This is a genomic window from Paenibacillus sp. PCH8, assembly GCF_002968835.1.
Lineage (GTDB): Bacteria > Bacillota > Bacilli > Paenibacillales > Paenibacillaceae > Paenibacillus.
In genome coordinates, this window is record NZ_PKQK01000011.1 from 1 (window position 1) to 57,231 (window position 57,231).

Annotated in this window: 44 protein-coding genes, 9 tRNA genes, 3 rRNA genes, 4 pseudogenes and 2 other annotated features; all 60 genes and pseudogenes read left to right on the plus strand. The window is 47.7% G+C overall.

Annotation, left to right across the window (positions count from 1 at the left end; all coding sequences use genetic code 11):
* A partial coding sequence (locus C0Q44_RS29455; RefSeq protein ID WP_181151225.1) for an ATP-dependent Clp protease proteolytic subunit occupies positions 1-155 on the plus strand: 155 nt, incomplete at its 5' end.
* Positions 156-167: 12 nt separating this feature from the next.
* On the plus strand, positions 168-1,421 hold the full coding sequence (gene clpX, locus C0Q44_RS29460) for an ATP-dependent protease ATP-binding subunit ClpX (RefSeq protein ID WP_105410693.1): 1,254 nt from the start codon (positions 168-170) through the stop codon (positions 1,419-1,421).
* A 120-nt stretch (positions 1,422-1,541) separates the two neighbouring features.
* Positions 1,542-2,639, plus strand: coding sequence for a flavodoxin-dependent (E)-4-hydroxy-3-methylbut-2-enyl-diphosphate synthase (gene ispG, locus C0Q44_RS29465; protein ID WP_105410694.1), 1,098 nt, complete (start codon positions 1,542-1,544; stop codon positions 2,637-2,639).
* A 167-nt stretch (positions 2,640-2,806) separates the two neighbouring features.
* Positions 2,807-4,563: pseudogene (gene lonB / locus C0Q44_RS29470) on the plus strand (ATP-dependent protease LonB).
* Positions 4,564-4,649: 86 nt separating this feature from the next.
* Entirely contained in the window at positions 4,650-6,989 is a 2,340-nt protein-coding gene (gene lon, locus C0Q44_RS29475) for an endopeptidase La (RefSeq protein ID WP_105410695.1), read from the plus strand.
* Between the two features lie 156 nt (positions 6,990-7,145).
* Positions 7,146-7,805 (plus strand): ribosome biogenesis GTP-binding protein YihA/YsxC, encoded by a 660-nt coding sequence (gene yihA, locus C0Q44_RS29480; RefSeq protein WP_219845209.1) that lies wholly within the window; start codon positions 7,146-7,148, stop codon positions 7,803-7,805.
* 402 nt (positions 7,806-8,207) lie between these two features.
* Complete coding sequence (hemA, locus tag C0Q44_RS29485) at positions 8,208-9,593, plus strand: glutamyl-tRNA reductase (protein ID WP_105410697.1); 1,386 nt, start codon at positions 8,208-8,210, stop codon at positions 9,591-9,593.
* Positions 9,594-9,607: 14 nt separating this feature from the next.
* On the plus strand, positions 9,608-10,435 hold the full coding sequence (ccsA, locus tag C0Q44_RS29490; RefSeq protein ID WP_374955169.1) for a cytochrome c biogenesis protein CcsA: 828 nt from the start codon (positions 9,608-9,610) through the stop codon (positions 10,433-10,435).
* Between the two features lie 5 nt (positions 10,436-10,440).
* Positions 10,441-11,090, plus strand: a pseudogene (locus C0Q44_RS29495) (precorrin-2 dehydrogenase/sirohydrochlorin ferrochelatase family protein).
* 2 nt (positions 11,091-11,092) lie between these two features.
* A complete protein-coding gene (gene hemC / locus C0Q44_RS29500; RefSeq protein ID WP_105410698.1) occupies positions 11,093-12,049 on the plus strand; it encodes a hydroxymethylbilane synthase in 957 nt (318 codons plus the stop codon).
* Between the two features lie 4 nt (positions 12,050-12,053).
* Positions 12,054-13,616 (plus strand): uroporphyrinogen-III C-methyltransferase, encoded by a 1,563-nt coding sequence (cobA, locus tag C0Q44_RS29505; protein WP_105410699.1) that lies wholly within the window; start codon positions 12,054-12,056, stop codon positions 13,614-13,616.
* A gap of 159 nt (positions 13,617-13,775) precedes the next feature.
* A complete protein-coding gene (gene hemB, locus C0Q44_RS29510) occupies positions 13,776-14,777 on the plus strand; it encodes a porphobilinogen synthase (protein WP_105410700.1) in 1,002 nt (333 codons plus the stop codon).
* 21 nt (positions 14,778-14,798) lie between these two features.
* Positions 14,799-16,103 carry a glutamate-1-semialdehyde 2,1-aminomutase gene (hemL, locus tag C0Q44_RS29515; protein WP_105410701.1) on the plus strand — a complete coding sequence of 435 codons (1,305 nt, stop codon included), beginning with the start codon at positions 14,799-14,801 and terminating at the stop codon, positions 16,101-16,103.
* Positions 16,100-17,005, plus strand: a complete 906-nt coding sequence (locus C0Q44_RS29520; RefSeq protein WP_105410702.1) for an RluA family pseudouridine synthase — start codon at positions 16,100-16,102, stop codon at positions 17,003-17,005. Before hemL ends, C0Q44_RS29520 begins: the two co-directional genes overlap by 4 nt.
* Positions 17,006-17,335: 330 nt before the next feature.
* The gene (locus C0Q44_RS29525) at positions 17,336-18,793 is read left to right on the plus strand and encodes a LysM peptidoglycan-binding domain-containing protein (RefSeq protein ID WP_105410703.1); all 1,458 of its coding nucleotides are present in this window, start codon (positions 17,336-17,338) and stop codon (positions 18,791-18,793) included.
* Between the two features lie 155 nt (positions 18,794-18,948).
* Positions 18,949-19,224: a binding site (T-box leader), on the plus strand.
* A 59-nt stretch (positions 19,225-19,283) separates the two neighbouring features.
* A complete protein-coding gene (locus C0Q44_RS29530) occupies positions 19,284-21,950 on the plus strand; it encodes a valine--tRNA ligase (RefSeq protein ID WP_105410704.1) in 2,667 nt (888 codons plus the stop codon).
* A gap of 78 nt (positions 21,951-22,028) precedes the next feature.
* Positions 22,029-23,403, plus strand: a pseudogene (locus C0Q44_RS29535) (bifunctional folylpolyglutamate synthase/dihydrofolate synthase).
* Between the two features lie 56 nt (positions 23,404-23,459).
* Positions 23,460-24,779, plus strand: a complete 1,320-nt coding sequence (gene murC, locus C0Q44_RS29540; RefSeq protein WP_258166626.1) for a UDP-N-acetylmuramate--L-alanine ligase — start codon at positions 23,460-23,462, stop codon at positions 24,777-24,779.
* A 117-nt stretch (positions 24,780-24,896) separates the two neighbouring features.
* Positions 24,897-25,325: a hypothetical protein gene (locus C0Q44_RS29545; protein ID WP_105410706.1), complete on the plus strand. Its 429-nt coding sequence runs from the start codon at positions 24,897-24,899 to the stop codon at positions 25,323-25,325.
* A complete protein-coding gene (locus tag C0Q44_RS29550) occupies positions 25,322-26,116 on the plus strand; it encodes an SPOR domain-containing protein (protein WP_105410707.1) in 795 nt (264 codons plus the stop codon). Before C0Q44_RS29545 ends, C0Q44_RS29550 begins: the two co-directional genes overlap by 4 nt.
* Positions 26,117-26,261: 145 nt before the next feature.
* Complete coding sequence (locus tag C0Q44_RS29555) at positions 26,262-26,504, plus strand: DUF4321 domain-containing protein (RefSeq protein ID WP_105410708.1); 243 nt, start codon at positions 26,262-26,264, stop codon at positions 26,502-26,504.
* A gap of 98 nt (positions 26,505-26,602) precedes the next feature.
* Positions 26,603-27,214, plus strand: a complete 612-nt coding sequence (locus C0Q44_RS29560; protein ID WP_105410709.1) for a Maf family protein — start codon at positions 26,603-26,605, stop codon at positions 27,212-27,214.
* Positions 27,215-27,248: 34 nt separating this feature from the next.
* A complete protein-coding gene (gene radC, locus C0Q44_RS29565; RefSeq protein WP_105410710.1) occupies positions 27,249-27,938 on the plus strand; it encodes a RadC family protein in 690 nt (229 codons plus the stop codon).
* Positions 27,939-28,121: 183 nt separating this feature from the next.
* Positions 28,122-29,156 (plus strand): rod shape-determining protein, encoded by a 1,035-nt coding sequence (locus C0Q44_RS29570; RefSeq protein WP_105410711.1) that lies wholly within the window; start codon positions 28,122-28,124, stop codon positions 29,154-29,156.
* A 184-nt stretch (positions 29,157-29,340) separates the two neighbouring features.
* Positions 29,341-30,213 (plus strand): rod shape-determining protein MreC, encoded by an 873-nt coding sequence (gene mreC / locus C0Q44_RS29575; protein ID WP_105410712.1) that lies wholly within the window; start codon positions 29,341-29,343, stop codon positions 30,211-30,213.
* Complete coding sequence (locus tag C0Q44_RS29580; RefSeq protein ID WP_105410713.1) at positions 30,213-30,746, plus strand: rod shape-determining protein MreD; 534 nt, start codon at positions 30,213-30,215, stop codon at positions 30,744-30,746. Before mreC ends, C0Q44_RS29580 begins: the two co-directional genes overlap by 1 nt.
* Before the next feature lie 74 nt (positions 30,747-30,820).
* A complete protein-coding gene (gene minC, locus C0Q44_RS29585; RefSeq protein ID WP_105410714.1) occupies positions 30,821-31,483 on the plus strand; it encodes a septum site-determining protein MinC in 663 nt (220 codons plus the stop codon).
* A 3-nt stretch (positions 31,484-31,486) separates the two neighbouring features.
* Positions 31,487-32,278 (plus strand): septum site-determining protein MinD, encoded by a 792-nt coding sequence (gene minD / locus C0Q44_RS29590; RefSeq protein ID WP_105410715.1) that lies wholly within the window; start codon positions 31,487-31,489, stop codon positions 32,276-32,278.
* A 152-nt stretch (positions 32,279-32,430) separates the two neighbouring features.
* Entirely contained in the window at positions 32,431-33,279 is an 849-nt protein-coding gene (locus C0Q44_RS29595) for a M23 family metallopeptidase (protein ID WP_105410716.1), read from the plus strand.
* A complete protein-coding gene (locus tag C0Q44_RS29600) occupies positions 33,272-34,132 on the plus strand; it encodes a M50 family metallopeptidase (RefSeq protein WP_105410717.1) in 861 nt (286 codons plus the stop codon). Before C0Q44_RS29595 ends, C0Q44_RS29600 begins: the two co-directional genes overlap by 8 nt.
* Before the next feature lie 106 nt (positions 34,133-34,238).
* Positions 34,239-35,489 carry an Rne/Rng family ribonuclease gene (locus C0Q44_RS29605; RefSeq protein WP_105410718.1) on the plus strand — a complete coding sequence of 417 codons (1,251 nt, stop codon included), beginning with the start codon at positions 34,239-34,241 and terminating at the stop codon, positions 35,487-35,489.
* A gap of 56 nt (positions 35,490-35,545) precedes the next feature.
* Positions 35,546-35,630 (plus strand) — a sequence feature (ribosomal protein L21 leader region).
* Between the two features lie 14 nt (positions 35,631-35,644).
* Positions 35,645-35,956: a 50S ribosomal protein L21 gene (gene rplU, locus C0Q44_RS29610; RefSeq protein ID WP_105410719.1), complete on the plus strand. Its 312-nt coding sequence runs from the start codon at positions 35,645-35,647 to the stop codon at positions 35,954-35,956.
* Between the two features lie 13 nt (positions 35,957-35,969).
* The gene (locus tag C0Q44_RS29615) at positions 35,970-36,299 is read left to right on the plus strand and encodes a ribosomal-processing cysteine protease Prp (RefSeq protein ID WP_105410720.1); all 330 of its coding nucleotides are present in this window, start codon (positions 35,970-35,972) and stop codon (positions 36,297-36,299) included.
* 23 nt (positions 36,300-36,322) lie between these two features.
* Positions 36,323-36,634: a 50S ribosomal protein L27 gene (rpmA, locus tag C0Q44_RS29620; protein WP_017692622.1), complete on the plus strand. Its 312-nt coding sequence runs from the start codon at positions 36,323-36,325 to the stop codon at positions 36,632-36,634.
* 150 nt (positions 36,635-36,784) lie between these two features.
* Positions 36,785-37,522 (plus strand): Spo0B domain-containing protein, encoded by a 738-nt coding sequence (locus C0Q44_RS29625; RefSeq protein WP_105410721.1) that lies wholly within the window; start codon positions 36,785-36,787, stop codon positions 37,520-37,522.
* 16 nt (positions 37,523-37,538) lie between these two features.
* Positions 37,539-38,849 carry a GTPase ObgE gene (obgE, locus tag C0Q44_RS29630; protein ID WP_105410722.1) on the plus strand — a complete coding sequence of 437 codons (1,311 nt, stop codon included), beginning with the start codon at positions 37,539-37,541 and terminating at the stop codon, positions 38,847-38,849.
* A gap of 228 nt (positions 38,850-39,077) precedes the next feature.
* Positions 39,078-39,515 (plus strand): ACT domain-containing protein, encoded by a 438-nt coding sequence (locus C0Q44_RS29635; protein ID WP_105410723.1) that lies wholly within the window; start codon positions 39,078-39,080, stop codon positions 39,513-39,515.
* A gap of 105 nt (positions 39,516-39,620) precedes the next feature.
* Positions 39,621-40,907 carry a homoserine dehydrogenase gene (locus C0Q44_RS29640; RefSeq protein WP_105410724.1) on the plus strand — a complete coding sequence of 429 codons (1,287 nt, stop codon included), beginning with the start codon at positions 39,621-39,623 and terminating at the stop codon, positions 40,905-40,907.
* Between the two features lie 110 nt (positions 40,908-41,017).
* Complete coding sequence (gene thrC, locus C0Q44_RS29645) at positions 41,018-42,088, plus strand: threonine synthase (RefSeq protein WP_105410725.1); 1,071 nt, start codon at positions 41,018-41,020, stop codon at positions 42,086-42,088.
* The gene (thrB, locus tag C0Q44_RS29650; protein ID WP_105410726.1) at positions 42,085-43,053 is read left to right on the plus strand and encodes a homoserine kinase; all 969 of its coding nucleotides are present in this window, start codon (positions 42,085-42,087) and stop codon (positions 43,051-43,053) included. The genes thrC and thrB overlap by 4 nt, the downstream gene beginning before the upstream one ends.
* Complete coding sequence (gene pheA, locus C0Q44_RS29655; RefSeq protein WP_105410727.1) at positions 43,050-43,922, plus strand: prephenate dehydratase; 873 nt, start codon at positions 43,050-43,052, stop codon at positions 43,920-43,922. The genes thrB and pheA overlap by 4 nt, the downstream gene beginning before the upstream one ends.
* A 148-nt stretch (positions 43,923-44,070) precedes the next feature.
* Positions 44,071-44,955 carry a branched-chain-amino-acid transaminase gene (gene ilvE, locus C0Q44_RS29660; RefSeq protein WP_105410728.1) on the plus strand — a complete coding sequence of 295 codons (885 nt, stop codon included), beginning with the start codon at positions 44,071-44,073 and terminating at the stop codon, positions 44,953-44,955.
* 195 nt (positions 44,956-45,150) lie between these two features.
* Positions 45,151-46,782: a LysM peptidoglycan-binding domain-containing protein gene (locus C0Q44_RS29665; RefSeq protein WP_105410729.1), complete on the plus strand. Its 1,632-nt coding sequence runs from the start codon at positions 45,151-45,153 to the stop codon at positions 46,780-46,782.
* 588 nt (positions 46,783-47,370) lie between these two features.
* Positions 47,371-48,923: ribosomal RNA gene (locus C0Q44_RS29670) — 16S ribosomal RNA — on the plus strand.
* A gap of 410 nt (positions 48,924-49,333) precedes the next feature.
* Positions 49,334-52,260, plus strand: a 23S ribosomal RNA gene (locus C0Q44_RS29675).
* 144 nt (positions 52,261-52,404) lie between these two features.
* A 5S ribosomal RNA gene (gene rrf / locus C0Q44_RS29680) occupies positions 52,405-52,521 on the plus strand.
* The 16S, 23S and 5S rRNA genes sit together here with 9 tRNA genes alongside, the layout of an rRNA operon.
* 84 nt (positions 52,522-52,605) lie before the next feature.
* A tRNA-Asn gene (locus C0Q44_RS29685) sits at positions 52,606-52,681 on the plus strand.
* 4 nt (positions 52,682-52,685) lie between these two features.
* Positions 52,686-52,757: transfer RNA gene (locus C0Q44_RS29690), tRNA-Glu, on the plus strand.
* Positions 52,758-52,764: 7 nt separating this feature from the next.
* Positions 52,765-52,840 (plus strand) — tRNA-Val (locus C0Q44_RS29695).
* 17 nt (positions 52,841-52,857) lie between these two features.
* A tRNA-Met gene (locus C0Q44_RS29700) sits at positions 52,858-52,931 on the plus strand.
* A 27-nt stretch (positions 52,932-52,958) separates the two neighbouring features.
* Positions 52,959-53,036 (plus strand) — tRNA-Asp (locus tag C0Q44_RS29705).
* A 24-nt stretch (positions 53,037-53,060) separates the two neighbouring features.
* Positions 53,061-53,135 (plus strand) — tRNA-Gly (locus tag C0Q44_RS29710).
* Positions 53,136-53,142: 7 nt separating this feature from the next.
* Positions 53,143-53,219 (plus strand) — tRNA-Arg (locus tag C0Q44_RS29715).
* Between the two features lie 16 nt (positions 53,220-53,235).
* Positions 53,236-53,314: transfer RNA gene (locus C0Q44_RS29720), tRNA-Leu, on the plus strand.
* 7 nt (positions 53,315-53,321) lie between these two features.
* Positions 53,322-53,395, plus strand: a tRNA-Pro gene (locus tag C0Q44_RS29725).
* Between the two features lie 207 nt (positions 53,396-53,602).
* Positions 53,603-54,295 (plus strand): BofC C-terminal domain-containing protein, encoded by a 693-nt coding sequence (locus tag C0Q44_RS29730; protein WP_105407166.1) that lies wholly within the window; start codon positions 53,603-53,605, stop codon positions 54,293-54,295.
* Positions 54,296-54,569: 274 nt separating this feature from the next.
* On the plus strand, positions 54,570-55,073 hold the full coding sequence (ruvC, locus tag C0Q44_RS29735) for a crossover junction endodeoxyribonuclease RuvC (RefSeq protein ID WP_105407167.1): 504 nt from the start codon (positions 54,570-54,572) through the stop codon (positions 55,071-55,073).
* A complete protein-coding gene (gene ruvA, locus C0Q44_RS29740) occupies positions 55,070-55,684 on the plus strand; it encodes a Holliday junction branch migration protein RuvA (protein WP_105407168.1) in 615 nt (204 codons plus the stop codon). The genes ruvC and ruvA overlap by 4 nt, the downstream gene beginning before the upstream one ends.
* Positions 55,685-55,760: 76 nt before the next feature.
* Positions 55,761-56,771 (plus strand): Holliday junction branch migration DNA helicase RuvB, encoded by a 1,011-nt coding sequence (gene ruvB, locus C0Q44_RS29745; protein ID WP_105410730.1) that lies wholly within the window; start codon positions 55,761-55,763, stop codon positions 56,769-56,771.
* A 95-nt stretch (positions 56,772-56,866) separates the two neighbouring features.
* Positions 56,867-57,231 (plus strand): annotated as a pseudogene (locus tag C0Q44_RS29750) (SpoIID/LytB domain-containing protein); the annotation flags it as partial.

The following is a 57,231-nucleotide window of genomic DNA, read 5'->3' on the forward strand; positions in this document are numbered from 1 at the left end:
CACGTCAGAAACTGAATCAAATATACGTCGATCGTACAGGTCAGTCCCTTGAGAAAATTGAACGGGATACAGACCGTGACTTCTTCATGAGCGCTGACGAAGCTAAAACGTACGGCATTATTGACCAGGTGCTCAGTAGACCGATCAATTCCTAAAGGGGTGGTTTCATGTTTAAATTTAACGATGAGAAAGGGCAACTGAAATGCTCTTTTTGCGGTAAATCTCAGGAACAGGTACGTAAGCTGGTCGCTGGACCAGGCGTGTACATTTGTGATGAATGTATCGAACTTTGCACCGAAATCGTTGAGGAAGAACTCGGTCATGACGAAGAAATAGACCTCAAGGATATTCCAAAACCGAAAGAAATTCGCAATATTCTGGATCAATATGTTATTGGACAGGATCAGGCGAAGAAGTCATTGTCTGTTGCAGTGTACAATCACTACAAACGGATCAACACACAGAGCAAGATTGAAGATGTTGAATTGTCCAAGAGTAACATTTTACTGTTAGGACCTACAGGTTCTGGTAAAACGTTGCTTGCGCAAACGATGGCCAAAATTCTGAATGTTCCTTTTGCTATTGCTGATGCTACTTCATTAACAGAAGCCGGTTATGTGGGTGAGGATGTAGAGAACATTCTGCTCAAGCTGATCCAAGCAGCTGATTATGATGTGGAAAAGGCAGAGCGCGGCATTATTTATATCGATGAGATTGATAAAGTAGCGCGTAAATCCGAAAACCCATCGATTACACGTGATGTATCGGGTGAAGGTGTGCAACAGGCGCTTTTGAAAATTCTTGAAGGAACTGTGGCTTCTGTACCACCACAAGGTGGTCGTAAACACCCTCATCAGGAATTTATTCAGATCGATACAACCAACATTCTGTTCATTTGTGGCGGTGCCTTTGATGGTCTGGAGCAAATGATCAAACGCCGGATCGGTAAAAAAGTCATTGGCTTCAACACCGTTACTGAGCAAAAAGATCTGAAACCAGGTGAATACTTGGGTATGGTATTGCCGGAAGACTTGCTGAAATTCGGTCTGATTCCGGAATTTGTAGGCCGTCTGCCAGTGATCTCCACGTTGGAGCCGCTGGATGAAGATACATTGGTACGGATTCTGTCCGAACCGAAAAACGCGCTTACAAAGCAGTACCAAAAACTGCTTGAGTTGGACAATGTGAATCTGGTGTTTGAACCGGCTGCATTGCTCGCAATTGCGAAAGAAGCAATCAAACGTAACACGGGTGCACGTGGATTGCGTGCAATCATTGAAGGTATCATGCTTGAAATCATGTATGAAGTGCCTTCACGAGAAGACGTTACAGACTGTGTCATTACTGAAGAAGTTGTTGAGAAAAGAGTCGTGCCTGAACTGAGCCAATCGAAGGACGATAAGCAGGAAGAAAGTGCTTAATTAAGGACTGAACCCTGTTGTACTCTGAAATATAGACTTGTCAGTTCTCCACTTTGGCAGAAGGCGAATTCTTGTCTCTGTCAGGGTGGAGCTTTGACGTTGTGGGGAGAGAAATCACTCATGTATTTAAGACAAGATACACGTCCCGTGAAAGTGGGAAACGTAACGATTGGTGGTAGCAACGAAGTCATTATCCAAAGTATGTGTACGACCAAAACGGCAGACGTTGAGGCGACCGTTGCAGAGATTTTGCGACTGGAAGAAGCTGGCTGTCAAGTGGTACGTGTAACGGTGAATAATGAGGAAGCCGCCGCAGCCATAAAGGAAATCAAGAAACGCATTAACATACCGCTCGTAGCGGACATTCATTTCAACTATAAGCTGGCGTTACTTGCGATTGAGAATGGTATTGATAAAGTACGGATTAATCCGGGTAATATCGGTAAACGTTCCAAAGTGGAAGAAGTCGTCAAAGCATGTAAAGAGCGTGGAATTCCAATCCGCATCGGGGTAAACGCCGGTTCTCTGGAGAACCACTTGCTGGACAAATACGGTTATCCTACGGCTGATGCTATGGTAGAAAGTGCATTGTATCACATTGGTATTCTGGAAGAGCTTGATTTTCACGATATCATCGTATCCCTCAAGGCATCCGATGTGCCAATGGCCATTGAGGCTTATACCAAAGCAGCCCAAATTATCAAGTACCCTCTGCATCTCGGAATTACAGAAGCGGGCACACTGTTCTCTGGTACCATCAAAAGCTCTGCAGGTATGGGTGCCTTGTTATCCATGGGGATCGGTTCGACGATGCGTATATCGCTTAGTGCGGACCCGGTTGAGGAAATTAAAGTTGCACGTGACCTGCTGAAAACCTTCGGTTTGATCACGAATGCAGCTACACTGATCTCTTGTCCGACATGTGGACGTTTGGACATCGATCTGTTCTCCATTGCCAACGAAGTGGAAGAGTATATCTCCAAACTTAAAGTGCCAATTAAAGTATCGGTACTGGGTTGTGCGGTTAACGGCCCTGGTGAGGCCAAAGAAGCGGACATCGGGATTGCCGGTGCACGTGGAGAAGGTCTCTTGTTCCGCCATGGTAAGATGATCCGCAAAGTGCCTGAAGAAATTATGGTTGAGGAATTAAAGAAAGAGATCGACAAAATCGTCGAGTCCTATGAAGAGACGGGCGTTATTCCAGGTCGTTCGCACTGATTGATTCATATCTTGTTTCTGTAACAGCCCGCCGGCAATGGCGGGCTTTTTATATTCTCGCATACAAATTCGGTATCTCCCGTTTACGTCTCGGTGAAAAGGCTATACTACCAAGTATTAGCATGATCACAGATGAGAACAGGGACGGAATAGGAGGATGTTGAGATATGGGTGATTTTGGAATGGTCTTCATGTTGATTCAGTTATTTTTTGGAGTGGTGATTGGTTTGTATTTCTGGAACCTGCTGCGTGGTCAGAAAACGAACCGCAGTGCGGTCGAGCGTGAATCCCGCAAGGAACTGGAGAAGCTGCGCAAGCTGCGTTCAATCTCACTCACCAAGCCGCTGTCGGAGAAGACACGTCCGGCAACTATTAATGATATTGTTGGACAAAAAGATGGACTCCGTGCACTCAAGGCCGCGTTATGTAGTGCGAATCCGCAGCACGTTATCATTTATGGCCCTCCTGGCGTTGGGAAAACAGCTGCCGCAAGGGTCGTGTTAGAAGAGGCCAAGAAGAATCCGTCTTCGCCTTTCAAACCAGACGCCAAATTCACGGAACTTGATGCAACGACAGCACGTTTTGATGAACGTGGTATTGCAGACCCCTTAATTGGTTCGGTTCATGATCCGATCTATCAGGGAGCAGGAGCTATGGGCGTTGCAGGAATTCCCCAACCCAAACCGGGCGCTGTGACGAAAGCTCATGGGGGAATGCTGTTTATTGATGAAATTGGTGAATTGCATTCAATTCAGATGAATAAGCTGTTGAAAGTACTGGAGGATCGAAAGGTGTTTTTGGAGAGTGCGTACTATAACTCCGAAGACACGCATACTCCTGCTTATATCCACGATATTTTTCAAAATGGACTACCGGCCGATTTCCGACTTGTCGGAGCAACGACACGCTCTCCCCATGAGCTGCCACCTGCCTTGCGATCACGGTGTATGGAGGTTTATTTCCGTCCATTGCTGCCCGAGGAGATTGGACGAATTGCAGAAGACGCTGTCCAGAAAATAGGGTTTAGCCCTTGTCCGGATGCCGTTGATGTGGTCAAGCGTTATGCAACCAACGGGCGTGAAGCGGTTAATATCATTCAGCTTGCTGCGGGACTCGCGCTCACGGAGAAACGTGAGACGCTTCAGGCGTCGGATGTGGAGTGGGTGGCTAGCAGCAGCCAGATCCAACCGCGGCCTGATCGTAAGGTGCCCTCCCAGCCACAGGTGGGGTTTGTCAACGGCTTGGCAGTGTACGGACCGAATATGGGTACTATTTTGGAGATTGAAGTGTCTGCTGTTCCGGCTCTTAAAGATCAGGGCCGAATCAACATAACAGGTGTTGTGGATGAGGAAGAGATTGGAGGCGGTTCGCGGACACTCCGGCGTAAAAGTATGGCTAAAGGTTCGGTTGAAAATGTGTTAACTGTATTAAAAGCCATGGGTATTCGTCCGAATGATTATGATTTACACGTGAATTTTCCGGGGGGACGCCCATTGATGGTCCATCTGCCGGGATTGCTATGGCGACTGCCATTACATCAGCCATTCAGAGACGCCCTGTAGATAATGAGACAGCGATGACGGGTGAGATTAGCATCCATGGTCGGGTCAAACCTATTGGTGGCGTACTGGCCAAGGTGGAGGCTGCTTTTCAGGCAGGAGCGAAGACGGTTATTATTCCAGCAGAGAACTGGCAGTCCATATTTGAGAACCTGGAGGGATTGCGCGTAATTCCGGTAGATACGGTTCAGGACGTATTCCGTGAAGTATTCGCCTGGGTCCCAGAATCACCACAGGTGGAACACATGAAGCTGACAGAAGAGGCAGCGACACCTGCACCGGAGATTTTCCCACCGGCATCCGCTTCCTTTTTGCGTGCTGACGTGCCTCGTCCGGGACAGGTTACAGATTCGGGAAGCTGCTAAGCGCTTTCCTTCATTGGTTTTTTATGTGAACATTTGATAGAATAATGAATGACTACAACCTGAGAGCCATTGGAGGTGCGAAAGCGATGGGACCGAGCAAAGCGAAAGGTCGTCGTTTTCCTTTACTGCCTTTAAGAGGACTTCTCGTCTACCCGAGTATGGTACTGCATCTCGATGTGGGCCGGGAGAAATCGGTCAAGGCTTTAGAAAAAGCGATGGTAGAAGAACATTTGATTCTCCTATGTTCCCAAGCCGAAGTAAATATTGAAGAACCAACACAAGAGGACATTTTCAGAATCGGAACCGTGGCCAAGGTCAGACAGATGCTGAAGCTTCCGAATGGTACGATTCGTGTACTTGTGGAAGGCTTGGAACGGGCTGAAATTATTGAATATACGGACAATGAGGAATATTACGAAGTGCTGGCACAAGAACTGCCTGAAGAGGAGAACACACATCCGGAGACGGATGCCTTGATGCGTACGGTTCTGAACCAGTTCGAGAATTATATTAATCTGTCTAAAAAAGTTACACCGGAGACACTTGCGGCTGTGTCCGATATTGAAGAACCAGGGCGCTTGGCCGATGTCATCACGAGTCATCTGGCCCTGAAGATTAAAGATAAACAGGAAATTCTGGAGACCATCGACGTTCGGCAACGTCTGGAGAAATTGCTGGACATCCTGAACAACGAGCGCGAAGTGCTGGAACTTGAACGCAAGATCAGCCAACGTGTGAAGAAACAGATGGAGAAAACGCAGAAGGAATATTATCTGCGGGAGCAGATGAAAGCGATCCAGAAAGAACTGGGTGAAAAAGAAGGCCGTGCTGGTGAGGTCGAGGAACTTCGTACTCAGATGGAAGAACTCGGCTTGCCGGATAAGGTGAAAGAAAAGGTAGAGAAAGAAATTGATCGACTGGAGAAAATGCCTTCAAGTTCAGCCGAGGGTGGCGTCATTCGCAACTACGTGGATTGGCTGCTCAGCCTTCCCTGGAGTCAGGTGACAGCAGATGATCTGGATATCCAAAAAGCCGAGGATGTGCTTAACGCAGATCATTACGGATTGGATAAGCCCAAAGAGCGTGTGTTGGAATATCTGGCTGTTCAGAAGCTCGTCAAGAAGCTCAAAGGGCCGATCCTCTGTCTGGTTGGACCTCCGGGGGTGGGTAAAACATCACTTGCCCGTTCGATCGCCAGATCGCTGGGCCGGGAGTTTGTAAGAATTTCTCTTGGTGGCGTAAGGGATGAAGCGGAGATTCGTGGGCACCGACGTACCTATGTAGGAGCGATGCCTGGGCGTATTATCCAGGGAATGAAAACGGCAGGTACACTCAATCCGGTATTCCTGCTGGACGAGATTGATAAGATGGCTTCAGACTTCCGTGGAGATCCTTCCGCGGCACTACTTGAGGTGCTTGATCCTGAACAAAATAATACGTTTAGTGATCACTTTGTAGAATTGCCGTTTGACTTATCCAACGTTATGTTCATAACCACTGCCAATACGGTACACAACATTCCCCGTCCATTGCTGGATCGGATGGAAATGCTCAACATTCCTGGTTACACGGAGCTGGAGAAGTTGCAAATTGCCAAAAACTTTTTGCTGCCCAAACAGAAGCAGGATCATGGCTTGGAAGAAGAACAGCTTGAAATCCCGGATGACTCGTTGCTGCGAGTTATTCGCGAATATACACGGGAATCCGGTGTGAGGAATCTGGAACAGCAGATGGCTTCCTTGTGCCGGAAAGCGGCCAAAAATATCGTATCTGGTGTGGAAGGCCCAATTAACATCACATCCGATGAGGTCAAAGATTTTCTCGGGCCTGGTAAGTTCCGTTATGGCATGGCCGAACTGGAAGACCAGATTGGTACCGTAACAGGGCTTGCATGGACTGAAGTGGGCGGAGATACTCTTATCATTGAAGTGACTGTGGTACCTGGAACAGGGAAGTTGACCCTCACAGGTAAACTGGGTGATGTCATGAAAGAATCGGCTCAAGCCGCATTCAGTTACACCCGTTCCAAAGCGACAAAGCTCGGAATTGCACCCGATTTCCATGAGAAGAACGATATCCATATTCATGTGCCGGAAGGAGCCATTCCGAAGGATGGTCCATCTGCTGGTATTACGATGGCAACCGCGTTAATCTCAGCTTTGACGAACAAACATGTTTCCAAGGATATCGCTATGACAGGTGAAATAACGCTTCGGGGGCGCGTGCTACCGATTGGTGGTTTGAAAGAGAAGTCACTGGCAGCCCATCGTGCCGGCTACAAAAAAATATTATTGCCCAAAGATAACGAACGAGACCTGCGTGACATTCCGGACAGCATCAAGGAAGATGTGGAGTTTGTCCCCGTATCCCATATGGATCAGGTCCTGCAGCATGCACTTGTTGAGCAGGCAGGGATTGACCTGTAATCTACGTATCCGAAGGGTGCGTATGAAGAGTAGACCGTTCTGCGGAGGCTTCGGCGTCCGCTGGAACGGTTTTTTTGGTATGATAGAACAATCCATGGCATAATACCATCAACAGTCATGCAAAAGCACAGGAGTTCAAGAGAGGACAGATACAATATGAAAGTAAATCAATCTGAATTTATTATCAGTGCCGTTCGGCCTGAACAATACCCCGAGGACGGTCTGCCAGAGATTGCTTTGGCAGGACGCTCCAATGTGGGAAAATCTTCACTGATTAATCGTTTGATTAATCGTAAAAATCTGGCTCGGACAAGTTCGACACCGGGTAAGACACAGCAATTGAACTACTATAAAATCAATCAGGATCTCTACTTCGTCGATTTTCCGGGGTATGGATACGCTAAAGTTTCGAAAGAGCAGCGTTTTGCCTGGGGCAAAATGATGGAGAAATACTTGTTGGGACGCGATGAATTGAAGTTGGTCATGCAGATGGTGGATATGAGACATGAGCCATCCAAAGAAGACAAGATGATGAATGAATGGCTTCGTCATAACGGCTTGCCTTTGGTTGTCGTCGCAACCAAGATGGACAAGATCCCCAAAACACGCAGAGCTAAATATATCAAGGTCATTAAGGAATCACTGGGTCTACGTTCAGGGGATCTGTTTGTACCTTTTTCATCCGAAGAAGGAATGGGAAAAGAAGAGTTATGGGACATCATTACTCGCCATGCTCGCATAGATAAATATGCCCCAGAAGTAATGGATGCAGAGGATGCTCCTGAAGAGGAAGAAAACAACGAAATTAACGAATGACCGAGAGTATATACCGATTTAATGCGGGAAAGTGAGCAGGTTAAGTGAATTCTAGATAAATCAAGAATATCACATGAACAATGTTCACAGATCGGGATGGAACACATAACCTTCCCCAACCCAATAGTCATGGAATAATTCCATGGCTATTTGTTTTAATATCCGGCTTATCATGAATATTCATGATAAGCACTTTTTAACGCATAACGGTGAACTTTGGTGAGACACTACAAATAATGACAATGCATATGATGATGAACACATGGTAACTTCATAAACATTTCATAAAAATGACCCGGTCAGGGCTATGATGTGTGATATAATTAACCATGTCAATCATAAATGGATAGAGATATGTAGTAAGCACTATGATTGGAAATTTATTAGGCAGGTGAACTTGCAATGCACATCGTTGTCGTTGGTTTGAATTATCGCACGGCGCCTGTAGAGGTTAGGGAACGATTCACATTTGCAGAAAAGGACTTGTCTGAAGCGCTGCAGCAGCTCAAGCTGACCAAGAGTGTATTGGAAGGTGTAATCGTAGCCACATGTAACCGTACCGAGTTGTATGTTGTAGTAGATCGTCTCCACATGTGTGGTTATTTTATTCGAACATTCATGGAACAATGGTTTAATGTACCACGGGAAGAATTTACGCAACACTTATATATATATGAAGATGATCAAGCCATGCGCCATTTGTTCCGTGTCATTTGCGGACTGGATTCCATGGTTATTGGGGAGACTCAGATTCTCGGACAGGTGAAACAGGCTTTTTTCAAAGCTCAGGAAGTGAAATCAACAGGCACTTGGTTTAACATGCTCTTCAAACAAGCGGTTACCTTGGGCAAACGGGCACATTCCGAAACTTCTATTGGGGAGAGTGCGGTATCCGTCAGTTATGCTGCGGTTGAATTGGGCAAGCGGATCTTTGGTATGTTCACAGATAAGAAAGTACTGATTCTGGGTGCCGGCAAGATGAGTGAACTTACAGTGAAACACCTCTATGCCAATGGAGCATCTGAAGTAATTGTGGCGAATCGGACGCTCGCAAGAGCTGAAGAACTTGCAGCCAAATTTCGGGGAACGCCTTGCACGATGGAACAGGCATTGGAGCGACTAAATGAGGTTGATATCGTGATTAGTTCCACTGGGGCTGAACGTTATGTGATGGATGCTGCAGTAGTTCGAGAGAGCATGAAACGTCGTCAATCACGTCCGTTGTTCCTGATTGATATCGCGGTTCCACGGGATATTGATCCGGCAATCGGTGAATTATCCAATGTATTCCTCTATGATATTGATGATCTGGAAGGAATTGTGGAGAGTAATCTGGAGATGCGCAAGGTGGAAGCTGCCAAGATTGAACGAATGATTGAGCTCGAAATGGAAGACTATTATCAATGGCTCAAAACATTGGGCGTTCGCCCTGTCATTCGGGCTTTGCAGGAGAAAGGTGTGTCCATTCATGAAGAAACGATGGGTAGCCTGTTTAATAAACTGCCTGAACTGGATGAACACCAACGTAAAGTGATTCGTCGTTTGACCAAAAGTATCGTGAACCAGATGACGACTGATCCGATTAACCGAATCAAGGAAATGGCAGGTACGAAGCAAGGTGATGAAGCTCTGCGCATGTTTACACAGATTTTTGCTCTGGAAGATGCAGTAGAAGTAGCCGCTGAGAAAGTAAATCAAAGTGATGCTTCGGCTTTGCGCAAACCAGCCGCTCACCTTAACGAAAACCGGCAAGACCCCGTGCCGGCTTATGCTCCGGCAGGCGTATAAGGCGGGTGGGCAGCTTGACCCTTGCTGAACAAGTCTATGAAGCTCTAATCTATATGTATGCCCTGAGCCTACTGTTCTATTTCTCGGACTGCATTCGACGCAATGCGGGGGCGAAGCGGACAGGCACAGGGTTTCTTGTCGTTGTTTGGGGGCTACAGGTCACTCATGTCATTCTACGTATGTGGACCGAGGGCCATTTCCCAATCTACACGACCTTTGACTTTTTATTTATATTTTCATTCAGCATCGTGCTGATGTCCCTGGTCATGACTCGAATACAGCGTTCAGAATTTGTGATTCTATTGCTGAATGTGGTAGGTTTCTCCGTTACCGTATTGAATCGTCTCTGGTTCACGGCTGGAGAGATATCATTGCACAACTGGCAGACCGTGCATGGCCTGCTTATTATGCATATTACATTGGCTAATCTCGGTTTTGCAGCGTTAACTGTTGCAACAGTATTTGCCTTGTTGTATCTGTTCCTGCATCACAAGCTGAAGAACAAAAAGTGGAATGATACCGTGAGACGTCTGCCGAGCCTGGAAGTGATTGGGAAATATATGGATGGTGCTACATTGATCGGTACTCCGCTTCTTGGGGTTTCTGTGATGCTTGCAGTGTTATCCATTGTGGCAGAGAGACGTTGGGGTCTGCTCCTGGATCTCAAAGTGCTTGCAACAGGTCTGGCCATTGCCATCTATGTGGGGTATTTCATATCCAAGAGAAGAAAACAGTTCTCTACAATTATTATGGCAAGGTGGACACTAATCGGGTATGGATTTGTCATTATTAGTTTTTTATCCAATGCGTATTCAGCGTTTCATCGTTGGACGGGAGAGTGAAGGCTATGGAGCGCTACACGCCAATATTTGTGAATATTTCAGGCAAGAATTGCTGCGTAATTGGTGGTGGACGTGTTGCTGAGCGCAAAATAAAGGGATTGCTGCATGCCGAAGCCCAGATTACGGTCATTAGTCCGGAGCTTACACCCTTATTAAAACAACTGCATAATGAAACCCGAATTCAATGGATAGCCCGGTCCTACCGCAATGGAGATTTGCGGGGGCCTTTCTCGTATATGCAGCGACTGACCGTTCAGAGGTCAATACGACTGTGGTTCGGGATGCGGAGGCTGCGGGCATACTGGTGAACGACGCAATGTCTTCTGAACACAGTAATTTTATTACACCAAGCGTAGTCAGACGAGGGAGATTAAGTATAGCCATCTCGACAGCTGGAGCAGGACCTGCTGCTGCTGCTGCGATACGTGCGACACTCGAACAACAGTTCGGAGATGAATATGAGACGTATCTTGAGTTTTTGCATCAGATGAGGTCTGAAGTGAAGTCACGCGTATCCTCTCCGGGTCTCAGAAGGACTTTACTCCGGCATTTAACTGAAATGAACATATTAGAAGATATTCGTACAGGCCACTTCCGGTGGTGGACAGAAGCAGAAATCGGGGACTGGATATCCCGTAATCAGGAGGAAGTGTAGATATGCGTACAATTAAAGTGGGAAGCAGACAGAGCGCACTTGCGTTAACACAGACAGGCCACGTGATTCAGGATTTACGCGACATTTGTGAGCGGGAAGGATTAGCTTTTGACTTTGAAGTACATAAGATTGTTACAAAGGGAGATCTGATCCTGGATGTAACGTTGTCGAAAGTTGGAGGTAAAGGGTTGTTTGTCAAAGAGATCGAGCAGGCGATGTTGGATCGCACCATTGATATGGCCGTTCATAGCATGAAGGATATGCCTTCTGAATTACCTGAAGGATTAATCAATGGTGCTGTTCCACGACGTGCTGACCCAAGGGATGCGTTGATTTCCAATGGTGGACTTACTCTTGACCAATTGCCAGAAGGTGCTAGAGTCGGAACAAGCAGCCTGCGCCGGTCCAGTCAATTGAAGGCATATCGTCCAGATTTGCAATTGGAATCACTTCGTGGCAATATCGATTCCCGTCTGCGCAAGCTGGAGACAGAAGGGCTGGATGCCATTATCCTGGCGGCTGCAGGGTTGTACCGAATGGGCTGGGAAGACCGGATTACAGAGTATCTGACCGAAACTGCTTGTCTTCCGGCAGTGGGTCAGGGCGCTCTCGGTATCGAATGCCGTGAAGACGATGAGGAACTGTTGCACTTATTGCAGCTGTATAACGATCCTGAGACAGCATTTCCTGTACAGGCGGAACGCCGTTTTCTCAGCGTATTGAATGGAGGGTGTCAGGTTCCAATTGGTGCGCATGCGGTATGGGTGCCGGAGCAAGATGCAGATTCCCTGAATGGAGAAAAAACGTTACAATTAACGGGTATGGTCGGCACACCGGATGGTGGACTGATTCTTAAAGAAGCTCTGACCGGCACAGATCCGGTTCGTCTTGGAGAAGAAGTGGCTTGGAGATTGATTGAACGGGGAGCAGAGCAGATACTGGCAGAAGTTAGGGGTTGAAGACATGGTGGGGAAGGTCTTTTTGGTAGGTGCAGGTCCTGGGGACGCGAAGCTGATTACGGTAAAAGGTTGGGAATCCATCGGTAAAGCCGATGCTGTAGTCTATGATCGATTAGCAAGTCCAAGATTGTTGAAACAAATGAAACCCGGCGCGGTCAAGATTTACGTGGGCAAACGACCGGATCGGCATACAATGAAACAAGAAGAAATCAACCAACTGTTGGTTGATCTGGCGCTGGAAGGCAAGGTCGTGGTTCGGCTTAAAGGTGGAGACCCGACCATCTTTGGACGTGTGGGGGAAGAGGCAGATTTGCTGCACAAAAACGGAGTGCCTTTTGAGATTGTACCGGGGGTTACAGCCGCGATAAGTGTACCCGCTTATGCCGGAATTCCCGTAACTCACCGCGACTATGCTTCCTCTATTTCTATCATTACAGGGCACGAGAGTCCGGACAAGCTCGATCGCAGCATCCATTGGGATAAAGTGACGAATGCCACGGGCACACTTGTATTTATGATGGGGGTTGCCAAAATTGGATATATCAGCGAACAGTTGATTCGTCATGGTCGTCCAGCGCAGACACCTGTGGCTCTGATTCGTTGGGGAACACGAGCGGAACAGGATACCATTACAGGTACCCTTGAAGATATAGAAGCGAAAGTGATTGCGGCTAATTTCCAACCGCCAGCTGTTATTGTGGTGGGTGATGTCGTGAATCAACGGGAACAGTTGAAGTGGGCAGAAGCATTGCCGCTGTTTGGCAAACGAATTCTGGTGACACGTGCTCGCAGTCAGGCGAGTGAACTTGTGAATCGGATTGAGGAACTCGGCGGGGAACCGTATGAGTTTCCGGTCATTGAGACGGTTATGCCGTCCAGTGAGTCTGCCAAGCAAAGTGTCCAAGATGCTTTCAATGCTTTAAATACCTATGACTGGGTGTTTTTCACAAGTGTAAACGGAGTGGAGTTTTTCTTCCGCCATCTGGAACAGGAAGGCAAGGACATTCGCTCAATTCATCAAGCGAGAATTGCAGCCGTGGGACCTTCTACAGCAGACGCCTTGCGTAAGCATGGCATCGTTGCAGAGGTCGTCAAAGGCCCTTTTCAGGCCGAAGGTATGCTTGAGACTTTTGAGAGCGAGCTGAAGGAAGGCCAGAAAGTGTTGCTTCCACACGGAGATCTGGCTCGTACGTGGTTACGTGATCAGTTGAGAGAACGAGGACTTCACGTCACCGAAGCCATCATCTACGATACGATCCTCGCTGGTGAGGATGATGATGAACTGCTCAAGCTACTTGAAGAAGGCGGCATTCATGCGATGACTTTTACAAGTTCATCAACGGTTACCAACTTCATGAATATGTTGAAACGTATGGGATTGCAAGATCCATTGCCTTTGCTGAAAGGTGTGGAGGTTGCCTGTATCGGACCTGTCACAGCGAAGACGGCAGAGGCGGCTGGACTACATGTTACACTAATGGCAGAGGAAGCAACGATCGATAGCCTGATCACGGTTCTGTGCAACTGGAAACGGACAGGTACAAGAGAAGGGGCTCTTCCCCAATAATCGACAGAACAAGAACGGCAATTCGAACAGAATTGCATGCATAGAGCATAATGCATCAATCCAGATGCACTTGCCGACATATGAAGCGTGCTGAATTCGTTAGGATACCAGCGCGCTTCCCTTTTTGCTCTATTTAATTTACAGGGAGGTTATACACGCATGAGTTTTCCAATTGTACGGCATCGCCGTTTACGACAATCCACAGGTATTCGCAATATGGTCAGAGAGACGCATCTAACAGTAGATGACTTTATTCAACCGATTTATGTGACTTATGGTGAAAATGTTAAATCCGAAATCAAATCGATGCCAAATGTATTCCGCTTCTCGCTGGATCGTCTTCAGGAAGAAGTGAAGGAAATTGCCGAGTTGGGCATTCCGGCGGTGTTGTTGTTCGGAATCCCTGAAACCAAAGACAGTGTCGGTACATCAGCGTTCGCTGAAGATGGTATTGTGCAAGAAGCTACGAGACTGATTAAGTCCTGGTATCCAGAGCTGCTTGTTATTGCAGATACCTGTCTGTGTGAATTCACAGATCACGGTCACTGTGGTATGGTACACACCGTGGAAATTGACGGTCACATCTCTGGAGATGTGCTGAATGATGAATCACTGGATCTACTCGTGCAGACAGCCGTGTCCCAAGCCAAGGCAGGAGCAGATATTATTGCACCATCCAACATGATGGATGGATTTGTACAAGCCATCCGTACCGGACTGGATGAGAATGGATTCAATCACATTCCAATCATGTCCTATTCTGTGAAGTATGCCTCGGCATTCTATGGCCCGTTCCGTGAAGCTGCGGATTCTACGCCGCAATTCGGGGATCGCAAGTCGTATCAGATGGACCCGGCCAATGCACGCGAAGCTTTGCGCGAAGCCGAGACCGATGTGTTGGAAGGTGCCGACATGCTGATGGTAAAACCATCCCTTTCCTATCTGGACGTCATGCGTACGATCAAGGATCAATTTGATCTTCCACTCGTCGCCTACAATGTAAGTGGTGAGTACGCCATGGTGAAGGCAGCGGCGATTCAAGGCTGGATCGATGAGAAGAAAGTCGCCATGGAAATTCTGCTCAGCATGAAACGTGCAGGTGCAGATATGATCATTACGTATTATGGCAAAGACGCTTCCCGCTGGTTAGCCGAGAAATAAATTACATGAAGGAGGATGTTCATGACTGCACAGCAAGGTAATCGTCGCAATGATGAGCGCTCACGCAGCGCATTTGAAGAAGCGAAGCAGTACATACCAGGAGGGGTGAACAGCCCAGTCCGGGCGTTCAAATCCGTGGGACTTACCCCAATCTATGTAGAGCGCGGAGAAGGCTCCAAAATCTACGATATTGATGGCAATGTTTTTATCGACTATGTAGGGTCATGGGGCCCGCTCATTATGGGACATGCGCATCCCGAGGTTGTAGAAGCTCTGCGCGAGACTGCCGTTAAAGGAACAAGCTTTGGTGCACCCACTTTGCTGGAAACCAAGATGGCGAAACTGGTCTGTGAGCGTGTACCTTCCATCGATATCGTTCGGATGGTGAACTCAGGTACAGAAGCAACGATGAGTGCCATTCGACTGGCACGCGGGGCAACCGGGCGCAGTAAAATTCTGAAGTTTGAAGGATCATATCATGGTCATGCGGACAGTTTGCTAATTAAGGCTGGATCAGGTGTGGCAACACTAGGACTGCCAGATAGCCCAGGAGTACCTGAAGGCGTAGCCATGAATACCATTACGGTGCCTTATAACGATCTGGAGTCCGTAACTCTTGCTTTTGAACGTTATGGTGAGGAACTGGCCGCTGTTATTGTGGAACCTGTGGCGGGTAACATGGGCGTTGTGCCTCCGGCTTCCGGTTTTCTGGAAGGCTTGCGGAGTTTGACGACTCAATATGGCAGCTTGCTTATTTTTGACGAGGTCATGACTGGTTTCCGCGTAGGATTGAACTGTGCTCAGGGACGGTATGGAGTTACACCTGATCTGACTTGCCTGGGTAAAGTGATCGGTGGCGGACTTCCGGTTGGAGCGTATGGTGGTCGTCGGGATCTGATGGAACAGATTGCACCTACAGGACCGATCTATCAGGCAGGCACACTGAGCGGGAACCCGCTGGCGATGGCGGCGGGATATACTACACTCCAATTGTTGACGCCAGAGGTCTATGACCGTTTGGAGACATTGTCCGCACGTCTGCAGGCTGGATTTGAGCGAAATGCAGCTGAAACGGGTATACCCGTAACGATTAACCGTGTGGGTTCCATGGTATGTCCATTTTTCAGTGCCGTTCCGGTAACGAATTATGATATTGCCAAAGAAAGCAATCAGGATCATTTCCGTCGTTATTTTGCGGCGATGATTGATCAAGGAGTGAGTGTCGCGCCTTCACAATATGAAGGTATGTTTGTCTCTGGTGTGCACACGGAGCAGGATATTGACGACACCATTCAGGCGAACCGCAAGGCACTACAATCATTATGAGCATCAAAAGTTGGAAACGCCGTGGGGAATGGCTTGAGCTGATGCCGGGCAAAGTTGTCACCGGTAGTACAGACAGGCAGATGGCTGCTGAGCAATGGTTAATGTCTGAGCTTCAGTTACCGGAGAAGCTGCTCCGTCAGCTCAAAGCAAACCAAGGGATACAACTTGCAGGGGACCGGCTTAGGCTGGCCCTTTTTGCGTCCCAGCCTATTGATGTTGAGGCACGCTGGGCAGATCTGGCTGTGTTGTATGAGGATGATTTCTGTCTGGTCGTGCACAAACCCGCTGGCATGAAACTGCATCCGGATGGAAGCCATGCTGATCATGCCCTCACCCTGGATCATGCGGTTGCTTCGTATTATGAGATGAACGGAATTCAGACTAACGTACGCCATGTTCATCGACTGGATGAGGATACAACCGGACCTGTCCTATACGCCAAAAATGCTTTTGCCCTTGCCAAACTGGATGAAGCGATGCGCCGCAAAGAGATTGGTCGCCATTATGTAGCCATCGCAGGTGGTCAGATATCCAGTGAGCTTCGCAAGATAGATGCTCCAATCGGCAAAGACAGGCATCACAAGCAGCGCAGGCGTGTCTCGGAAGGTGGACAGGAAGCGGTTACTCATGTGGAGATCGTCGAAGTATGGGAACGAGCAACCCTTGTACGATTGAAGCTGGATACAGGACGAACACACCAAATTCGCGTACATTTGAGTTACGCGGGACACCCGCTCATCGGTGATGCGTTGTATGGTGGGAGAGCGAATGCCATTGGCCGGCAGGCGCTTCACGGGGAAGTGCTACAGTTCAGCCATCCGTTAACTGGAGCCACGATTGAAGTGAATGACCCTTGGCCATCTGATTTTACACAATTGGCAGAGCATGAAAAGGTGTATTAATAAATGATATAAAGCGAACTTCAATAGTTAAACGAGAACGGAGAGGACAGAAATAACGTGAAGAAGCGGAGCGTTCGTCTTTATCCCCGGATTTTCCCTTTGAAGAAGGGAATCAAAAAAATCTGGGGATAACAGTGATCGGAAGGTTATTCTGTCATTGAAGTGGCTAGGTGCAACATTCTCTATTTCGCTTTATATAGCAAGGTTTTTCAAAAGGTGGCATGCTCATCTCATTCAAGGCATATAGATGGGGTAACGAAGGATTTGGACCATGGATCAGTCCCATGAGAAGGATCATGGTGAACATATGCCGAAAGGAGGACGCTACCTTTGTTGAATCAACCTTATGGTTTGCGGTTTGATATTTATGAGCGCGTTCATTTGTCTGAGGGAGTTCCTGCTATTGAGGAATTGGAGGAAATTGAACTATACCCGCGCATTCAAGTCATAGGACAGGATGACCACGCCACGTTAAGAGGGCATCTATTGCTTACAGGTGCGTACAGAGGAGAGAACGAAGCTTCAGAGGAACTCAAACATTTCATTCCCGTGGAGATCACGGTGCCTCTGAACCGGGTAAGATCCATTGAGGATATTTCCATCGAGATTGAGAATTTTGATGTGGATTTGTTATCCAATCGCAGTCTGAACATTACAGGTGTGTTGTCGCTGCGAGGTATTGAGGGCTTTCCTGTAGAGGAGCCACAAGTGTGGTCAGCAGATGAGTTCACCGTTGTTCATTCACCTAACCCTCAGCCAGATAGCCGTTCCGATGAAGCAGAGCAGCCAGGCAACGATCCCAATGCATTTGCACAAGAGTATCTGCTCCAGCGTAGTGAGGAAGAAAGACTTGCGAATGCAGCAGAACTTGCCTACGGTGCCCCGGAATTGTATCAGGATGATCTGAATTCGTCTTTGGCCGAGCCACTTCATGCAGAGGATCAGAGTGCGGAATACTCGAACGAAAACAGGTTACCTGATGCTGAGGAGGATTTCGCATCTCTGACAACGGACGGAGATGAATTGGCATCCAATGAGCCTTCCCCAATCTCGTCATTTATGGCAGAGACTGCTGATCGGTTAGCTTCTTACCCTGAATCGGAACCTTTGCTGCCTTTGGCGGAAGAGTCTTCTGTGTGGTCCGAGCCTTCCGTGGCTTCCCAATCATCTGAAGAGGTGACAACACCGGATGCACCGGACGTATGGCACTTTGAATCAGCGAGATCTGTACCCCAGCAGGAGAATCAGGCCATTGCCGATGTTCCAGTTGAGTCACAGACGGAGAACTGGCAGGGTGTATTTGGTTCGTCCGAACCGGGGAACGCAGAGGAAGACCGACCGTCTTTTGAAGTGACTGGAGCAGACGAGTTCGTGCAGAACGAAGCATTGGTTCCTGAGCCTGTGGGTGAGACGGAAGACAAGCCGGAGCTAAAGGTTGCTTTTGGCAGCAAGAAAGAATTGGCAGCAAGGCAGGAGGAGGGCGTAGGAATCTCTTCCTTGTTATCCTCTGGCAGAGCGGCACGTGATGTTGAAGTGGAACGAGGGGAAGAGATTCCTGCTGGTGTTCTTCAGGAAGAAGCGCCTGATGACGTAGAATGGAAGAATCTGTTCTTGGGGACAATCGTGGACCAGACCCCATTCCGTAAGGTGAAACTGTGTATTGTACAGCGAGAAGAGACACTTGATGCCATCGCAGACCGGTACCAGCTGAGTACGAGGGAACTTCAGTTGTATAACCGCTTATCTGAACAGGTTGTTGAAGAAGGTCAGATACTGTACATCCCTTAATCTATAATCAAAGTCTTTATTATGACCCGTGATCCCCTTGAGGATTGCGGGTTTTTGCATCATTCGTCCTAAACCTGCATTCCAGCGCTCTTTTTCCGCTGTTGTCAGGTTGACTATCGCGCACGGGCAGGGTATGATGTGTGTAGGTTTTTTGAAGAACAACGTGGATCGGGAGTAGTAGACAGTATGACCTTTCAGAGAGTGGAATTGCTACGCTGTGAAATTCCGCAGGAACCAACTGATCGAAGTCGCCCGGGAGTTGCCTGTTTGAATACTAGGAATGATATATCGTTAGTTATTCCTGAGGTAGGATAGGCCGGTAGCAGCCGTTATCTGCTTGAAGTGTCACGGTGAGTACAGCGGGTGCAATCTATCTTTCTGTCTACGTGAAACAAAGGTGGTACCGCGAAAGCTAACCTTTCGTCCTTTGATGGATGAAAGGTTTTTTTGTTTTTTTGGCGATGATGATGAAGTAACGGAGGAATGACACATGTCAGATCAAAAAATATCAGCTGCAACAGAAATGCCGACCACATATGATCCAAAAGCGGCAGAGGATAAATGGTACTCCACCTGGATGGAGCGTGGCTATTTCAAAGCCGGTCAACGTAAAGATGCCGAGCCTTATACCATTGTAATCCCTCCACCGAATGTAACCGGGATGCTGCATATCGGTCATGCGCTCGATTTCACACTGCAGGATATTCTGATCCGTACGAAACGGATGCAGGGCTATGATGCTTTGTGGCTTCCGGGTTCCGACCATGCAGGGATTGCTACCCAAACGAAGGTGGAGCAGAAGCTGCGTGAAGAAGGTCTGACTCGTTATGATCTGGGACGCGAGAAGTTTCTGGAGAAAGTATGGGACTGGAAAGAACAATATGCCACAACCATTCGCCAGCAATGGGGTAAAATGGGCTTGTCACTCGACTACTCGCGTGAACGTTTTACGTTGGACGAAGGTCTGTCCCAAGCTGTGCGCAAAGTATTTGTACAATTGTATGAAAAAGGTCTCATCTACCGTGGCAAACGAATCATTAACTGGGACCCGGTAAACCGGACAGCACTGTCCGACATTGAGGTTGAATATAAAGAGGTTCAGGGGCACTTGTATCATCTGCGCTACCCGCTCAAAGATGGAAGTGGTTACGTTACTGTGGCAACGACGCGTCCTGAAACGATGCTGGGAGATACAGCGGTTGCTGTTCATCCGAAGGATGAGCGTTACGCAGACATGATCGGCAAAACGCTGGTACTGCCGATCATTGGACGTGAAATTCCTGTCATTGCCGATGATTATGTAGACAAAGATTTCGGTAGTGGTGCTGTGAAGATTACCCCTGCCCATGATCCGAATGACTTTGAAGTAGGTCTGCGTCATGATCTGGCTCAAATTACGGTTATGGATGAGAGCGGCACAATGAATGCCGAAGCTGGCAAATATCAGGGTCTGGACCGCAGCGACTGTCGTAAGCAGATCGTAGCTGATCTGCAGGAACAGGGCGTATTGATCAACATTGAGGATCATATGCATCAGGTGGGACACAGCGAACGTACCGGAGCCGTTGTTGAGCCGTATCTGTCTACGCAATGGTTTGTTGAGATGAAGCCACTTGCAGAGAGAGCGATTCAGAAGCAACAGAGCGGCGAAGGGGTCAAATTTGTTCCGGATCGTTTTGAGAAAACGTATCTGAACTGGATCGAAAATGTTCGTGACTGGTGTATTTCCCGTCAACTCTGGTGGGGACATCGTATTCCGGCCTGGTATGATGAGGAGACTGGTGAAATCATCGTATCTGCTGAAGATCCGACGACGCTTCCAGAGAATGCTGGACGCAAGCTCCGACAGGATGAAGATGTTCTTGATACATGGTTCAGCTCCGGATTATGGCCGTTCTCTACATTGGGTTGGCCGGAAGACACGGAAGATCTGAAACGTTATTATCCAACAAGTGTACTTGTGACAGGGTATGACATCATATATTTCTGGGTTGCACGCATGATTTTCACTGCATTGGAATTCACGGATGAAATTCCGTTCAAAGATGTGCTGATGCATGGTCTGGTTCGTGATTCAGATGGACGCAAAATGTCCAAATCTCTGGGTAACGGTGTAGATCCGCTCGATGTGATTGAGAAATATGGCGCAGATGCTATGCGTTACATGATCTCAACCAGCAGCACGCCAGGTCAGGATCTGCGTTTCCGTTGGGAACGGGTGGAGCAAGCTCGTAACTTTGCCAACAAGATTTGGAATGCTTCTCGCTTTGCATTGATGAACCTGGAAGGGTTCACTTTTGAGGATCGTGACATTAGTGGAGAGCTTGGTACACCGGATTATTGGATTTTACACCGTCTGAACGAAACTTCCCGTGATATTACGCGTCTAATCGAAGCGTATGAATTTGGGGAAACAGGTCGCGTCCTGTATAACTTTATCTGGGATGACCTGTGTGACTGGTACATTGAATTTGCGAAGCTGTCCTTCTACGGAGAAGATCCGGTTGCCAAGAAGAAGACACAATCCGTGCTTGCTTATGTGCTGGATCAGACGATGCGTTTGATTCATCCGTTCATGCCGTATATCTCCGAAGAGATCTGGCAGCATCTGCCGCATGAAGGGGAGACCATTACGCTGGCATCCTGGCCGGTATATGATCCGAAGCTTGAGAACCCGGAAGCTGTTGCCGAGATGAACCTGCTTATGGATACCATTCGGGCAGTTCGTAACATTCGTGCAGAAGTGAACGTGCCTATGAGCAAAAAGATCGAATTAATGGTAAAAGCAAACAGCGCTGAGGCGTCCAGCATCATTGAACGTAACAGCCACTACATCAAACGTTTCTGTAATACGTCCGAGTTCGATAGTGGGCTGGATCTAAGCTCGCCGGATAAGGCAATGACTGCAATCATTACGGGGGCAGAGCTTTACTTGCCGCTGGCAGGTCTTATTGATATCGAACAGGAAGTGGCTCGTCTGGAGAAAGAGTTGCAGAACCTTGAGGGCGAAGTACTCCGTGTGGAGAAAAAGCTGACGAATGAAGGCTTTGTTGCCAAAGCACCTGCCAAAGTTATTGAGGAAGAGCGCGCCAAGCAAGCAGATTATGCCGATAAACGGGATAAAGTGATTGCACGAATCAAGGAACTGAAAGGTTAATATATTTGGGTCGGATGGAGAGCTGCTATGCCATCCGGCCGCTTTTTTCAATCAAACTCGGGACCGAAGGTGAATCAGATGACGGAATTAGACGGGACAGATGCAGTAGCTCCTTTACTTACGTATAACGAGGCCGTGGACTGGATCAATGGCCTTATTCCTTTTGGCATTCGACCTGGATTGGAACGAATAGAGGGTCTGATGTTACGGTTAGGCAATCCTCACCAACGTCTCAAATTTATTCACGTCGCGGGAACGAACGGCAAAGGTTCGACTTGCGCTTTTTTGACGTCAGTGCTTCTTCAGGCCGGATATGATGTAGGAACCTTTACGTCACCTTATATCACCAAGTTTACAAACCGTTTTCAATACAACGGCGAGGATATTCCGGAAGAGACTCTGCTGAAGCTCTCAAACCGTTTGCGCCCACTGGTCTTGGAAATGGCATCCACTTCACTTGGATCGCCCACGATGTTTGAGGTGTCCACAGCTCTCGCGCTTCTGTATTATGCAGGGGAGTGTTACCCTGACGTTGTGGTATGGGAGACGGGGCTAGGGGAAGGATGGACGTAACGAATATTGTTGCACCCGTTGTGTCGGTCATTACCAACATTGGAATGGATCACACGGATGTACTTGGGGATACCATTGAAGAGATTGCCGGAGAGAAGGCAGGTATTATCAAGCCAGGAGTTCCTGTTGTGACCTGTGCGACTCAACCCGAAGCTGTGAAGGTGATTCAGGAGAAAGCACAGCAGCTTCAATCAACCGTGTATTTGGCTGGAGATCAATTCTCTTATCATAGACTCGAGAGCAACGAGAACGGTCAGTCTTTTCATTTTACAGGCCCGTTTCGTGATCTGGACGTTCGCATACGCATGCAGGGTTCACACCAATGTGATAATGCTGCGGCTGCACTTATGGTGCTTGAACTACTCAGACAATTCATGGCATTTATGCTAGATGACAACGATATTGCACTTGGACTGGAGAACGCCTTCTGGGCAGGAAGATTCGAAAAAGTAGTCGATGAACCCCGAATTGTACTCGATGGAGCGCATAATCCGGAGGGGCAGAAGCACTGGCCAAGAGCATTAGAGAGGTATATCCTCACAACAAGTTAATTTTGATGATGGGTATGCTGGCAAATAAGCATCACGAAGCATATTTGCAGCATATACTGCCACTAGTGGATACGCTGATCCTGACCGAGCCAGACTTCCGACGCAAAATGGATGCAGCCGAATTGCTGCAGATTGTCGAACGGGTACGTCCCGCCATTGCGAAGCAGGAGCTGGAAATCATCGTCGAGCCCGAGTGGGCGAAGGCACTTGATCAATTGAAGTCACGGACGGAAGCGGAAGATCTGGGGGTGGTTTCCGGCACACTGTACCTGATTGCAGATGTGCGGGCAGCCCTTTTGCATCAAACCGATTCTGAAAAAGGTTGGTGAAAGTTTTGTTAAATACATCGGAACATGTTCATTTTATAGGAATTGGCGGTTATGGCATGAGTGCCATTGCAAGAGTTATGTTGGAAATGGGATACACCGTTACCGGATCGGATGTCGCTTCACAGGAGTTGACCGAGAAGCTGGCAGCCAAGGGAGCGAAAATATATATCGGACATACGGCAGAGCACGTGACTGGAGCAGACCTGGTAGTCTACTCTACGGCAGCGCCTGCCGATAATGTGGAACGTGTAGCAGCAGCGCAATTGAACATTCCTATTCTGCATCGTTCGCAGATGCTTGCGCGGTTGTTGAATGAACGCAAAGGCGTGGCTGTAGCTGGGGCTCACGGAAAAACAACCACCTCATCCATGATTGCATTGGTTATGGATAAATGTGATACGGACCCGACTTATATTATTGGCGGAGAAATCATGAATGTGGGCACTAATGCCAAGGCAGGTCAAGGCGACTGGGTTGTTGCTGAAGCGGATGAGAGTGATGGTTCATTTTTACAGTATCATCCATGGCTCGGCATTGTAACTAACATTGAGGCAGATCATCTGGAGAATTACAACAGTGATTTTGAGGAACTCAAAAGGGCTTATGTGCAGTTCCTGAGCCAGATTCGTCCGGAGGGAACAGCCATTGTATGTTCTGACGACGAGAATGTTCAAGCGATTCTGCCACAACTCAAGTCACGGATCACGACTTATGGTATTGACCGTGCTGCGGATTATACGGCTACGGATATCGTATTAGGTGATCGCCGAATTTCCTTTACGATGAATCATCAGGGTAAGGCTATGGGCTCGGTGGAGTTATCGGTTCCAGGTAAACATAATGTTTATAATGCAATGGCTACCGTAATCACCTGTCTGGAAGCAGGCATTCCATTTGAGAAGATTGTCGCAGCCATCATTCAATTCAATGGAGCCAAACGCAGGTTCCAGGTATTGGGCGAGGCGCGTGACATGCTGATCATCGATGATTATGCTCATCATCCTACGGAGATTGAAGCTACGATTAGTGCGGCCAAAGCAACGGGCAAGCGGATTATAGCGGTATTCCAGCCACAGCGTTATACACGCACGTTCTTCCTGTTGGATGCGTTTAGCCGTGCCTTCGCCGAAGCGGATGAGGTACTTATTACCGATATCTATTCTCCTGCGGGCGAAAAAGAGATCGAAGGGGTGCACTCAGCCAGACTGGTTGAACTGATCGTTCAAAACAGTAATGCTTCTGCACGTTACCTACCTACGAAAGAGGAAGTTGTAGTTGATCTGCAGCATCGTCTACAGCCAGGAGATCTTGTACTTACGATGGGTGCAGGTGATATTTGGAAAGTTGGCGATACACTTGCCAAAGGTTTAAAATAGATCCATTCAGAAACCGGCTGTCTTCAATAAGAAGCAGGCGGTTTTTTTGCGTTATATGGAATTTTATTGATATTCTCTGCATATAGCTGATATAAATGAGACAAAGGAGAGGGTACGGTGAGCAATGCTAGAATGACGTTTCGCTTCGGGGATCATAAGTCGGACAAGCCTGAAAATAAGAGGATTTCCGCATCCAGTCCATTGGTAACGCTGAATGAAGAATTATCTCATAATCAAACGATAACCCCAAAGCAGATGGATACAACCCCATCCTGGACGCCAGAGGATATCCCTGGAGATTGGGGAGAGACAGTGCTGACAAGCTCTGCTGTACCTGAACCTGACCAACAGATGAGCCATGATTCGAAATTCAATGAGGTCCAATATCTGGGCAACAGATCCGGTTATGATAATCATATGGCAGATCCAGAGGGAGAACATCGGGATCTGTCCAATGCTCATGATGATCATCAAGGCCATGACTGGCTTGCAGATAGCGAGAACTATTCTTACAAGCGTAATCGACCTCCAAGGGCTGGAAAATGATTGGTTCTGTCACTGGGGCACTGGTTACGGGAGCACTCTTTGGTATGGTTATTCTCTCATTTTTCAATAAAGAAGGAGCTGCCAAGCCAGGTGATCTTCTCCCCGTCAATCAGGCGGTTTCCACCGTTACAGGCCAAGAGGGAAATATAGGAACAGAGCAGCAGATTCAGACAGCTGCGACGGGTAGCACATATTATGCACTCCAATACGGCGTTTTCAGTTCTCCGGAACGAGCAGAACAGGCCAAGCTTGAACTTTCTCAGGCTGGAATAGCCGCAGGTTCTGATCCTGAAGATGGCAATCGGGTGTATGCAGGCATTTCGGCTGATCGTGAAGAGGCCAAGCTTCTCAGCTCCAGGCTTAAAGCCCGGGGAGTTGAACTGTACGTCAAGGAGATCGTTAACCCTGAGATAAATCCTGCTATATTCGGTGGCAAACAAGAGGATGTACAGCTTTTCTTCACGAACAGTTCTGCACTGGTCAATCAATTGTCTACCTTGTCCATTCAGCAGCTGGGAGAGTCTGCTCCGGCAGCAGTATCTACAGAAACGATGAGCGGAATTCAGAATAAGCACCAGGCGTGGTTAACCGGTTTAAATAGCCTTTCGCCCGGCCTGACCGCAGAGGTTCAACCCATTATCGCCGGAATGGAGAAATCGATGAACAGTGCAATTACGGCCATCGCGGAGTACAACAAAAACCCGGATGTTGTGCACATGTGGTCCGTACAGTCCGATCTGATGGAATATGTATTACAGCAGAAAAAGTGGCTCGAAGCGATAAAGCAGTAACATGCTCTTTCCCATAACAACGCCTGGAAATACCTGTCCGGCAAGGAACTGGAAATAGTTCCCCTTGCCGGATTTGTGTTTGTATTGACGTACAAAACCCCGTATAATAATGTGGGTGTCAAAAAATGGCGAGGGAAGATTACCGATGAAAAAAAACTTCGGCATGTTATTACTGTTTCTGCTGCTCGGCTGGATGGCCGGAGCGTGGATCGCCAAGGCATTGCAGCCTGTAAAGGCCGTAGCCTTTCTTACGAAAGCCACGACTATTCGCTGGTCGCCGCAGGCTGATCTGGATATTATCAGCTATGATATTTCACTTCAATTTCAAATGAGTCTTCTGAGTCTGATCGGTATTATTGCTGCTGTATGGCTGTATCGCAGACTGTAGGAGAATGACGAGTTATGACGACAAAATTAAATCTGTGACATCTATTATCGTGATCCGGACAGGACAGGATGTTGCCGTAGCATAAGGAGCCGTTCATCATGGATAACACGCAACAACGCCCTATTATTCTGGCCTCCACGTCGCCTCGGCGCAAAGAACTGATCGCATCACTCCATTTAGCATTTGATGTAATACCAAGTCATGCCGATGAAGATACGCCACCAGAATGGACACCTGAACAGACGGTACAGGAGCTTGCTTTGCGTAAGGCGCTTGCCGTGTATCGTGGGCTTGAAGGCCGTGAGCAGGAAGCCATTATTGTTGGTAGTGACACTGTTGTTGTGCTGGATGGTGAGATTCTGGGCAAACCCATAGACGAAGCTGATGCAGAACGTATGTTATCCCGGCTCCAGGGCCGCGTACATCGGGTGTTTACCGGCGTCGCTTGTATTGATGCGGGCAATGGACAATCGATTGTTCATTACCGCCAGACCGATGTAACGATGAAGGAACTGTCGGATGCGACCATCCGTGCCTATGTGCAGACAGGAGAGCCTTCGGATAAGGCAGGATCATATGCCATTCAGGGCATTGGCGCTTCACTGATCGACCGTATTGAAGGATGTTATTTTAATGTGGTTGGTCTGCCACTATCCTTGCTGAGTGATATGTTGGATGGGTTTGGTGTACATGTGTTGCCACGAACATGAATGAAGATAATTGACGTGTGAAAAGAGGGAACATATGGAGTCGCCTCAATATATGATGCGCGACATCCCCCAGGAAGAACGCCCGAGAGAACGCATGATGGAATATGGGGCGGGCGCCTTGAGCCATGCTGAATTGCTGGCGATTTTACTTCGAACAGGCACACGACAGGAATCTGCGGTGCATATGGCACAGCGGATGCTGACTCAGGCGGGTGGAATTCGCCCGTTGATGGATTTGAGTCTGGAAGAACTGACTGCGATGAAAGGGATTGGCAATGCTAAGGCTGTACAACTGAAAGCGAGCATTGAACTAGGTCATCGGATTGCGAGGAGCAGACTTACACCGTCGACCTCGATCCGTACACCGCATGATGCGGCCGATATCCTGATGGAACAAATGCGATACTTGCAGAAAGAGCATTTTGTGTGTCTCTTTCTGAATAGCAAAAATCATATTATTGCCCAGGAAACACTCTCCATGGGTAGCCTTAACGCTTCGATTGTACATCCACGTGAAGTGTTCCGGGCTGCCATCAAATGCAGCAGCGCCTCTATTGTGTGCGCACACAATCATCCGAGCGGTGATCCTACGCCCAGTCCAGAGGATATCCAAATAACCAAGAGACTGATCGAAGCTGGTACAATCGTCGGCATTGACGTGCTTGATCATATTATTATTGGAGATGGAACGTACGTAAGTTTGAAGGAGAAGGGCTTAGTATAATATAATGGTTGGCGTTGATGTTTTCCTATGAATGTTAACGGCGTTGTCCGTAAAAGATAGGTTCACTTTACAATTGCAAAAAAACAAATGCGAATATTAGCTCCACGTGTTGCGTGGGAATGAAATTGTTACGCTCTTGATCTGAGAGGGCGGCTATATGAGGCAGAAAAGGAGATTAACGTTATGTTTGGTGGTTTTACGAAAGATTTGGGTATTGATTTGGGGACAGCAAATACGTTGGTTTATGTACGTGGAAAAGGAATTGTGGTGCGCGAACCTTCGGTAGTTGCTATTCGGACGGATACAAACAGCATCGAGGCCGTTGGTGAATCTGCCAAAAAAATGATTGGACGTACACCGGGCAACATTCGTGCCATTCGTCCGATGAAAGATGGCGTTATTGCTGATTTTGATACAACGGCAGTGATGATCAAATATTTTATTCGTCAGGCACAGAAGCAACGCTCCATGTTCCAGCGTCATCCTAACGTGATGGTGTGCGTACCATCCGGGATTACTGCGGTAGAACAACGAGCGGTTGAAGATGCAACGAAGCAGGCTGGAGCACGTGAAGCCTACACGATTGAAGAACCTTTCGCAGCTGCAATTGGTGCAGATCTGCCCGTATGGGAACCGACAGGAAGCATGGTTGTAGATATTGGTGGCGGTACAACGGAAGTCGCTGTCATCTCTCTTGGCGGGATTGTAACGAGTCGTTCGGTTCGTGTTGCTGGTGATGAGATGGATGAATCCGTTATCCAGTACATCAAACGCCAATACAATCTGATGATTGGTGAACGTACATCTGAGCAATTGAAGATGGACATCGGATCAGCAATGCCACTTGAGCAAGTAGAAACGATGGAGATTCGTGGACGTGACCTCGTTACAGGTCTGCCTAAGACCATTACCATTACTTCGGATGAGATTAGCGAAGCGCTGGCTGATACGGTGAATGCGATTGTTGAAGCGGTTAAAGTGACGCTAGAAAAATGTCCGCCTGAACTTGCAGCCGATGTCATGGATCGTGGTATTGTTCTTACTGGTGGAGGTGCGTTGCTCCGCAATCTGGACAAGCTGCTTGCTGGCGAGACAGGAATGCCTGTGATTGTGGCTGAGAACCCGCTTGATTGTGTGGCGATCGGTACAGGTAAAGCGCTAGAGAATATTCATTTGTTCAAAAGCAGAAGCAGTTCGGCAGTTCGTTCCAAACGTTAAATGGTATTTGCCTAGCTTGGTCCCTGTACCAAGTGGCAAGATATCGTTATAGGACCCGGTTAACCCCGGGGAAGAGCTATTACCCGCTTAACAGGGGAGGATCAGCTGATATTCTCGCAGGGACTACAGGTCTGACAGTCTCCCCGCCGGGCATGGCTCGGAAGAGAATAATGGATGTTAGAGGGTGTTCGAACTGTTTAAACTGCTAGGTAACAAAAGACTTTTTGTTTTGCTGGTGGGCCTTGTTACATTTATCGCGTTAATGGGCTTTACGCTCGGTCCGCGAACCACTCTATCCTGGCCGGAGAAATTCCTGAAGGATTCAGTTGGATTTGTACAATACGTATTTTACAAGCCCGCTTCCTATGTAGCGGGCTTTTTCAAAGATGTATCGAACATGCGTACGGTATATCAAGAGAATGAAGAGCTTCGCATTGCGATGGGGCATTATACCCGGGATCGGCTGAAGTACAACGACATGGAGCAGGTCAATGAACAGCTCCAGAAGGCACTCAATTTCACCGAAGAACAGAAGAATCGCTATAATTACGGTTCACGAATTGCTCAAGTCATCAGTGCCAATTCGGATCCGAACAGCAGAACCATTAATATTGATATCGGAGAAAATGCGGGAATTAAGCCGGGTATGGCCGTTACTTCGCAGGAAGGACTGGTTGGTGTAATCAGTCATGTCAGCTCCTATACATCAACGGTTAATCTGTTAACTTCCATGGATGCTAATGATCCGACATCCAATGCCATCGCGGCTACAGCTGTGGGCAAAGAGAAAGTATTTGGTATGATTGAGAGTTATGATCCGAAGACGGGTATGCTCAAGATGACCAAGATTTCAGAGGACTCCAACATCGCTGATAAAGATGAAATCATCTCCTCCGGAATCATCAATAACTTTCCAAAGTATATGCGAATTGGTAAAGTGGAGAAGGTTGAAGTTGGCGAATACGGTTTGACACGGACTGCGATTATTAAACCGTATGCAAGCTTTCTGGACTGGAAAGAGCTGATTGTCATTATCCCGCCTGAGGTAAAAGAATAATGGTGACACGCAAGCAAGTCTTGTTCCTGTTGCTATTCGTATTATTCATTGTGGAAGGCACGATTTTGCCACTGCTTATTCCTTCCGGCTGGCAAATGCGTATTTCGGCCAACCTGGTCTATATCGCCATTCTGTTTATCGCTGTATATCATCATCGTCACACGGCACTCGTGCTGGGCATATTATTTGGACTGTTGCATGACGTCGTATTTTACGGTGAGATGATTGGACCCTACGGATTCTCAATGGGGTTGTCGGCTTACATGATGGGGCTTATTTTTCAAGCACCGCGTGCACCACTGCCAGTTATGGTTTCGGTTGTCATTTTAGGAAGTCTGCTCAATGACACCGTGTTATTCTTCTTGTACAAGCTTTTCCGACTCAATCACGTGACTTTTGACTGGGCGTTGCTTGAATATATGATTCCTAATTTGTTCATTCATTTTGTGTTTGCCTTGATCATTTATGTCCCGCTTCGCAAGCAACTGGAGCGGATCGGCAAGAGACGGAGCAAGACAGAGGAAGCTTCCTAAATACATTTATGGAGCGCAAAGCAGGAACTTGGGAACCCGGGCACGAAATGTAATGAGATGGGAGGGACAGGCTTATGACGGTAAAATCGAATCACGTAACGATTAAAGGCATCCGAGACGGCCTGGTTTTCCTGTTGGACGATCAATGTGAATTCGAGGAATTGCTCTATGAGCTCCGCTATAAGCTGGAACACAGCCATCAAAATATTTTGACCGGACCGATTGTTCATGTGGATGTCAAGTTGGGTGTCCGCGAAGTGACAGAGGACCAGAAAGAAGCAATCCTCGATGTGTTGAAGCGAAAAGGGAATCTGCTTATACGTTCTATCGACTCACCTGCACTCATACCGGAGGTTCAAGGACCGCCGCCGATTGTGACCATGTGTGGCATGGTGCGTTCAGGTCAGGTGCTTCATCATGAAGGAAATCTCCTCTTTCTTGGGGATATTAATCCTGGGGGCACGGTGACGTGTACCGGGGATATATATGTATTGGGTTCACTCAGAGGTATGGCTCATGCTGGAATTGGCGGGGACGAGGAAGCCATCATTGCTGCTTCGGTGTTTGCACCAACGCAGCTACGGATTGCTGATATTATCAGTCGTCCTCCCGATGAATGGGAGAGCCGAGAGACCGGAATGGAATTTGCTTACTTACAGGACAATCAGATGCAGATCGACAAGATGAGCAATATCGTTCGGTTGCGCCGAGATTTTAATGTGTTTAAAGGAGTGTAGCTCATGGGAGAGGCGATCGTGATCACTTCGGGTAAAGGCGGCGTGGGTAAAACAACCACCTCGGCAAACATCGGGACAGCGCTGGCGCTGCTCGGCAAAAAGGTTTGTCTGGTAGATACCGATATCGGCCTTCGTAATTTGGATGTCGTGATGGGACTCGAAAACCGTATTATTTACGATTTGTGCGACGTTGCGGACGGCCGCTGCCGTCTGAATCAGGCTTTGGTCAAAGACAAACGTTTTGAAGAATTATATATGCTGCCTGCGGCGCAGACAAGAGACAAAAACTCTGTGTCTCCAGAACAGGTGAGGGATATTATCCTTGAATTAAAAAAAGATTTTGAATACGTCATTATTGATTGCCCAGCCGGCATAGAGCAGGGTTTCAAAAATGCGGTAGCAGGAGCAGATCAGGCCATCGTGGTCACTACACCGGAAAATGCTGCAGTACGTGATGCGGATCGCGTCATCGGACTGCTCGAAAGTTCACACATTCAATCACCGAAGCTGGTGGTGAATCGAATTCGCAATAATATGGTTAAATCGGGTGACATGCTTGATATCGATGGTATTTTACAAGTACTTAATATTGACCTGATCGGTATCGTACCTGATGATGAACTGGTCATCAAGGCTGCCAATTCAGGAGAGCCTACGGTCATGAATCCGGATTCACATGCGGCAATTGCGTATCGCAACATCGCACGACGCATTCTGGGAGATACGGTTCCATTAATGCAGCTGGATCAGAAAAAGGGAGCTTTTTTGCGCTTCAAAAAGTTCTTCGGAATGTGATAACTCATTAAACACTCTTATTCATAACACTGAACGTATGACAGCCGTGGCTTGTAGCCCGGCTTTTTTTGTTATCTGCGGGCAGGCTTGTTCATATTCTCAATCGCCTCTTCATAGGATGTAGTAAACAAGCCTCGGCGGGAGGATATTCCATGAATACGAAACTCAGAATCAAGCAGAGAAGAGAAGAACGCATTCGGCGACTGATGGACGGTGCGACTCTGGAAGTCTTACAGGAGCAAAAATTAGGTTCGCTATTGCACAAGAATGAAATCAATAAACGGAAGCCGCTTGCGTCTGATGAGGGTATACAGGAAAGAGACCCGGAATGGCTGTGGAAAAAAGAGAATGGTCGTTTCGTTCCAGGCAGTCATTCAAGATTTAATCTATTCAAGTCACTTCTCAGACGGACAGTGATTAGCGCTTTGATATTTGGCGGAGTATGGGGCCTGTTTCAGTTGAATACATCGTGGACGACATCAACCAAAGCAGTGATTGCCGATGCACTCCATAGGGATATGAATTTTGCCTCTGCCGCTGCCTGGTATGAAAGGAATTTTGGAGGGACGCCTTCTTTTCTTCCCGTTCTCGGACATACGACGGATGCTGTTAATGGTTCAGGTATTCGGCAGTTATTGGGGAAACCGATCTCGGGGACCGTGGTGCAGCCATTCGCGCTCAGTATGAAAGGCATTGAGATTGTCCCGGATGCCGCAGGTGCACAACTTATTCAGGTTGCCAGTTCGGATGCAGGGCGGGTGACGGAGGTCATTGGAGATTCAGCAAGTGGATTTACGGTTGTTATCCAACACACAGGTAATGTTACAGCAATATACGGCCGCTTGAACGAGAGTGAAGTGAGCGTGAATGATTGGGTAGAAGCAGGGAATGAGGTCGGGAGTCTCAAGGCTACTGGGGGTGAACAACCGGCCACGCTCTATTTTGCGGTTAAAGAGGGTGAGGAATACGTAGATCCAGCGGAAGTCGTTGCCCTTGATTAGGGTATGGGGTGTACGTATTACATTTCATCCGTTTTTTGTGATTATCATGATGGCTTCCCTTCTGACCGGACATTTTATTGAGCTCATCACATTGTTTGCCATCGTATTTATTCATGAATGTGGACATGCTGCGGCGGCAGCCCTTCTGGGCTGCCGTGTTGTGTCAATACAGATGCTTCCTTTTGGAGGCGTGGCTGTTATTGAAGATGGGGGCAACATCACGGCCTTCCGAGAAATTATCATTGCTCTGGCAGGCCCATTGCAAAACATGCTGATGGTTGGTGTTGTTTGGCTGTTGCAGTATGCCAATCTGGGCGATCCACTTTTTCTGAACTATATCATTCAAGGGAATTTGCTCATTGCCCTGTTTAATCTGCTTCCTGTATTGCCTTTGGATGGAGGTAAAATTGTTCAGGCATTGGTTAGTCTGTGGGCACCCTACTATACAACGTTAATGTGGACTTACAGAATTAGCATTCTGTGCAGCGCAGGGATTATCTTGGTTGCCATCAGCCGGTGGCTTAACGGAGACTACGGACTTCCGCTAAATATATTGTTAATCGGTCTTTTCTTGTTCTATTCCAACATAACGGACTATCGCAATGTGCCCTATCGCTTTATCCGCTTTCTCATGAATCGGGAGAGTGCATTCGCTCGTCATGCGGCTACCGGTAGTTTGGCGCAGCCGATAATCTCATTTCCGGCGAAACCTTTGGACACTATTTTGCGTCTATTAAAGAGAGAAAGATACCATATGGTATACGTGATGAACAGACAGGGACGAATTATGGCTGTTTTGCCAGAACAACGGATTATCGGCTCCTATTTTCAACAGAATAACGATAAATTGTAGCGTTCTGGTGGACTTGTTCTGAAATGGTTAATACATGTAGGATTGAGAAATGCAAAGATACTGAAATGGATGTGGACGAATTGAATTGTCTTCTAGAGGTGAAGCCATGAAACAAATGATTGTACATAATGAAAATAACCTCATGCAAATGGCGCTTCTGGAAGAAGGCAAAGCTGTGGAATTCACCGCAGAGCGTACACGCGAGCGTGGACTGCTAGGTTCCTTTTTCAAAGGACGTGTAGTGAATGTGTTACCAGGTATGCAGGCTGCTTTTGTGGATATTGGTCAGAAAAAGAATGCGTTTCTGTATGTGGACGATGTGCTCCATCCCCATCTTGAGAAACAGCCCAAGGTGAAGCCTTCCATCTCGGAGTTGCTTCGTCCCGGTCAGGAAGTTATTGTTCAGGTTCTGAAGGAACCGGTAGGAGGCAAGGGTGCCCGGGTGACGACTCATTATTCACTCCCGGGTCGCTGGCTTGTCTACATGCCTGTTGCTGATTATGTAGCGGTATCCAAGAAGATTGCTCGTGAGGGGGATCGTTCCCGGCTCAAGGTGCTTGGAGAGCAACTGAGGCGGGAAGAAGAGGGACTAATCATCCGGACCGTATCTGCAGAAGAACAGCATGAAGCCATTCAGGCAGACTTGGAAACATTACGTGCGCAGTGGTACCTGATTCGTGAAAAAGCGGACAGTTTGCCTTCACCAAGCCTTTTGCATCGGGATCATAGCATGGTGCAGCGAATCATCAGAGATGTGTATACGCCAGGCAGTGACGAGGTCATCACCGACAATGAAGGACAAGCCCGTGAAGTAAAGGCATTACTGGAAGAGATGAGCCCGGGTCATCAACCTAAAGTACAAGTGTATCGGGGAACCGAGTCCATTTTTGCTGCTTATGATGTACAGGAGCAGTTAAACAAGGATTTTGCCCGTAAAGTGTGGCTGCCCGGAGGCGGTTATATTGTCATTGATCATACGGAAGCTCTGACTGTAGTGGATGTGAACACTGGAAAATATACGGGAGCTGGCGGTGACAGTCTGGAAGAGACCGTTACGGAGACCAACATGCAGGCAGCCGTTGAGATTGCCCGACTGATGCGTCTTCGGGATATCGGTGGCATGATTATTGTCGACTTCATTGATATGGAGGAAGCTTCAAATCGGTACGAAGTAGCGGCAACTTTGGAGAGTGAGCTCAAGAAGGATCGGACCAAAGCCTTCGTAATGGGGTGGACCAAGCTGGGTCTGCTTGAACTTACTCGCAAAAAGGTACGGGAAGAGAGCACGCTGCCTTATGTGGAGCCGTGTTCTTCCTGCCATGGAACCGGAAAAAGATATATTTCACCTTTACATTGATTTTTGATATCTTGCGTGATATAATCTTCAAGTATGTGTTTAGCCTATTGGTCTTGCACATGCTGTAACCGCACTGGCCGGGTACAAGAACAGCTCCGCAAGGAGGCTGTCACCTGAGACCGGGCGAGTCTGAGACATGAGGAGGTGCAAGGCAAATGTACGCAATTATTGAAACAGGCGGCAAACAGTACAAAGTCCAAGAGGGCGATGTTCTGTTCATTGAGAAATTGACTGCGAACGATGGCGAAAGCGTAACGTTCGACCGTGTACTGGCTGTATCTAACGATCAAGGTTTGACAGCAGGTACACCATTGATTTCCGGAGCTACTGTAACGGCTAAAGTGGAGAAACATGGCAGAGGACAAAAGGTTGTTGTATACAAATACAAACCGAAAAAGAACTACCATGTGAAGCAAGGTCACCGTCAACCGTACACTAAAGTAACTATCGAAACAATCAAAGCGTAAGAAGGTGCGATAAGTGATTATCGTTCAAATCTTTCGTGATGAGGACGGGAGCATCGAACGCTTTTCCATCGAAGGGCATGCTAACTTTGCCAAGCGTGGAGAAGACATCGTATGTGCCGGGGTATCCGCTGTTACAGTGGGTACGGTGAACTCAATTGAAACATTGACTGGTGTCGAAATGGATGCCAAGATGAAGAATGGCTTTTTAAGCGCTTCTTTACCTTTGTTAGACAAAGAGGAAACTTGGTCCCAGGTACAATTGCTACTCGAATCCATGGTGGTTATGCTCTCTAATATTGCAGAGTCATACGGAAAGTATATTCAAATAGAGCAAGTCAAATAAGCAAAGAAGGAGGACAACCAATCATGTTGAAATTAAATCTTCAGTTATTCGCATCGAAAAAAGGTGTAGGTTCAACGAAGAACGGACGTGACAGTAATGCTCAACGTCTGGGCGTTAAACGTGCTGATGGTCAAACTGTAACTGGTGGTAGCATTCTCGTTCGCCAACGCGGAACGAAAATTCACCCAGGAACTAACGTTGGCATTGGTAAAGATGACACTTTGTTCGCGAAAATCGACGGCGTTGTAAAATTCGAACGTTGGGGACGCGATCGTAAAAAAGTAAGCATCTACCCTGTAAACGTTGCTCCTGTAGCAGCTGCAGTAGAAGCGTAATATCGGCATTCCGCCTAAGGAGCCTTCGGCATTTTTGCCGGAGGTTTTTTGTATTCAACGATTATTCGATAATGAACTGGCAGAAAAGACATGTTATACTTGGTTACGGTGGGTTTAGACCAACCGAGTTTTGTAGAACGGGGAGAAGCCATGAAATCCTGGAAAAGAGTGCCGTGGATTGCGGCATGTTCACTTCTGATTCCTTTGGTTTTCGTTATGCTGTATCCGGCGATCATTTCAAGCGTCGTGTGCGCATTGTGGTCTGTCGCAGTATTGTTTATTTCTGTGAATGCGATGAAGAAACAGGCGGAGGCGGAACGCAGAACCATCATACAATCCATGGAAAAGACAGCAATAGCTTCATTAAATCATCATCGACACGACTGGATGAACGACCTTCAGGTGTTATATGGATATCTTAGGCTGGGCAAACTTGATAAATCTGTGCAATGTGTGGAAAGAATAAAAGAACGGGTTACAGAAGAAAGCCGAATCTCGAGATTGGGTATTCCTTCCCTCGTGTTTTATCTTCAATCTTTTCGGGCCAGCGGGATTGCGCTGGAATTGTATGTGGAAATAGAGGATGAGTTGCAGCTTAGTGCTCTGGTCTCTCCCGAGGATGGCGAGTCGCTTACGGGGGCGATTGCGGATGCAATCAGGGCCTACCAATATGGCGGTGGCCGGTCGTCTTGGGGAGAGGTTCGCAAACTGACCTTGAACTTCGGACAGGATCATGGAGATGTAGTTGTCCGGCTGGATGGGGATCAAACACCCGATCCGGAAACACTACGGCAGCTTACTGCCGTACTCAAAGGAAATAATGTCAGAACGGAGCCGTTTCCGTCTGAGGATACGTTTATACAATTCAGAATGCCGTGTGGAATATAGGAAGAAGGGGTAACCAATGTTTGTAGATAAAGCGAAGATTTATGTGAAAGCCGGAGACGGAGGGGACGGAATTGTTTCGTTCCGTCGTGAGAAGTATGTACCGAACGGCGGACCTGCCGGGGGCGATGGAGGCAGAGGAGCTGACATCATTTTCCGTGTGGATGAAGGTCTGCGTACGTTGATGGATTTCCGTTACCAGCGTCACTTCAAGGCCCCACGTGGTGAGAAGGGACGTAACAAAAGTCAGCATGGTGCGAACGCGGAGAACATGATTGTGCGCATTCCACCCGGAACTGTCATTTTGGATGAAGACAGTGGCGAAATACTGGCGGATCTGACACGTCATGATCAACAAGTTGTTATTGCTCGTGGTGGACGAGGCGGGCGGGGTAACATCCGATTCGCTACACCGAACAACCCCGCGCCAGAACTTGCTGAGAACGGTGAAGAAGGACAAGAGCGTTACATCGTGCTTGAACTTAAAGTTATGGCAGATGTGGGATTGGTTGGTTTTCCGAGTGTCGGAAAATCGACGCTGCTTTCTGTCGTTTCGGCAGCTAAGCCGAAGATTGGCGTATATCATTTCACGACCATCACACCGAATCTGGGTGTGGTCGGTGTAGGTGAAGGCCGTAGTTTCGTTATGGCGGATTTGCCTGGACTGATTGAAGGTGCGCATGAAGGAATCGGACTGGGACATGAGTTTTTACGTCATGTCGAGCGTACCCGTATTATTATTCATGTGGTGGACATGTCGGGTTCCGAAGGACGCGATCCATTTGAAGACTGGCAGAAAATCAATGACGAACTGAAGTTGTACAATCCGCTTCTCGCCGAGAGACCGCAAGTTGTAGCAGCTAATAAGATGGACATGCCAGACTCCGAAGCGAACTTGGAGCAATTTTTACAACAAGTTCGTGAACTTCAACCGGATATTGAAGTGATGCCTATTTCATCTCTGACCCGGAAAGGGATTCAAGAACTTCTGTATCGTGCGGCTGATCTGCTCGATCAGGTTCCAGACGAGCGAGTGGTTGAAGAGGTAGCAGATGTATCCGAACGTAAAGTGTACAGCTTGGACAAAAAAGAGGACGATGGTTTCCGCATTGTGCGTGACAATGAAATGTTCGTTGTCGAAAGTGCCAAGATTGATCGCATGATGAAACGGATGCAACTGAACTCGCATGAGGCTATTCTCAAGCTGGCACGTACACTGCGGTATATGGGTGTGGATGCTGAATTGCGCAAGCGTGGAGCTGTTGAAGGCACCATTGTGCGCATCGGAGAATTTGAATTCGAATTCGTGGAAGGCAGTAGCTACTACTAAGTGGTAGTCTTCCACGGAGAGACAGATATATATGGATACGCAGAGTAGTGGGAGGAAACCCACCGCTCTGCGTTTTTTTTTGTTTTTTCTGACATGAGCAAGGGCTTAGCTTGTATACTGTGAGGAACGCATTTCGAAAAATAGGCGTGTCATGTATTGCCCTTTTGTCATAGATCCTATATAATGTCCACTATATGAATACATGAGTCTTTGAGGAGAGGACGTTCTGTGAACGAACGCTATTACTTAGTACGGGAAGATATTTTACCTGAGGCTGTGGTGAAGACCATGCAGGTTAAAGAACTACTGGCTTCAGGTGATGTCAAAACAGTGCATGAGGCCGTTGAACAGATCGGATTAAGCCGGAGTGCCTTTTACAAGTACAAAGATGGGATTCATCTGATTAATCAGCTTGAGCGTGAGAGAATTGTAACCATCTCCATTGATCTGGAGCATCAGTCGGGTATCTTGTCTCGTGTGCTCGGACATGTGGCTGGTTATGGAGCCAACGTACTTACGATCAATCAGAGTATTCCGCTTCAGGGAAGAGCCAATGTTGTCATTTCGGTGGAGACGACACATCTTCATGGAGAGATTGGTGAAATGCTGGATCGGATGCAGGATATGCCTGGCGTAAGACGCACACGTATTGTAGGCCAAGGTTAATGAGGCTTCAACATACAACGTTACGGTAGTTGCGGTGGGTGAATCTGGGGCCCTCATACTGGGCTGGCTCACGGACAAGATTAGACATTAGGGGGTAGATCGTTAGTGAAACCGGTAAAAGTCGGATTGTTGGGTCTGGGAACTGTCGGAACGGGAGTCGTTCGCATTGTGGAAGGAAATCAGGAGGATCTGAGCAGTCAGGTTGGATCGCCGATTATCATTGAGAAAATCGCAGTGAAAAATACTGAGAAAGACCGTGTCATTGCTGTAGACCGAGCCAAGCTTACGGAAGATCCTTGGGAAGTCATTCGTCACCCGGATATTGATGTCATCGTTGAAGTTATGGGCGGCATCGATCAGACGAAGGAGTATATTCTTGAAGCGTTGGAACGTGGGAAACATATTGTAACAGCGAATAAGGATCTCATGGCACTGCACGGTACGGAGATTTTGGCGAAGGCTCAAGAAAAACAATGTGACGTCTTCTATGAGGCGAGTGTTGCGGGGGGCATTCCGATCATTCGTACACTGATTGAAGGTTTCTCCTCTGACCGGATTACTCGCATTATGGGGATTGTGAACGGAACAACGAACTTTATTTTGACGAAAATGAGTCAGGAAGGTGCATCCTATGAAGAGGTACTGGCTGAGGCTCAGGCTTTGGGATACGCGGAAACGGACCCAACCTCGGATGTAGAAGGACTTGATGCGGCTCGCAAAATGGCGATCTTGAGTACGTTGGGCTTCCGCACCAATGTGGAATTGCAGGACGTAAGCGTTAAGGGGATTTCAACCGTCACCCGAGAAGATATTACGTATGCCAAACGACTTGGTTATGAGATGAAGTTACTGGGGATCGCGGATCGCACTGACGATGAAATCACGATCAGTGTTCAGCCGACGATGGTTAGACAGAATCACCCGATTGCCTCCGTCAACGGCGTGTTCAATGCAGTGTATGTACACGGTGAAGCTGTGGGGGAGACCATGTTCTACGGTGCAGGTGCGGGGGAACTCCCAACGGCAACTTCAGTTGTAGCTGATATTGTAGCGGTCATCAAAAACCTTAAACTGGGTGTGAATGGTCTAAAAGCGATCGTGCCTTATAAGCAGAAGCGACTGCAAAGCGATGAGCAGATTATGTCGAAAAACTTTATATTATTACATGTTGATGATAAAGCAGGAGTATTGGCACAGATCACGCAGATTTTTGCAGAATATGATGTCAGTCTGGCTTCGGTTGTTCAACAGCCGAATGAGCATAACCCGGATGCAGAGATTATTATTGTTACACATAATGCAAGTAAGGCGAGTATGGACAAAGTATTGAAACATTTTGAATCACTCAGCGTTATTCGCCGCATTAAGAGTGTCTATCGGGTCGAAGGTTAATGTCCTTGTCCCGTCAGAATCTCGTTATAACTCAAGAGTTCAATGATAGGCATGTCAGCATAAGCATTTCATCATTTTAGAATATTAAATCATAAAGGAGTTTACCCACAATGAGATATCAAGGATTATTGCAAACATACAGAGAGCACCTTCCGGTTAATGAAAATACACCCCTGCTTACGCTTCAGGAAGGCAACACCCCTTTGATTCATGCAGAGAATCTGTCTGAGGAACTGGGTTTGAATCTGTATTTCAAATATGAAGGCTTGAACCCAACAGGTTCGTTCAAAGACCGCGGAATGGTTATGGCGGTTGCCAAAGCAATGGAAGAGGGCAGCCACACAATCATGTGTGCATCCACAGGTAATACGTCTGCAGCTGCAGCTGCTTATGCTGCACGTGGTGGTCTCAATTGTATCGTGCTGATTCCGAATAACAACATTGCACTGGGTAAACTGGCCCAAGCCATGATTTACGGAGCCAAAGTAATCGCGATCAATGGTAACTTTGACCGGGCACTCGAAATCGTGCGTGAGATTACAGCAAAACATCCAATCACACTTGTAAACTCTGTAAATCCATACCGGATTGAAGGACAGAAGACAGCGGCGTTTGAAGTTATTGAACAACTTGGCGAAGCGCCTGACGTTCTGGCTATTCCAGTTGGTAATGCGGGGAATATCTCTGCGTATTGGAAAGGCTTCAAAGAATATAAAGAGGCAGGTAAATCTAACACGCTGCCGCGCATGGTTGGTTTTGAAGCTGAAGGGGCGATGGCTATTGTCAAAGGTGAGCCGATCCTGGAGCCTGAAACCGTAGCAACAGCGATTCGAATTGGTAATCCAGCGAGCTGGAAAACGGCAGTAGCTGCGGCCGAGGAATCTGGCGGACAGATTAACTATGTAACGGATGAACAGATCTTGGCGGCGTATCGTACGCTTGCTGCTCGTGAGGGGATTTTTGCTGAACCTGCTTCTGCAGCTTCCCTTGCCGGTGTATACAAACTGAAGAGTGAAGGGTACTTTAAAGGCGGAGAGACTGTGGTTTGTGTGCTGACAGGCAATGGCCTGAAAGATCCGAATATCGCGATCCAAACGGTAGCTACCGAGCCACTGGTTGTTGAGGATACGGAAGAAGCGGTAATGGCAGCTATCGCCCAACTGGAGCAGCAGTCTGTATGAGTTTGCTAGAAAAGGTAACCGTAAAAATACCTGCAAGTACAGCCAATCTGGGTCCAGGGTTTGATACCCTGGGCATGGCATTGTCTTTGTATGCCTGGTTGGAAATGAAACCAGCGGAGCAGACAACATTCCATCTCCATGGTGATCATTTGACAGGTTTGCCTACGGATAAATCCAATCTGATCTATGAAGTTGCACAGATGGTATTCGAAGAAGCTGGGGTATCGGTACCCGAATTGGAGATTTCCATGTATTCCGACATCCCGCTTACGCGGGGACTCGGGAGTAGCGCTTCAGCCATCGTTGGCGCACTGGCAGCAGCTAATGCATTAATTGGTGGTCTCTTGTCAGATGCCAAGCTTCTGGATATGGCCACATCTCTTGAGAAACATCCAGATAATGTGGGTGCCTCTTTGTACGGCGGAATTATTACAGCTGCTTGGGATGGTCATCACGTAGATCATATACGTATTGAGCCACATCAGGATTTGCAGGCTTTGGTTATTGTGCCTGAATTCCAGCTGTCTACCTCAAAAGCAAGGAATGTGATTCCAGAGCAATTTGGCATGTCTGATGTGGTGCATAACATTAGCAGATCCGCACTGCTTGTAGCGGCTTTGGCAAGTGGGCGATTGGATATGATACAGAAGGCGATGTCAGATCGTATTCATCAACCTTACCGGGCATCATTGGTACCGGGCATGTCCGAGATATTGGAACATGCCGCCGATCATGGAGCTTTGGGAGCTGCTCTGAGTGGAGCGGGACCTACTGTGTTGACGTTGGTAGATCGTCATGACACCCGGAAAGCAGAACTGGAACAATATTTGCTGGACACCATGGGACGGGAAGGCATATCTGCCTCTGCACTGTGGCTGGATCCGGATTTGGATGGTGTAACCGTGCTGGCTGATCAAGACGAACGTCCTTTTTTGGACAGAATCAAAGGGGAAGTTAATGCATGAAACGAATTGCAGTATTACCTGAAGGCTCGGTCTCCCATGAAGCAATTGATTTTCTCTTTAACGGTGAAAAGCTCGACCTGCTTCACTCCAAGCTGATTTCAGATGTTTTTCGTGCTGTGGATAACGGAAATGCACAGTACAGTGTCATTCCGATCGAAAATACGATAGAAGGTTCTGTTAGTCTTCATATGGACTGGCTTGTGAATGAGGTGGATATTCCAATGCAAGCAGAATGGGTGTATCCATCCATTCAGAATGTCATTGGACATGGCGAGGAATTTATGACGGAGAGTGGCGAGTATGACTTTGGTAGAATCACGAAAATCATGTCTCATCCGGTGGCTATTCCACAGTGTCAGAATTTTATTCGACTGCATTCACCAGGAGCGGACCTTGAAGGTGTAAACAGTACAGCCGAAGCTGTAGAAATTGTGAAAAAAAATCCGGGTAAAGGCTGGGTAGCGATCGGGACAAAGCTTGCTGCTCAGAAGCACGGTCTGCATATTATGGCTGAACGGGTCACAGATCATGACAACAATTATACCCGTTTTGTGCTCATAGGCCATGAGCCTGTGAACATCCCCCGTGAACCGGATCATGTAAAAACCAGCTTGCTGGTAACGTTGCCAGAAGATGCGCCGGGAGCTTTGCATCAGGTATTGTCGGCTTTTGCCTGGCGGAAGCTGAACTTGACCCGGCTCGAATCTCGTCCAACGAAGAAACGATTGGGTAGCTACTATTTTTACATTGATGTTATCGAAACAGTTGACTCAATATTACTCACCGCAGCTATGGCTGAAATTGAGGCATTGAATTGTCAGGTGCGCGTTCTTGGTAGCTATCCCTGTTATACATACCCTTCGAGGTAATTGACCTGATGGTGGTTGGGAATGTTAGAAGGTTGTCATAAGTCTGGGTAGAATGAGTGAGTAATCGCTTGTCATTTGGTGTACAATGGACGGGTTAGTAACGTTTCGGAGTTCAGGGAATGGATATTTTATGGAGGTGCAGTCATCGGTGGCAGAGCAATGGATTTATTTGGATGGTCAGTATGTGACCAAAGAGAACGCAACCGTTTCGGTATATGATCATGGATTTTTGTATGGAGACGGGATTTTCGAAGGTATTCGGATCTATAACGGAAACATTTTTAGATGTAAGGCCCATTTGGATCGTTTGTATGATTCAGCGAAATCCATCAGTTTGAATATCCCGCTATCTATTGATGAGATGCTGGAAGTAATGGCTGAAACGGTACGCCGCAATGATATGCGTAATGGCTATATTCGTCTAATTGTATCGCGTGGCCCTGGTAATCTGGGGTTGGACCCGCTACGTTGCCCCAAGGCATCTGTAATTATCATCGTGGAGCAATTGGCGATCTATCCGGAGGAAGCGTATCTTACTGGGTTGAAAGCAGTGTCCGTATCCCAACGCCGAAACATACCAGATGCATTGAATCCGAAAATTAAATCATTGAACTATTTGAATAACATTCTGGTTAAAATCCAGTCTAACTATTCAGGTGCTGGTGAAGCGATTATGCTGAATTCCCAAGGGTACGTTACTGAGGGTTCAAGTGATAACATCTTCATCATCAAAAATGGTGTAGTATACACGCCTCCTTGTTATCTCGGAGCGCTTGAAGGGATTACACGTCAAGCCATTATCGATCTATGTGGCGAGCTTGAGCTTGAATTAAAAGAAATTCCATTCACCCTCCATGATGTGTATATCGCAGACGAAGTCTTTTTCACCGGAACAGCTGCAGAAGTTATCGCTGCATATGAAGTAGATGGAAGAACAATTGGTACGGGTGTAGCAGGTCCTGTTACGCTGAGATTGCTTGAAGCATTCCGTCAGATTGTTGACAAAGATGGCTATAAAGTGTGGGAATCTTAGGCTTGAATAGAACAACATAGGGAACAGGAATCCTCCTTGTCCGATAAAATTCAGCATACCTGGCGTATGGGGATTTTAGAGACAGGAGGATTTTTTTTGTTTAGTTGATGTCATTAGCCCGGTTTCTGCATAGGATGTAGTAACGGTATGGGCGAATGTACTGCCCAAGTATGACGTCTAGGAGGTTAGTTCCCTGTGAAAATACACATGGTGAAAAAAGGTGACACATTATATTTGCTGTCCCAAAAATACAATGTTGCGCTGGACAAATTGATCGTGGCTAATCCGCAAATCACGAATCCCGACAAACTGGATATTGGCATGAAGGTCAAGATCCCTGCAGAGCCGGTAACACCGAAACCAGAAGGCATGTTGCACAGTCATAAGGTTCAGCAAGGGGATTCATTATGGAAGTTGTCACAAGCCTGGGGAGTTCCTTTAAAAGATATGATTAATGCGAATCCACAGCTGAAGAATCCGAACGCTCTTCTGGTGGGGGAAACGGTATACATCCCTTCTATGCATGCACAAGGAAATACCACGTCTAATTCAGGCGCCAGCAACATGGGTGCGCATGAAAAGTTGGTGCCTGAAAGCAAGGAGTACACGGGAGTCAAAGAAGAACCTTCACCATCGGCGCCAGTGACGCCAACTCCTCCTGTATTAGAGGTTCCAGTCCCAGTCCCAGTCCCAGTCTCGCCACCGGCTAATCCGGTAAAGCCAAATGTGATGCCGGAACTGGAAGTGCTGCCGCAGTTGCCTGAAATCCCTGAAGTGAAACCGGAAAAAGCAAAAGAAAAAGAAACGCACAAAAAGGAAGAGGTTAAGCCTGAGCTTCATGTTAAGCCCGTTACTGATTCCAAGAAATATACAATGCCTAGTCTTTCTCCAGAAATGATGCCTTTACCAGTAATGCCTAATACGAAGTCTCCTTCTGAGATTGCGCCTGTAACAAAAGCGCCTTGCGGCTGCGGAAATAAATTGCATCATGCTCCTGCGGAACATCCTTATGCTCAAGTGCCGGTCCCTGCACAGGAGGTATATGTTGTTCAGCAAGACATGTACACGGCGGGAGCGAGTAACAATTCTCCGTTTCCAGGAATTCCGGAAGTTAGCCCTTATAGTGGCGGTGATCTTTCGAACAGCCCGTGGACTGGGGCGGAGCAAAATCATAATCACAACAACGTTATGCCCAATCTGTCCGCAGAAATGCAAAATAATTCATTTCCAATTGCACCGGCTGGCCATGTGAACAGTCCGTTTCCGACATTCGCAGCACCTAGTCATATGAATCATCAGCCGCCTTTCATTTCTCCATATTCGATGCTTCCATACCCACCATGCGGATGTGGTTCACATTCACATGTGCCTCACTATACTTATCCATCTCATGGGTATCAGGATCCGGCATGGAACATGTATGGTCCTTCGTACGGTATGCCACCTGAAATGTCCACATCAACGATGCCAAACCAGCCTATTGAGTATGCTTATCAGAATCCCTATCCTACCCAGAACATGGTTCCGCCGTCTCCACTTGGTGCTTTTGGCGACATGTACCCTCCGCAAGGCCAAGGCAAGAGTGGCAAAAAAGGGAGACGTGATGACGCTAATTTAAGTCAGGCATCAATTGAAGAGTTTGATTCGGAGACGAAGTCCAAGCAAGCCGGGAATAAGCTGGTAGCTGCGAAACGCAGAACAGCCAAAACTCCAGTGAAGAATAAATCCAAGGTTTCTGTCTCTGGAAAATCATCCAGAGAGGGTAGAACAACTTCCAGCCCGCGTACACCAGCCAAAAAACGCCGTAATCCATGGATACAAAACTAAAGAAATGCAGTTGCTGAAAAGTAAGTGAAATTATCTGTTATACAAAAGATAAGCCAGCTCCTTATTAGAGAGCTGGTTTCTCTTTTGTATAAGTATAAATTGGATTATGCATAACGAATCCATAATTGTTCAGGACAGGCTGATGTAGAACATTTCATTGAGGAATTGTTGTAAACACTTTCATGAGTATGTTAAAATATTTGTATCTATGGGGTCATCACTGTAATGGTACAAGATAGGGAATCGATGTAATGTGATACCTTTCAGTTCATACAAACCACTAAATAAAAGAAACAAAAAAACTGTTGCATTAGATTCAGCCATATGATATATTATTTAAGTCGCCGCTGAAACATAGTGCTGACACGGAATACAGAATAACAAGTTTGATCTTTGAAAACTGAACAACGAGTGAGTAAATATTCTGCTTGCAGAATGAACGCGAAAGTTTGAGACAAGCCTTGGCTTGAATCGGCTGGAGCACAAATGAGATTTTTAATCTCGTCAGATTCAAAATGAGCATATCGCTCTTTTCAAATACTTGAGATGATTTTTATAACGTCTAACCACGTTACTGAAATTCATCTTTTATTGGAGAGTTTGATCCTGGCTCAGGACGAACGCTGGCGGCATGCCTAATACATGCAAGTCGAGCGGACTTGAAGAGAAGCTTGCTTCTCTGATGGTTAGCGGCGGACGGGTGAGTAACACGTAGGCAACCTGCCCTCAAGTTTGGGACAACTACCGGAAACGGTAGCTAATACCGAATAATTGTTTTCTTCACCTGAAGAGAACTGGAAAGACGGAGTAATCTGTCACTTGGGGATGGGCCTGCGGCGCATTAGCTAGTTGGTGAGGTAACGGCTCACCAAGGCGACGATGCGTAGCCGACCTGAGAGGGTGATCGGCCACACTGGGACTGAGACACGGCCCAGACTCCTACGGGAGGCAGCAGTAGGGAATCTTCCGCAATGGGCGAAAGCCTGACGGAGCAATGCCGCGTGAGTGATGAAGGTTTTCGGATCGTAAAGCTCTGTTGCCAGGGAAGAACGCTTGGGAGAGTAACTGCTCTCAAGGTGACGGTACCTGAGAAGAAAGCCCCGGCTAACTACGTGCCAGCAGCCGCGGTAATACGTAGGGGGCAAGCGTTGTCCGGAATTATTGGGCGTAAAGCGCGCGCAGGCGGTCATTTAAGTCTGGTGTTTAATCCCGGGGCTCAACCCCGGATCGCACTGGAAACTGGGTGACTTGAGTACAGAAGAGGAGAGTGGAATTCCACGTGTAGCGGTGAAATGCGTAGATATGTGGAGGAACACCAGTGGCGAAGGCGACTCTCTGGGCTGTAACTGACGCTGAGGCGCGAAAGCGTGGGGAGCAAACAGGATTAGATACCCTGGTAGTCCACGCCGTAAACGATGAGTGCTAGGTGTTAGGGGTTTCGATACCCTTGGTGCCGAAGTTAACACATTAAGCACTCCGCCTGGGGAGTACGGTCGCAAGACTGAAACTCAAAGGAATTGACGGGGACCCGCACAAGCAGTGGAGTATGTGGTTTAATTCGAAGCAACGCGAAGAACCTTACCAGGTCTTGACATCCCTCTGATCGATGCAGAGATGTATCTTTCCTTCGGGACAGAGGAGACAGGTGGTGCATGGTTGTCGTCAGCTCGTGTCGTGAGATGTTGGGTTAAGTCCCGCAACGAGCGCAACCCTTATATTTAGTTGCCAGCACTTCGGGTGGGCACTCTAGATAGACTGCCGGTGACAAACCGGAGGAAGGTGGGGATGACGTCAAATCATCATGCCCCTTATGACCTGGGCTACACACGTACTACAATGGCCAGTACAACGGGCTGCGAAATCGCGAGATGGAGCCAATCCCAACAAAGCTGGTCTCAGTTCGGATTGCAGGCTGCAACTCGCCTGCATGAAGTCGGAATTGCTAGTAATCGCGGATCAGCATGCCGCGGTGAATACGTTCCCGGGTCTTGTACACACCGCCCGTCACACCACGAGAGTTTATAACACCCGAAGTCGGTGGGGTAACCGCAAGGAGCCAGCCGCCGAAGGTGGGATAGATGATTGGGGTGAAGTCGTAACAAGGTAGCCGTATCGGAAGGTGCGGCTGGATCACCTCCTTTCTATGGAGAATCGTTTCCCGAGTGGAAACATTCAAATAAGCAGGTTCTTTAGAACCTGCACAGCGACTCATTTCGGTCCGTCACTTCGGTGTGGATGAAATGAAAAGCAAAACACTCACTCGTTGCTCAGTTTTGAGAGCTCAAACTCTCAAACAGCTTGCTTTTGCATGGAGCTTGTTCTTTGAAAACTAGATATCGAAACGAAATTTTGCGAATTAGAACATTCCTTTAAGGGATGAATGCTTGTTCGGTTCAAGTAACCGATCAACAATCATCCTAGCTGATCTTGTGTAAACAAGTGAAGTGTTTATAAGGTAGATAATTGCTGTTGTGATGGTATCGAATGGGAGTGACTTTTGGCTTTGCGCAAGCAAAACAAGAGAAGCGAGCCGTCGAAATCGGAACAATTTGGTTAAGCTACTAAGAGCACACGGAGGATGCCTAGGCGCTAGGAGCCGATGAAGGACGTGGCGAACAACGAAACTGCCTCGGGGAGCTGTAAGCAAGCTTTGATCCGGGGGTGTCCGAATGGGGAAACCCAGCTGGGGTAATTTCCAGTTACTCATAACTGAATACATAGGTTATGCAGAGGCATACCAGGGGAACTGAAACATCTAAGTACCCTGAGGAAGAGAAAACAATAGTGATTCCGTCAGTAGCGGCGAGCGAACGCGGAGAAGCCCAAACCAGAGAGCTTGCTCTTTGGGGTTGTGGGACGTCTCACATGGAGTTACAAAGGAACCGATTAAGCGAAGAGGTCTGGAAAGGCCCGCCAAAGAAGGTAAAAGCCCTGTAGTTGAAAGTCGGTTCTCTCCGAGACGGATCCCGAGTAGTGCGGGGCACGTGAAACCCCGTATGAATCCGGCAGGACCATCTGCCAAGGCTAAATACTTCCTAGCGACCGATAGTGAAGCAGTACCGTGAGGGAAAGGTGAAAAGCACCCCGGAAGGGGAGTGAAATAGAACCTGAAACCGTGTGCTTACAAAAAGTCAGAGCCCGTTTTAGGGGTGATGGCGTGCCTTTTGTAGAATGAACCGGCGAGTTACGTTCCCGTGCAAGGTTAAGGTGAAGAGCCGGAGCCGCAGCGAAAGCGAGTCTGAATAGGGCGACATAGTACGTGGACGTAGACCCGAAACCGGGTGATCTACCCCTGTCCAGGGTGAAGGTGCGGTAACACGCACTGGAGGCCCGAACCCACGCATGTTGAAAAATGCGGGGATGAGGTGGGGGTAGCGGAGAAATTCCAATCGAACTCGGAGATAGCTGGTTCTCCCCGAAATAGCTTTAGGGCTAGCCTCGGAAAACAGAGTCGTGGAGGTAGAGCACTGATTGGGTGCGGGGCCCGCAAGGGTTACCAAGCTCAGTCAAACTCCGAATGCCATAGACTTACTTCCGGGAGTCAGACAGTGAGTGCTAAGATCCATTGTCAAAAGGGAAACAGCCCAGACCATCAGCTAAGGTCCCCAAGTGTGTGTTAAGTGGGAAAGGATGTGGAGTTGCACAGACAACCAGGATGTTGGCTTAGAAGCAGCCACCATTGAAAGAGTGCGTAATAGCTCACTGGTCGAGTGACTCTGCGCCGAAAATGTAACGGGGCTAAACACGCCACCGAAGCTATGGCTTGATGCAATGCATCAGGGGTAGGGGAGCGTTGTATAAGGGTTGAAGGTGTACCGTAAGGAGCGCTGGACATTATACAAGTGAGAATGCCGGTATGAGTAACGAAAAGACAAGTGAGAATCTTGTCCGCCGAAAGCCTAAGGGTTCCTGAGGAAGGCTCGTCCGCTCAGGGTAAGTCGGGACCTAAGGCGAGGCCGAAAGGCGTAGTCGAAGGACAACAGGTCGAAATTCCTGTACCACCGTAAGCCGTTATGAGCAATGGGGGGACGCAGTAGGGTAGTGACGCGGACTGATGGATGTCCGTCTAAGCAGTAAGGCTGATGTGTAGGCAAATCCGCACATTACTAAGGCTGAGCTGTGATGGGGAGCGAAAATTACAGTAGCGAAGGTCATGATCTCACACTGCCAAGAAAAGCCTCTAGCCAGGTGATGGTGCCCGTACCGCAAACCGACACAGGTAGGCGAGAAGAGTATTCTAAGGCGCGCGGAAGAACTCTCGTTAAGGAACTCGGCAAAATGACCCCGTAACTTCGGGAGAAGGGGTGCCCCGGTAGTGTGAATAGCACGAGGGGGCCGCAGTGAAAAGGCCCAAGCGACTGTTTAGCAAAAACACAGGTCTGTGCGAAGCCGTAAGGCGAAGTATACGGGCTGACGCCTGCCCGGTGCTGGAAGGTTAAGGGGAGTGGTTAGGAGCAATCCGAAGCTGTGAACCGAAGCCCCAGTAAACGGCGGCCGTAACTATAACGGTCCTAAGGTAGCGAAATTCCTTGTCAGGTAAATTCTGACCCGCACGAATGGCGTAACGACTTGGGCGCTGTCTCAACGAGAGATCCGGTGAAATTTTAATACCTGTGAAGATGCAGGTTACCCGCGACAAGACGGAAAGACCCCATGGAGCTTTACTGCAGCTTGATATTGAATTTGGGTACGATCTGTACAGGATAGGTGGGAGCCTTTGAAGCATGAGCGCCAGCTTGTGTGGAGGCAACGTTGGGATACCACCCTGATCGTATCTAGGTTCTAACCTGGTACCGTAATCCGGTGCGGGGACAGTGTCAGGTGGGCAGTTTGACTGGGGCGGTCGCCTCCTAAAGAGTAACGGAGGCGCCCAAAGGTTCCCTCAGAATGGTTGGAAATCATTCGAAGAGTGCAAAGGCATAAGGGAGCTTGACTGCGAGACCTACAAGTCGAGCAGGGACGAAAGTCGGGCTTAGTGATCCGGTGGTACCGCATGGAAGGGCCATCGCTCAACGGATAAAAGCTACCCTGGGGATAACAGGCTTATCTCCCCCAAGAGTCCACATCGACGGGGAGGTTTGGCACCTCGATGTCGGCTCATCGCATCCTGGGGCTGAAGTAGGTCCCAAGGGTTGGGCTGTTCGCCCATTAAAGCGGTACGCGAGCTGGGTTCAGAACGTCGTGAGACAGTTCGGTCCCTATCTGTCGTGGGCGTAGGAAATTTGAGAGGAGCTGTCCTTAGTACGAGAGGACCGGGATGGACGTACCGCTGGTGTACCAGTTGTTCCGCCAGGAGCACCGCTGGGTAGCTATGTACGGAAGGGATAAACGCTGAAAGCATCTAAGCGTGAAGCCCCCCTCAAGATGAGATTTCCCAGTATGTAAGACCCCTTGAAGACGACGAGGTAGATAGGCTGGGGGTGGAAGTGCAGCAATGCATGGAGCTGACCAGTACTAATCGGTCGAGGGCTTATCCAATATGCAAGTGATAAATCGCAAATTTCGTTTCGAATCTAGTTTTCAGAGAATGATCTCTGAAATGAAAATCGGTACATCACAGAACGTGTGTATGATTTTCAGTTCCATATTTGATTTCAAGAAGCTATGCTTCGACAAATCACGTTTGGTGGCGATAGCGGAGGGGTTCCACACGTACCCATCCCGAACACGACCGTTAAGCCCTCTAGCGCCGATGGTACTTGGACCGCAGGGTCCTGGGAGAGTAGGACGCCGCCAAGCGAACTCTTTCATCATACATAGAAAACAGGCTTTGCATGTGGACGTTGTACGATGAATTGCATTTGCTCTGCAAATGCATATTATTCCCTGATAGCTCAGTTGGTAGAGCACTCGACTGTTAATCGAGTTGTCACAGGTTCGAGCCCTGTTCGGGGAGCCAGTAAGGCCCGTTGGTCAAGGGGTTAAGACACCTCCCTTTCACGGAGGTAACAGGGGTTCAAATCCCCTACGGGTCATATTCATGGAGGCTTAGCTCAGCTGGGAGAGCATCTGCCTTACAAGCAGAGGGTCGGGGGTTCGATCCCCTCAGCCTCCACCATAACACTTTAATAATGACGCGGGGTGGAGCAGCCCGGTAGCTCGTCGGGCTCATAACCCGAAGGCCGCAGGTTCAAATCCTGCCCCCGCAATTTATCTTTCCTTAGAGAAAGTAATCTGGAACCGTGGTGTAGTTGGCCTAACATGCCTGCCTGTCACGCAGGAGATCGCGGGTTCGAATCCCGTCGGTTCCGCCATTTTTATACTATTAAATATCGCATGCGGACGTGGCTCAGCGGTAGAGCATCGCCTTGCCAAGGCGAGGGTCGCGGGTTCGATTCCCGTCGTCCGCTCCAATATTTTGCGCCCTTAGCTCAGCTGGATAGAGCGTTTGACTACGAATCAAAAGGCCGGGAGTTCGAATCTCTCAGGGCGCGCCATTATAACTTCAAATTTGCCGGCGTGGCGGAATGGCAGACGCGCTCGACTCAAAATCGAGTGGGAAACCGTGGAGGTTCGAGTCCTCTCGCCGGTATATATAACGGGATGTAGCTCAGCTTGGTAGAGCACCTGGTTTGGGACCAGGGGGTCGCATGTTCAAATCGTGTCATCCCGATCACAAAAAAGTACTATCTATAATTAGATAGTACTTTTTTGTTGTGTTCTAAATAGTGGAGTGTTAGATCAATGGAACACTTAGCAAAGTAACTTTTCGAGTAACTCAGGATAAGTTTCCTCAGCTTATATTGTCTTCAGGTTAATTTTGCATAAAGCCTTATTCTTTAGGTCACAATAAGTTTAAAAAGTGATAGAAGGGGTTCATGTGAACACGTTTAACTTCAGAAAACAATTCAAGAGACGCTGGCGACGGTGGAAACGAACATTATGGATGACGGCGGCTTTGCTCGCAGTTACAATATTGGCATATAGCGGGTTGCCAATATCATCTGCAATTGAGCGTTTGCTGACGACTGATTTCAGTGAGGCTACAAGTGCCATGGGACCAGTTACGCAGGAAACAAGATCTGAAGAGGAAATTCAGGCGCTAGTGGAGCAACTGGGTCCTGATCCGGATCGTTTAACGAGTGTGGTTTTGGAAACAGATTATATCTGCGGAGTGGAGACAGAGCAGCTGGGCAAGATGGCTATCCCAGAGGTAAAGATGCTATTAGCGCAACATCCGGAGTGGGATGCTAGGGTGGATACATCCGATGCATTGTATTTGAAGCAACGTGTAGAGGATTTGTCACCTCTCTGTAAACAACAGGCGTATATCAGTATAGATGCTGTAGGTAATCTCAATTTGTATGAGGGTAAGCCAGCAGATGAGAAGGTCATTCGAACGTTTTTTCAGCTGGATGTTGGCACGTTGGAGAGTTCTTTGCCTGAAGGAGTGTTGAGGCAATTACAGCAGGGCATACGAATTCAGGACAAGGATGAATATGACAGCGTGATCTCTACGTTCAGTGACTATGCAGTCGATGAAAACCATAAATTAATCCGTAATGGCGGGTAACCTAATCGACTCATTTACAATGTTGAGATGAATTTTATAAACATCGAATAACACGAAAACATTTAACAACCTATATAGAATGTAGTGAAGGACATCGAATAGATGTCCTTTTTGTCGTTTTAACTCAAAACGATAAAATACGGATAGTATGTAGAAAATTCACGAAGTAAGGCGTGTTTTGGGTTGAACAAAGTTTTTCCTGCCGGAGGGTCTATCTTTTGTTATAATGAAATGAACGATACATATGTTCGCTTTTTATGAGGGAGAGATGGTTTTGCGTTTTTTGGGAATTGACCCGGGGATTGCGATTGTTGGTTTTGGTTTTGTGGATAAAATCGGCAGTAAGGTGGTACCCGTACAATATGGATGTATTCAGACGGAAGCTCATACCCCGGATGAGGAACGGTTGCTTCACGTGTACGAGGGTATGGTGCAATTAATTGATAAATATAAGCCAGATGCAGTAGCGCTGGAGAAACTTTTTTTTAACCGGAACGTTACAACAGCGATGTCTGTCAGCCAGGCCAGAGGAGTTATGATTCTCGCTGCAGCACAGAAAGGTTTACCCATTGCAGAGTATACTCCAATGCAGATCAAGCAGGCTGTTGTTGGATACGGTAAAGCAGAGAAGAAGCAAGTGCAGGAGATGGTCAAGATGTTCTTGCGTCTTCAAGTCGTTCCTAAACCGGATGACGTAGCTGATGCGTTGGCTGTAGCCGTGTGTCATGCACACTCTTATACATTAAATTCCAAGTTGAATGAGGTATTGCGAAAATGATTGATTTTCTAAGAGGACAGTTCATGCATGTAGAGAATGATTATATTGTACTGGACGTTCATGGTGTAGGGTATCGCGTGTTCTGTCCGAACCCATTTACATTTGCTAAACAAGAGGGCGAAATAACCGTGTATACGCACCATCACGTGCGTGAGGATGCGATGTTACTGTTTGGCTTTGTTACAAGGGATGAACAGCGTTTGTTTCGTAAACTGATTGAAGTATCTGGTATCGGTCCAAAGGTGGCTCTGGGTATACTCGCTGGAGGTACACCAGAACATGTGGTTACAGCGATTTATCAGGAGAATCTTACGTTCTTGACCAAATTGCCAGGTATCGGAAAGAAGACGGCGCAACGCATGATTCTGGATCTTAAGGATAAGCTGGATGGCTTTGGCGTGGCAGCTTATGCAACAGGTCTGTTCGCTCCTCCATCGGAAGAGACGGGAAGTGGCTCCGCCTGGGATGAGTCACGTGAAGGTTTGAAGGCACTCGGGTATACGGATAGTGAGCTGGATAAGGTATGGCTCAAATTGAAAAAGGATGTTACTACAGCGGATTCCGTTGATGTATTGATGAAACGGGCACTGCAAATGCTGTTTACGGGATAAAGAAACCGGCTGAGTTCGGGAGAAACCGCACATATTATTAAATTGCTGTAGCCTTCAAAAAAAGGTAGGGATGAACATGGATGACCGGATTATTTCCGCAAACCTGATGATGGAAGACCAGAATGTTGAGCTGAGCCTTCGTCCCCGGTATCTGAATGAATATATCGGACAAAATCAGGTGAAGGAAAATTTAAAGATATATATTGAAGCTGCCAAATTACGTAATGAGGCATTGGATCACGTTTTGTTATATGGACCACCTGGACTTGGTAAAACAACACTTGCCAATATCATTGCCAACGAATTGGGCGTTAATTTACGAACCACATCTGGCCCTGCCATTGAGCGCCCGGGTGATCTTGCAGCATTGTTAACCAATCTGCAGGAAGGGGATGTCCTGTTTATTGACGAGATTCATCGTTTGCATCGTACGGTTGAAGAAGTTATGTACCCCGCTATGGAAGATTCGGCATTGGATATTATGATTGGTAAAGGGCCAAGTGCACGTTCTGTGCGGCTGGATCTGCCATCGTTCACTCTGATTGGGGCTACAACGCGTGCTGGTTTGCTGTCTGCTCCACTTCGAGACCGATTTGGGGTTATTAGTCGCTTGGAATTCTATACGGTGGATGAACTGGCTTATATCGTCTCACGCTCTACAGAAATTTTGGGTGTGGAGATTATTGGTGATGCAGCGGAAGAGATTGCATTGCGCTCGCGTGGACACCAAGGATTGCGAAACCGTTTGCTCAAACGAGTGCGGGACTTTGCACAGGTACGTGGTGACGGAATCATAACGCAGGCACTGGCGGAAGAAGCGCTTCAACGTCTCCAGATTGACCCTCTTGGACTGGATGACATTGATCATAAGATGCTCAAATCCATGATCAACAGTTTCCGTGGAGGCCCGGTAGGATTGGATACCATCGCTGCTACGATCGGAGAGGAAAGTCAGACCATTGAGGATGTCTATGAACCGTATCTGCTTCAAATAGGTATGATTCAGCGCACGCCGAGGGGCAGGATTGTGACTGATCTCGCCTATCATCATTTGGGTCTGCCTGTCCCACCAAGGGACGGTAAGTAGTTCAAATTTGAAGTACATTACCGGTTGTAAAGATTGAAAAAACCTAGGATTTATCCGATATATACTGAAGGATATGCATGGAGAGGAGTCTGATTGTGGGAAAAGCAATACGAACGAAGAAGTGGAGTCGTCGATTGAAGGTACTGGCGGCAGCTCTTTTGACGGTGGGATGTCTGCAAGTGCCGGCGTATGCAGCAGGAAATGATGGACAGATGATCCGTGTAGCCATGTTTGCGAATCTGGGCAGTACGTATAAATCGACTACACCACTCATTACGCTTGAATCGACGGGACAATGGAGCATCCAATCGGAGAGCGGCGCAAGTGTAAGTCTTCCAGCAGGACAAGTTCGTTTCAGTGCAGATGGATTTCGAGTGAAGGTATTGGAAACAGCGGACTTCAAAACAGCGGCTGCGGCAGCAAAATTGTTGCAGGCAACCGCGGATAAGCCATTGCTGTT

Coding starts and splice junctions, on each gene's coding strand:
- clpX (WP_105410693.1), top strand. CDS start 168: ATGTTTAAATTTAACGATGAGAAAGGGCAACTGAAATGCTCTTTTTGC.
- ispG (WP_105410694.1), top strand. CDS start 1,542: ATGTATTTAAGACAAGATACACGTCCCGTGAAAGTGGGAAACGTAACG.
- lon (WP_105410695.1), top strand. CDS start 4,650: ATGGGACCGAGCAAAGCGAAAGGTCGTCGTTTTCCTTTACTGCCTTTA.
- yihA (WP_219845209.1), top strand. CDS start 7,146: ATGAAAGTAAATCAATCTGAATTTATTATCAGTGCCGTTCGGCCTGAA.
- hemA (WP_105410697.1), top strand. CDS start 8,208: ATGCACATCGTTGTCGTTGGTTTGAATTATCGCACGGCGCCTGTAGAG.
- hemC (WP_105410698.1), top strand. CDS start 11,093: ATGCGTACAATTAAAGTGGGAAGCAGACAGAGCGCACTTGCGTTAACA.
- cobA (WP_105410699.1), top strand. CDS start 12,054: ATGGTGGGGAAGGTCTTTTTGGTAGGTGCAGGTCCTGGGGACGCGAAG.
- hemB (WP_105410700.1), top strand. CDS start 13,776: ATGAGTTTTCCAATTGTACGGCATCGCCGTTTACGACAATCCACAGGT.
- hemL (WP_105410701.1), top strand. CDS start 14,799: ATGACTGCACAGCAAGGTAATCGTCGCAATGATGAGCGCTCACGCAGC.
- C0Q44_RS29520 (WP_105410702.1), top strand. CDS start 16,100: ATGAGCATCAAAAGTTGGAAACGCCGTGGGGAATGGCTTGAGCTGATG.
- C0Q44_RS29530 (WP_105410704.1), top strand. CDS start 19,284: ATGTCAGATCAAAAAATATCAGCTGCAACAGAAATGCCGACCACATAT.
- murC (WP_258166626.1), top strand. CDS start 23,460: ATGAGTGCCATTGCAAGAGTTATGTTGGAAATGGGATACACCGTTACC.
- C0Q44_RS29550 (WP_105410707.1), top strand. CDS start 25,322: ATGATTGGTTCTGTCACTGGGGCACTGGTTACGGGAGCACTCTTTGGT.
- C0Q44_RS29555 (WP_105410708.1), top strand. CDS start 26,262: ATGAAAAAAAACTTCGGCATGTTATTACTGTTTCTGCTGCTCGGCTGG.
- C0Q44_RS29560 (WP_105410709.1), top strand. CDS start 26,603: ATGGATAACACGCAACAACGCCCTATTATTCTGGCCTCCACGTCGCCT.
- radC (WP_105410710.1), top strand. CDS start 27,249: ATGGAGTCGCCTCAATATATGATGCGCGACATCCCCCAGGAAGAACGC.
- C0Q44_RS29570 (WP_105410711.1), top strand. CDS start 28,122: ATGTTTGGTGGTTTTACGAAAGATTTGGGTATTGATTTGGGGACAGCA.
- C0Q44_RS29580 (WP_105410713.1), top strand. CDS start 30,213: ATGGTGACACGCAAGCAAGTCTTGTTCCTGTTGCTATTCGTATTATTC.
- minC (WP_105410714.1), top strand. CDS start 30,821: ATGACGGTAAAATCGAATCACGTAACGATTAAAGGCATCCGAGACGGC.
- minD (WP_105410715.1), top strand. CDS start 31,487: ATGGGAGAGGCGATCGTGATCACTTCGGGTAAAGGCGGCGTGGGTAAA.
- C0Q44_RS29595 (WP_105410716.1), top strand. CDS start 32,431: ATGAATACGAAACTCAGAATCAAGCAGAGAAGAGAAGAACGCATTCGG.
- C0Q44_RS29605 (WP_105410718.1), top strand. CDS start 34,239: ATGAAACAAATGATTGTACATAATGAAAATAACCTCATGCAAATGGCG.
- rplU (WP_105410719.1), top strand. CDS start 35,645: ATGTACGCAATTATTGAAACAGGCGGCAAACAGTACAAAGTCCAAGAG.
- rpmA (WP_017692622.1), top strand. CDS start 36,323: ATGTTGAAATTAAATCTTCAGTTATTCGCATCGAAAAAAGGTGTAGGT.
- C0Q44_RS29625 (WP_105410721.1), top strand. CDS start 36,785: ATGAAATCCTGGAAAAGAGTGCCGTGGATTGCGGCATGTTCACTTCTG.
- obgE (WP_105410722.1), top strand. CDS start 37,539: ATGTTTGTAGATAAAGCGAAGATTTATGTGAAAGCCGGAGACGGAGGG.
- thrC (WP_105410725.1), top strand. CDS start 41,018: ATGAGATATCAAGGATTATTGCAAACATACAGAGAGCACCTTCCGGTT.
- thrB (WP_105410726.1), top strand. CDS start 42,085: ATGAGTTTGCTAGAAAAGGTAACCGTAAAAATACCTGCAAGTACAGCC.
- pheA (WP_105410727.1), top strand. CDS start 43,050: ATGAAACGAATTGCAGTATTACCTGAAGGCTCGGTCTCCCATGAAGCA.
- ruvA (WP_105407168.1), top strand. CDS start 55,070: ATGATTGATTTTCTAAGAGGACAGTTCATGCATGTAGAGAATGATTAT.
- ruvB (WP_105410730.1), top strand. CDS start 55,761: ATGGATGACCGGATTATTTCCGCAAACCTGATGATGGAAGACCAGAAT.